The organism is Pseudoalteromonas sp. Z1A2, from assembly GCF_011378755.1.
In the GTDB taxonomy this organism is placed as follows: Bacteria; Pseudomonadota; Gammaproteobacteria; order Enterobacterales; family Alteromonadaceae; genus Pseudoalteromonas; species Pseudoalteromonas distincta.
In genome coordinates, this window is sequence record NZ_WTKX01000004.1 from 173,014 (window position 1) to 230,684 (window position 57,671).

The following is a 57,671-nucleotide window of genomic DNA, read 5'->3' on the forward strand; positions in this document are numbered from 1 at the left end:
TTTGCGCTTTGCGTACTACTTTACATATTTCTTTAATTACTTCGTCTTCAGGTACTGCGCCACGTAATGGTGAAAACGGGTCTATACCGTTAAAGTCGATGGCTGCTTGTTCTATATTAGCGCCTTCGAATGGCTGAACATGAAAATGAACAGTATGATCTATGCTGAGCAGTCCTTCGTCATCCATTTTTAAAACAGAAGCTGCTATTTCTAACAAGGCATCTGTCTCTTTGTTAAAACCTGCAGTTTCAACATCAATAACAACAGGAAAAAATCCACGAAAGCGTTTTGCGAAAGGTGTTTGCTCAGTATTTGCCATAGTCTTCTTTGTTTATACGTGTAAGCTGACTATTATGTCAAAATTGATGCCCCCTAGGCTAGGGGATTTAAGTATTTATTGCTTTAAAATTGTAGGCACATAACTTGCTTTAACTTATAAGTTAGTTACGTAGAGAACAAACTAATCATTGCAGTCGTTAATTTGCCAAATTATTGGCATTCCCGGATAGCTGGAGAGCACCATGAAGTATAAGTTGTTATTTATTAGCCTTAGTATAAGTGCAGTGCTTTGCAGTACTCACTCGCAAGCTGCTATGCGCCAATACACAGCAACCCAAGACAACTCCAACTGGGAAGTCGTTAAAACAACGCGCTTACAATGCCAATTAAATCATGAAGTTCCTTATTATGGGGAAGCTATTTTTAAAGCTTCAGCAAGTAAAAATAAAAACTTAACGTTTAATTTAGATATGGTTGTACGCCCAGATAATTACGCAATTGCTGGTTTAAAAGCCGTGCCACCGTCTTGGCGAGCAGGCTTACCGGCCCGTGATATTGCAAATATGAAATTACTTAAAAAGTTTGATGGTGAGCTGGGCAATAAAACCGCATGGGAGATGCTTAGTGAGCTTGAAAAAGGCTACTACCCTACTTTTTATTATCAAGACTGGCAAAACAGTGCCGATAAAATTGCCGTTGGTATATCGAGTGTAAACTTTAAACAAGCTTACTGGGCTTTTTTACAATGCCGTGATGAGCTACTCCCTTACAGCTTTGAAGATATTTCGTTTACTGTAATGAACTATCAATCTAACAGCAGTAAATTAACTAAATCGTCGCAACAACGCCTTGATAAAATTGCTGAGTATTTAAAAAATGATGCAAGCATAGAGTCCATTAGCATTGACTCATACACCGATAGTTATGGCGGCCGCTGGAATAACTTAGATTTATCGCGCAAGCGCGCCAAAACTATAAAAGATTATATGGTGAGCTTGGGTGTTGATGAAGCAAAAGTGCAAACCACCGGTTTAGGCGAAAAACGCTTTGTTGATAATAACGATAACATTTTAGGCCGAGACAAAAACCGTCGTTTAATTATTCAAATAGAGAAAATGTAGTAAAACTAATTTGCGCTTACTCTCTTTCGCTTTAAAAATTTATCACCAAATTGGAAAAAACCCAGACTAATTAAAATAATAACCGCACCAATTATTAGCTCTTGGCTTAATGGCTCATTGTTTAGCCAAGCTCCTAAGCCTAACGCAAAGCTAGGAGTTATGAGCGTAGTAAGTGATACCGTACTCGCATTTAGGTTTTGCAGTACATGAAAATACGCCAAAGCCCCAACTAAAGATCCAAACACACCTAGATAACCAATTGCCCACAATGATTTTGCACTCCAGTTTTGTATATACAACTGACCATCTAATAACCACCAAGCAATAAAAAAGAGTGGGGTTACAAAAACTAAGGCACCAAATGTTGTTGCCATAGGGTGAATCGCAATTTGTACGCGCTTAATCATCACACCACTTAAGCTAAAAAAGCAGACAGCCATAAACACATAAAGTAACCCGAGCCCTTGAGTTTGCGAGTTTTGTACTTGGTTATAACTAACAAAATATAAGCCGATTAGGGCGCACGCTAACGCCACTAATTTAATCGGGCTAAATTTAGGTTCATTTAATAACTTCTGAGCAAGCAACCCCGACAAGATAGGTGCAAGGCCAAACATAAGCGAAATAATACCCGAAGGGACTGTTTTAGCTGCCATATAGCTCAGTAACATACCGCCAAAAATACCTATACTCGAATAAAAATAAAGTAAGCACGCATTTTTGCTCCAAGGTACTCTAATGTTTGTTATGGCAACAATTAAACCACCTAAAAACAACCCCACCAGCATACGCATTAATACAGCAAGCGTTGGCGATACTGTTTCACTGCTCCACACAATCCCCAGAGGTGTAGTAGACCAAATGAGAACCATAAAAAAATACGATACTTTTACCGGCACATGCCAATCCTTAGCGTTTTATAACGCAATCCAACGTACATAAAATTATACCCTCACCACCCTATTTTAATACTTTTAAATGCATACAAGTCCTTAATAAATACAGTTGTAAATTGTAAGTTACATTTTAATACTGCTCTTTTATTACAAAACTATTTGAGATTTGAGTAACTAGTTATATCGTGCATGTATATTAATAATAATTAAGGTAATTAAGTGCTTAAAAATAAAACAACTGGAAGCATGTTAATTGTTGCTGGCACAACTATTGGTGCAGGTATGTTGGCATTGCCAATTGCATCTGCCGGGCTTGGGTTTAGTACTGCCCTTGCATTAATAATTGCTAGCTGGTTACTAATGACCTACACCGCACTACTCATGCTAGAGCTACACCAATATGCACCACGCGATGCAACGTTAAATACGTTGGCTAAATTATGGCTTGGAAAGCGCGGACAATACATCGCGAATTTTTCGATGGTTTTTTTATTTTACGCTTTATGCGCTGCTTATATTGCAGGTGGTGGTGCACAACTTCAAGCGCGTATAAATATAGGCTTTGATGTAAATATAGCCCCACAGTTTGGCTCTGTGATCCTCGCTGTTATTATTGCAAGTGTGGTAACGCTGGGCACTAGCAAGGTAGATAAACTAAACAGAGTGTTATTTACTATAAAAATTATTGTATTAGCTAGTTTGTTTTACATGCTAACCCCTTATGTACAAGGTAAGCACTTATTAGAAATGCCTGTAGAGCAAGGGTTAATCCTTTCGGCTATACCGGTTATATTTACTTCGTTTGGCTTTCATGGCTCTATTCCTTCTATTGTTAAATATGTTGGTGTAGAAATAAAAGTACTGCGTAAAGTGATGATTGCTGGAGCCGCCCTGCCTTTAGTCATTTATATTTTTTGGCAACTACTTAGCCAAGGTATTATGAGCCAAGCTGACTTACTCAACAGCCAAGGCCTTAGTGGCTTTGTATCAAGCGTGGCAAGTATTGCGCATAACCCAAGTGTGGCAACGGCCGTTAAGTTATTTGCTGATTTAGCACTTGCGACATCATTTCTAGGGGTGAGTTTAGGGTTATTCGATTTTTTTGCTGATACATTTAAAAAAGGTGACAATAAAACAGACCGAATTAAAACGGCCTTAATTACGTTTATTCCGCCGCTTGGCTTTGCATTATTTTATCCTCAAGGCTTTATTATGGCTTTAGGTTACGCTGCAATAGCACTTGTCGTACTTGCAATATTTTTGCCTGTAGCAATGGTTTATAAACAGCGTACAACATCAAGTAAAACAGGTTACAAAGTTAAAAGTGGGAATATTGGGCTTGGCATAGCAGCTATATGTGGCATAACGATTATTGCTGCGCAGTTTATGCAAATGGCGGGGCTAATTCCTGCTATCGGTTAAAGCTTTTTGTTTTAATTTAGATATAAAAAAACCGCACATCATTAGATGTGCGGTTTTTTTATATTAACTGCGTTTATTTACAAACGTCAGCTACAGCATTTGAAAAGTATTCAATATTTGACTGGCTAACACCTGCAACATTTACGCGGCTAGAACCTACAATGTAAATACCATATTCTTTTTGTAGGCGAGCAATTTGCTCTTTATTAATACCTAAGAAAGAAAACATACCGTTTTGACGTTCAATAAATGAGAAGTCTTGCGCAATATCTTTAGTTGCTAAGCTTTCTTTAATTAAGCTACGTAAGCCATTTATGCGGCTACGCATTTCATCAAGCTCAGAGTGCCATAATTGTGTAAGCTCTGTACTGCTTAAAATAGTATTAACAATATCAGCACCATGCGCTGGCGGCATTGAGTAAATACTACGTACAACGCTTAGCATTACAGAGTTTGAAATATCTGCTGTTGCGCTATCTTTTGCAATTAGTGAACATGCACCAATACGCTCGCGGTATAAGCCAAAGTTTTTAGAACATGAAGAACAAATAATTAGCTCTTCTACTGCATCAGCTAAAATACGTAAGCCACGTGCATCTTCTTCAAGTGAAGCACCAAAGCCTTGGTATGCAATATCAACAAGTGGTGTAAAGCCAACTTCTTTTGCAAGTTCGGCAACTGTGTTCCACTGTGTTTCGTTTAAGTCCATACCGCTTGGGTTATGACAACATGCATGCACTAAAACTACATCACCTTTAGGCACTTGTTTAAGTGTGTTGATCATTTCATCAAACAGTAAGTCTTTATTTTCGTAATCGTAATACGGGTATTCTTTTACTGTTAAGCCTGCAGCTTCAAACAAGCTAATATGGTTTGCCCATGTTGGGTTAGTTACCCATACTGTTGCATCTGCATTGCAACGCTTAATAAATTCAGCTGCAACGCGAAGTGCGCCCGTACCACCTGGCGCTTGTGCAGTACGTACGCGATTTGCTAGCAATGCTTGATGTTCGCCTAGTAGTAACTGCTCCATCTTTTGGCAGTAATCTAAGTTACCCGCTAAACCAATGTAAGATTTGCTCATTTCGTTTTCAAGACGAAACGCTTCAGCTTTTTTAACCGCTTTAAGAACCGGTGTATTGCCTTGCTCATCTTTGTAGACACCTACACCTAAATCAATTTTATTAGGGTTTGTATCTTGTTTATAGGCCGCCATAAGGCCAAGAATAGGATCTGTTGGTAATGGTTTTAATACTGAGAACATTGGCTATCTCTTATCGTTATTTAGGGGTTAGCTGTTAAGCTAAGCTTAACATAAAAGCACATCATGTTGACTAGCGTTATTTACACTAGAAAGTGAGGAATTTTAATACAACATGCAATTAAAACGGCAAGCGTCTTTTCATCAAAAAAATCATTTTTAAAGGCTTCAGCATCTACAATACCAACACATTCATTTTGTGTATTAAATAAAGGTAAGCAGGTTTCTGATTTAACTTTAGGATCGCATGTGTAGTATTCACCACCTTGTGATAAGTACTCTTCAACGTTATTAATAATACGGCCCTTGTGAGATAGCGCAACCTGCACGTTATTACTACCTGCCGCAAATGCTTGCGTTAAAGGGAACAACGGACGACTAGGCGCACCATGATAAGCCAATTTTAATAGTTGCTTACCTTCACTAGTATTAGTTGATTGATAAATACCATACCAATCAACACTTGTTTGGTGCTCAATGTAGCTCACAATACTTTGTAAATTAGCTAGCTTGAACTGGGTTTGCTCATCATTTTCAAGATAATCAGTTAATTTGAATGGCTCATCTTGTAGGTAACCAAATAAACTACACGCACCGCCCTCGCCAAGCTCAGGTATTTGATACTCCCAACATACCTCAGGCAAAGCTGTGTTTGCTAAATGTAGCTCAAGCTTTTCAAGCTCTGTTGAAATCAAAGCTGGATTAGCACTTAATTGTGCTTGTTTTAGGTAAGAAGAAATCATTTGGCCATCCATACATCTAAAGTTTCGAGAATAATAGCATGGATATTTTTGCAGAGCTAGCTCAACTTGTAGCACATTTCAACTTGGTTACCGCTGGCGTTATAAGTTACCTTTTCGGCTATTTCTTCTAGTAAAGACACCCCTCTACCAAATTCATTATTAACCTTTGCCAACTCATCGTGCTTACTACTAAACCCTCGGCCTGAATCACAAATAATGAAATATAAACTGAGCGTGTCGGGGCAATAGCGCATATCAATAATAATCATCGCATCTGTAAGTTTAGCAAGAGCTGCCTCTCTTAATTCGTAATATCGAAAAAAGCCGTCTTCTTGTTTTTTAATCTCTGAGTTAAGCCCTAGTACACCATGATCAAGCGCATTGTTATAAGCCTCAGACAACAGTAAAAATATATTAGAACGATGGGCATTTAGCCCCCCAACACTGCTTAAAATATTAACAACGTCGTAAACGGGGTCTGTTTTTTTTATTTGTTCTGAGTTTAAACTCAAAGATAAATTAAACGCTAAAGTTGAGAATGCTTCTCGCTCTTGCTCCTCAGGAACTAAAGGCAGGCAGTTTAGTAAAACAATGCTTAAATCGTCTTGCTGTTTAGTGCCATCTGCAAACTCAGTAACGTCAGCCACTATATCTTCGCTACTAATCATCGATTTACTTTTTAAGGTTTGTAAAAAACGCTCTTCCCCAAAAAATGTATCTTCTTTGTTTGCTGTTTCTATAATACCGTCGGTTGCTAATACTAGGCGTGTATTACTATTTGTTTCAAAGTGAATAACTTCATATTCAAATTCTTGATCGTCTAAAATCCCCAGCGCCATATGTTGCGACTCTAATGTTTGTTTTACATTACCGTCTTTATCTATTAGGTACGCATCTGGCAGGCCGCCCATCCATGCAGAAATACTTTTACCGGATGCACTAAGCTCTATAATGGTTGCAGCACAAAACATGTGTCCAGGTAGGAGATTGTAAAGCAGTGTATTTAGCTCACAGGCAATGTCATTAATCGCCATGCCTTTTTGTACCATAGTATAAAAAACACGAGAGATAGGTAATGCACCAATAGCTGCCGCTAAGCCGTGCCCTGTAAAGTCTCCCAACATGCAATACAGATTGCCTATTGGACTTTGCGCCACTAAAAACATATCGCCGTTAAACATAGACGCCGGCGATAAATTAAAATCGAGGTACTCTTTAAACTTGCCTTGATTCTCTAATGAGTTATTAAAAATATGCTCAATTATTTCGTGTTCACGTTCAATTTGATTATGATGATATTCAAGCAGTTTTTTTTGTTTATTTGATTTTTTACTTAGCTCTCTGGTGCGGCTATGTGCTTTAATTTTTGCATGCAAAATAACTTTTTCAAATGGTTTATGAATAAAGTCATCGCCACCTACCGCGAGGCACCGCTCAAAACTTGCTTGATCGTCTAAGGAAGTTATAAAAATAATCGGTAAGTAAACTTCACTATACTGCTGTTTTATTTTTTCAGCGGTTTCAAAACCATCCATTACGGGCATTAAAACATCAAGTAGTACAATGTCTATTTGCTCTCTTTTAAGTACATTAAGTGCATCTAGCCCATTGTAAGCCACTGAAATTTTGTAACCTTCCTGCTCAAGCATTTTACTTAGTAAAATGCGATTGAGCGCCTGATCGTCAACAATCAACACATGTATCATTAGCTAATATCAAACTTTTTATCAAAACGTGAAATTTGTAGGATTTTTCTAAGCTGAGGTTGGCAATTACTTATTTCGATGGTTTTCACTTGGCTATCAATGGTTTTTTTCATATTAAGTAACATGCCAAGTGCTGAACTATCCATGTAATCAGTCTCTCTTAAATCGATAATAACCTTTACTGTTTTTTCGCTCATTTGAGCATAAGCTTGGCGAAACGATTGCACTAAATTAAAATCAAACTTACCTTTAATTTGTATTGTTAATGTAGTGCCATCGACTGATTCATTCTTAGTTAAACTCATATTAAACTCCAATAATATTTCCTTTGAACTAAATATAACCTGTTAAAAGTATTTAGCAAAAAGAAAAACACACAACTTCAAATTTGCTATCATTTACACCAGTATTTAATTCATTTTTATCCACAAAGGTAAGGTATGAGTGATAGTCACTTAGTATATTCAACTAGTACGGGTCGCATTGACCAGCCGAAACCAGAAAAAGAGTTGCACGCTAAACTTTTTAAAGATGGTTTTATTCGCATTGAGCGTCAAACAAAAGGGCGTAAAGGCAAAGGCGTAATGCTAGTTGTTGGCATTGATCCAAAAGATCACGATTTAAAAAAGTTAGCTAAAACTATAAAAAGCAAAATGGGCCAAGGCGGCGCAGTAAAAGAAGGCATTATTGAAGTACAAGGTGATGACCGAGATAAACTAAAAGGCATTTTAGAAGCGTTAAAATTTAAAGTTAAAATTGCGGGTGGTTAACCCGCAATTTTATTAACTAGTTACTTCGCTATTTGCGAGTTCATTTAACCTTTCATACAAATTCGGTAGTTCGTGCTCAGCAATTGGCTTACTAAAATAATAACCTTGCACAATGAAGCAATTATTATTTTGTAAAAACTGCATCTGCTCTATTGTCTCAACCCCTTCTGCGACCACGTCTAGCTTTAACTTTTGCGCCATGGCAATAATAGCTGCAGTGATTTCCATATCATTTGTATCCTCTGGGATATCTTTTACAAATGAACGGTCAATTTTCAATATATCAACCGGGAATCGTTTTAAGTAACTGAGCGATGAATAACCTGTACCAAAGTCATCAATAGAAATTGATATACCTAATGCTTTAAGCTCGTGCAATTGTGTAATGGCTGCCTCTACATTACCCATTAGCATGCTTTCGGTCAGCTCTAAATGAAGGCGCTTTGCTGAAACACCCGACTTAATTATCATTTTGCTCAGTGTTGTAACTAAGCTTGAGTCTTTAAACTGGCGGGCCGATAAGTTTATCGATATATTATTTTCTAGACCTTGTTCTGCCAATCTTACGGCAAAATCACAAGACTCTTGAAGCACCCATTCACCTAATTCAACTATAAGGCCTGTCGCTTCTGCAATAGGAATAAATTTATCTGGAGGGATTGCGCCTTCAGTTGGGTGGAACCATCTTAATAACGCTTCATAACCAACGACCTGATGAGTACGGCTATCAACTTGAGGTTGGTAGTAAACTACAAATTGCTTTTCTTTGAGCCCTATACGTAACTCATTTTCAATAAATAAACGCTCATTTGCGGCCGCATTTAATTCTTGGCTATAAAAGTGGAAGGTATTACGTCCTTTTGCTTTTGCCTCATACATTGCCAAATCAGCATGTTTGAGTAACTGATCTTCCTCTAAGCTATCGTAAGGAGCCATAGTTATACCAATACTCGCGCTCACAATAACTTCATTGCTACCTAGTTTTATAGGCACGTTCAGTGTTTTTTGAATTGTATTGGCAACATCAGCCGCGTGAGCTTGGCTTTCTATACCACTGAGCAACACTGCAAATTCATCACCACCTAAGCGCGCTATGGTGTCCTCGGCTCGTAAACGTTTTTTAAGTCTGTTTGCCACTTCAATTAATAATTGATCGCCAGCATCGTGCCCTAATGTGTCGTTAATACGCTTAAATTCGTCTAAATCAAAGTAAAACAAAGCAAATGCATAATGCCCGCGCTCTGCTAATGCCATTGATTTACGCAATTGCATTCTAAAAAACGTTCTGTTGGCAAGTCCGGTAAGGGTGTCAAAGTAAGCCAGTTGTTCCATTTTACGCTGGCTTTCTTTTACAAACGAAATATCTTGTGCTGATGCTACATAACTGGTTATTTCACCGCCCTCTTCACGAATTGGCGAAACACTTAAAGACACCCAAATTGGCTCTTTGTTTAAACCCGCTATTAATGTGTCCCCGCGCCAGTAATTACGGCTGCGTAAATCTATGTCTATATCTTCGACTAAAATAGACATTTCTGAGGCAATAATATTAAGTAATGGTGCTCTATTAAAATGACTTTCTGGATAGCCTGTCATTTCGAGCATTTTGGGGTTTACATACTCAATGACAAAATTTTCATCGGTGATCACAACCCCAGTGCCCGAGAACGCGACCGCTTTAGATAAACGATTAGCTGCTTTTTCAGCAATTTCTTTTTCTGTAATTCTTTGGTTTAAACCATCAATAAGTTTGCGGATTTCTACCGTCATGTCTCTAAATGAGCCATTAAGGGTACCAATCTCATCTTTGTTTTCTGGCGGAAACTCTGTTGTTAGCTGACCTTTACCAAAGCTTGTTACTGCATAAACTAAAGTATGTAAACGCCGAAGCACTAGTTGATAAAGCGCCTGATGCAGCAATAAGGCAACTAATATTGCGTATAAAATAAAGAGTCCAAAAAACTTCAGTTTTAAATCTTGTAACGCAGATAACGTTGATGAACGTTTTTTATAAACCCCTATGTACCAATCTAAATCATCAATTTTACGGATATTAATAATGTGAGCTTCATCATTTTGTTCAAATGAATTGGCGTATTCTGGTAACTTCACCGCAATTGCATCGTCAATAATTGACTGCAGTTCTGGGTTTACAAATTCGTTAGTAGCGAGTGCTTTATTGTCACTACCGTAGTCAGCTAATAATGCAGGGTTTAGATTGGGATGGGCTAACAATTGCCCTTTACTATCAAATACAAGTAAGTGTTTTTCTTTATCGCCAACAGGTAAAAATGAAATAAGTTTATTAAGGGAAATATCGCTTCCCGTTACACCTAAAAACTCGTTATCAACATACACCGGCACTAGTAAGCTAATAACCCACTTTCGCCATACTGTATCGTAATAAACTTTTGACCATGCAGGCTCTCGCTCTGACCCCAGCATACTTTTAATAGATTTGTACGTTGACCCTTGAGTAACTCTAAACTCGGCTGGCGCATTTAATGCCCAGTTTGGAGGAGAAACACGAATGAAATCGTCATCGGTAATTAAATAAAAGTTAAAAAAGTCGTGTACCAGAGTCGGAGAAATTATACGCCATAACATTTCGGAATCATTAAATAGGCGTTTATAAAAAGGAGAGTAATTTTGCTGTGGTAAAAATGCTGCTGATAATCCATCAGCCGAGGCACTTCGAATCGTACCATCGCTATTAAACTGTAACTGTGATTTATTACTTAAATTAATTGGTAAATTAGATTGAAATAGCTGCTCTGTCACTACGTTATTGGCTTGCTGAGCTATATTTATTTTTGTTTTAATACGTTCATTAAACTGCTTCACTAATAAATCTGTAGAGCTTTTTAACACCTCATGCTCTTCAAAAACAAGTTGCTTCTCTTCAGATTTAAGCATTAAGGCAGCCGCACACACCCCTGCTATTAAACAAATAGCAGATATAAGCAGTGAAAGTTTTACACTTAAAGAATTAAATCCAAAACGCGATGGAGGGCGTCTGTAAACCACAGGTCAACCTTAATTATTAATAATTGTTATTATTTGAACCAGTTTACGAAATATATCAGATCTGACTTAATATTTATAAATTATTTGTTAAATATCACTAAAAACTAATTATGACCAAATAAATAGCGCTTTGCGCTTATTTAGCAACGTATCGTTATTGACATTGTTAGTAACTCTCCATACATTAACTGCATGAAACTATTTATCTCTCGCACTTTTTTTTCGTTTTTTAGCTTCTTTATATAAAAGAGGCTTCCCTGTTTGTGAGATAAAATCAATCGAATAGTAAAGCCTCCCAACTGGGAGGCTTTTTTGTTTTTGCTGTGTAGTAACAGCCTACTTTTGGAATGAGGATACCAAAATGACAAATGATGTATTAAATGCACTAAGACACGATATAAATGAAATAGACTCCGACCTACTCGTGTTATTAGCTAAACGTCGTCGCATTAGCCACGGTGTGGTTGAATATAAAATCGCCAACAACAAGCCAATTCGCGATGAAGCACGTGAACTCGCGCTTCTAGAAAAATTAATTGGTTATGGTAAGTCACTGGGTTTAGATGCTTACTACGTAAATAATGTGTTTCAAACTATTTTGGAAGATTCAGTTTTACACCAACAAGCAATGTTACAAAAAAACCTTAATCCAGACGCACTGAGTGAAACACACCGTGTAACTTACTTAGGTGGTCAAGGTTCTTATAGCCAGCTTGCATGTCATAAATACTTTAGTCGCCGCCCTGGTAAATTAATTGAAATTGGCTGTACATCGTTTGACGAAATAACAGGTAAAGTAGAAAACGGCCAAGCTGATTTTGGTTTATTACCGATTGAAAACACAAGCTCTGGTAGCATTAACGAAGTATTTGACTTATTACAGCACGCACAAGTCTCTATTGTTGGAGAAGTCACTCACAGTGTAGAGCATTGCTTACTCGCAAACCCTGATACTGAACTTAGCCAACTAACAAAAGTATTTGCACATCCACAACCATTTGCACAGTGCAGCCGTTTTTTACAGGGCTTAGGTGATTTACAACATGAAACTTGTGACTCTACATCAAGCGCATTACAATCAGCTCTGAACACACCAAATAGTGCTGCAATTGGCTCTGCACAAGCAGGAAAAAATGTCGGCCTTGAAGTCATCAAATCAAATCTTGCTAATCAAAGCGAAAACCATAGCCGCTTTATTGTTGTTGCGCGTAAACCTCTGCAAGTGTCTAACCAAATTCCAACTAAAACTAGTTTAATCATGTCGACAAAACAGCAAGCGGGCTCACTAGCCGATGCGTTGATGATTTTTAAACAGCATAAGATTAATTTAGTAAAACTTGAGTCGCGCCCAACTCCGGGCAATCCGTGGGAAGAAGTATTTTATGTAGATCTTGAAGCAAACTTAGCTGATAGCCAAGTAAAAGAAGCGCTAGAAGAACTTAAAGAACACACCCAATATGTGCGTATTTTAGGCTGCTATCAAAGCGAGTCATTACAGGCAGTAAGCGTTAATACCTAATACACACTTTCATAATTAAAAAGGGCCGATATCGGCCCTTTTTAGTAAAAAGTGACAAGTATTAGTCTAAAACTTTTGAATCATTCGCTTTATTTAATAAGCTTCGGCTTTGTGTTAAAAAGTGCTCTGTTGAGTCAGAAAAGTAAACTTTCGCTTGCGCAAAAGAATCAATAAGCGCTGCTTTATCTCCTGCTTTTAATTTTTCCAATGTACTTGCAAAAGTGTCTTGGTACTGTGCGAGCAGGCTCTCTACATCATCGAATTGCGCTAACATAATATCTGAGTACAACTCCGGCGACTGCGCAAATAAACGCCCTACCATCATCAGCTCTAATTGATAAATAGGTGACGAGCAACTACGTAACTCTTCAAGTGTATGACTTTGTTTTGCTAAAAACTGTCCGTACACAAATGTTGTTAAATGGCGCATTACCTGAATAATTTGCATTGCTTCGTCGTGCTTTTTAGCATCAAGCTCAACAAGCTGACAACCCCATACTTGTAACTGCTGTAACAAACCTTTTGCCGCTTGGTGCTCTCGCCCTTCACATACAACGACTGTTTGTTTTACCCAGTGTGATATGTCAGGGCCAAACATAGGATGCAAACCCACCACAGGGCCACTGTGCGCAGCTTTTAGTGCTTTAATAGGCGATTGCTTTACCGATGTAATATCAACTAGTAAACAGTCATCATCTAGTTTAGGTAACTTAGCAACTACTGCGTCCAATGCATTAATTGGTACGCTAATCATTACCAGCTTGGCACCTTTTAAAATATTTTGCGCATCGTTTTGCTGATCTTTATCTAAAACTTTAACTTCGTAACCTGAGCGAATAAACTGCTGAGCAAATAGCTGCCCCATAGCACCTTGGCCACCTACAATAACAATTGGCGAAAGTTCTGGCGCTGCACATGCAAGTTTTGCTTGTTGGTTTTGATAGGCTTCTCGCATCATGCGTCTTAGTATATCTTCAACGAGATCGGGGCTTACATTTTGATTTATTGCTTCTTGCCTTCTTGCCGCTAATAGCTCTGCTTCACGATTAGGTGCATGTAAAGGCGCGCCTGTTTGTTGTTTTATCTCACCAATTTTTTGCGTAATACCATTACGTTTAGCAAGTAAGGCAACAAGTTGTGCGTCGCATTCATCTATACCTTCTCTCAGCTGTGCTAAATCACTTATGTCAGCCACGTTCATACCACCTTAAAAAACAAATAACGTAAATATAAATTTACATAAAAGTAAACTAATCAATACGATAAATACTAACAGGATCAGCTAACTGATAAAAGGCTAAAGCTTAAATTTTACTAATAAGGAAATAAGAATTGAGAATTGAGAATTCAGAATTGAGAATTGAGATAATAATATTCTAAAACCAAAACGGGTTGCAACCCGAAGGATGCAACCCGTTTTTTTGCGTTGATAAACAGCGCGTATTAGTTAAGTTTTTCTCTAATACGTGCAGATTTACCAGAACGCTCACGTAGGTAGTAAAGCTTAGCACGGCGAACTGCACCGCGACGCTTAACTGCTACGCTATCAATAAGAGGGCTGTGCGTTTGGAATACACGCTCAACACCTTCACCGTTCGAAATTTTACGAACTGTGAATGCTGAGTGAAGACCACGATTACGCTTAGCGATTACAACACCTTCAAAGGCCTGTAGACGCTCTTTAGCACCTTCTTTTACTTTTACCTGTACAACCACTGTATCACCAGGGCCAAATGCAGGTACGTCTGTTTTAAGCTGCTCATCTTCAAGCGCTTTAATAATATTTTGGTTTACTTTTGCCATTATGTTTCTCACTTTCCTAGGTGTAACTGTCTTCTAGCCACAAGCTTTTTGGTACTCTTGCTGAAATTCTGCGAGTAATACCGCTTGCTCCTCAGTCAGAGCTAGGTTATGCAACAAGTCAGGACGTCGTAACCAAGTTCTACCTAATGACTGCTTAAGCCGCCACTTTGCTATCTCTTGGTGGTTTCCGCTGAGTAATACAGCAGGAACCTGTTTGTCGTCCAATGTTTCTGGTCGTGTATAGTGTGGACAATCTAACAAGCCATCCGAAAACGAATCTTGTTCTGCTGACTGGTTGTGACCTAACACACCTGGCACTAATCGCGCTACTGCGTCAATTAATGTCATGGCAGGTAGTTCACCACCACTCAAAATAAAATCACCAATTGACCATTCTTCGTCAACATATGATTCTATTATTCTCTCATCTATACCTTCATAGCGACCGGCAATCAAAATCAGTTTATTAGAGTTAGCGAGTTCGCTAGCGCCCTGCTGATCAAGTTTGCGCCCTTGCGGGGACATATAAATTACTTTAGCGCCATCACCAGCTGCTTTTTTAGCTTCGGCAATCGCTTTTTTTAATGGCTCAACCATCATTAACATACCTGGTCCGCCCCCGTAAGGACGGTCATCTACGGTTCTATGCTTATCTAAAGCGTAGTCTCGCGGATTCCAACAGTTAAAATCAATTAAACCATTTTTTACTGCGCGACCGGTAACACCTTGGTCTGTAATAGCGTCAAACATGTCTGGAAAAAGGCTTATCACCCCTACCCATAATGAACTAGTTTGCGTCATTAAAACCCTGGATCCCAATCTACGGTAATTTCTCTTGCGTCGTATTTAACTTCTTTAATAACTGAATCAGTTAAAAAAGGAATCAAACGTTCAGCTTGACCAAATGCGTCTTTACTATTTGCTTTCACAACTAGTACGTCATTTGACCCTGTCTCCATAAGGTCATCAACAATGCCTAAGCTATAACCTTTATCGGTTACAACAGACATGCCAATGAGATCTCGCCAATAGAACTCACCTTGCGGAAGTTCTGGTAAATGCGCTGCATCCATTGAGATTTCAGCATGGGTATAAGCCATTGCTTCGTCTCGGTCGTTTATCTGCGCAAATTTAGCGATAAAGCCTTTGTTGTGGCGACGCCAGTCGACCACTTCTAAGGACTGCCATTTACCTTGCTGCCCTATCAACCACGGGCTGAAATCGAAGATCCCTACGGGATCATCAGTAAATGAATGTACCTTAAGCCAGCCCTTTATACCATATGGGGCACCGAGCTTTCCTACGACAATTATTGATGAGGTGTTCTCTTGACTCATGGTTACACTTACGCCTATTAAGCCGCTTTACGAGCGTCTTTTACTAACTTAGCTACGCGATCTGAAAGAGATGCGCCCTGACCTACCCAGTGTTCAACACGTGGTAAATCTAAACGAATTTTTTCTTCTTGACCTGAAGCAATTGGGTTAAAAAAGCCTACTTTCTCGATGAAGCGACCGTCACGCGAGAAACGGCTATCCGCAACCACAATTTGATAGAAAGGGCGTTTTTTAGCGCCACCACGTTGCAAACGAATAGTTACCATACCGTCCTCTATAAAGATTGACTGTTTTCATTAATAAGATTTACTCCCCAGAATGGGGAGCTGGGGAATTGTACGAGTTTTTGGCAATAACGCAAGTAAGAAGTGAAGCAAAAAGACAGTTTAGTAGGTTAAACCGTGATCTCAACGACAAAATAGGGTTAAAGGTGTATTACATGCATAATTTATTCAACAAAAAAGGAGCTATTTGCTCCTTTAAATATGATTCGCTATTATTTTAAAAAATAACTCAAAAGTATTTTTTAAAACTTAGGACCACCGCCACCCATCATCCCAGGTGGTAACATGCCTTTCATACCGCGCATCATTTTAGTCATGCCGCCTTTACCTTTCATCTTTTTCATCATTTTTTGCATTTGCGTAAACTGCTTAAGCAACTTATTAATCTCTTGTACTTGTGTACCAGAGCCAGCTGCTATGCGTTTTTTACGTGAACCTTTGATGATTTCTGGACGTGCGCGCTCTTTTTTAGTCATTGAGCTAATAATAGCTTCCATTTGGATAAATGTTTTGTCACCCATTTGGCCTTTAACAGCATCTGGTAAGTTAGACATACCAGGGAGCTTATCAAGCATCGACATCATGCCACCCATGTTTTTCATTTGCTTTAATTGATCAGCAAAGTCGTCAAGGGTAAAACCGGCACCTTTAAATACTTTTTCAGCAACTTTGGCAGCTTGCTCTTTATCTACTTTCATTTCGACTTCTTCGATTAATGAAAGTACATCACCCATACCTAAAATACGCGACGCTATACGGTCTGGATGAAAAGGCTCGAGTGCGTCAGTACGCTCACCCACACCCATAAATTTAATTGGTTTGCCTGTGATATGACGAATAGATAAAGCAGCACCACCACGTGCATCACCATCGGTTTTTGTTAATATTACACCGGTTAGTGGCAGGGCTTCATCAAATGCTTTAGCTGTATTTGCCGCATCTTGACCCGTCATTGCATCAACAACGAATAAAGTTTCAATTGGGTTGATTGCTTTGTGAAGATCTTTAATCTCGTCCATCATGTTGCTGTCAACATGTAAACGACCTGCGGTATCAACAAGTACTACATCTATAAATTTCTTTTTAGCATGAGAAATTGCAGCGTTTGCAATATCCACTGGCTTTTGCGAAATATCACTTGGAAAGAAATCAACGTCAACTTCTGTAGCAAGCGTTTCTAGCTGTTTAATCGCAGCAGGGCGATAAACATCGGCACTTACTACAAGCACTGATTTCTTTTTGCGTTCTTTTAAAAACTTAGCAAGCTTAGCTACACTGGTGGTTTTACCCGCACCTTGCAGACCCGCTACCATAACAACGGCTGGCGGTTGTGCATTTAGGCTTAGCTCTTCATTGGCCTCACCCATTGCTTTTTCTAGTTCTTCACGCACTATTTTTATAAATACTTGGCCAGGGCTTAAGCTTTTTGTAACTTCAACCCCAACTGCACGTTCTTTAACTTGTTTTACAAACTCGCGAACAACAGGCAGTGCCACATCGGCTTCTAAAAATGCCATACGCACTTCGCGAAGTGTGTCTTTTATGTTGTCTTCAGTCAGACGGCCACGGCCACTGATATTTTTTAAGGTTTTACCTAATCGTTCTTGGAGGTTCTCAAACATGTAACGGTTCCGATAAGACGTTTATATCAATCCATTAAAATTTTACGGTTAGTTTGATTTTCAATTAACCAGGATTGACTTATTAAGTTTCAATTAAAAGTAGTATACCGTATATGGCGTCTTACAATACAGTGTTCAAGTGCACCTTGTTGAGTTTCTTTTTTTAAGGTCTATGCATTTGCTTTGCTATAAAATACAATGGCTATATAACAACAAGGATTATTTTGTCTCAAATTAAGTGGCCCAAGCACAATGCTGATTATTAGTTTAACTATTATTGCCAGTTTATTTTATGTGTTAGCAACGTCTCACGTGCTCTCACGCCTGTTTCATCAACAAGGCCCTAGCCAAAAGGTAACCGTCATATTGAGCACGGTTGCTATAGTGGCGCATATGCTGCTGTTAGTTAACTCTGTTTTTAGATCCGACGGTCAAGACCTAAGTATTGTAAACGTCTCCCTTTTAACATGCTGGGTTATTGTAGTTTCAGTAACAGCTGTGTCGCTAAAGTTCCCCGCCACTTTACTATTGCCCGTTGTTTATGGTTTTGGTGCTTTACTTACAATTGCCAGTTTATTTATTCCTCATCATATTTTACTGCAAAGCATTAATATTGAGGTTGGCTTAGTAACACACATTTCCTTATCCCTATTGGCCTACTGTATTTTAATTATTGCTACTTTATATGGTGTACAGTTCTACTTTATTGATAAACGTTTAAAACGTAAAGATTTAGCAATTGTGCATAGTCACCTTCCGCCTTTGATGGTTGTTGAGCGCCAGCTTTACCAACTCCTTAATTTAGGCACCATATTACTCACGTTCGCATTACTCTCGGGGTTTGTATTTCTTGATGGGATGTTTGCTAAAGAGTTCATTCATAAAACGATATTGTCGTTAGTTGCGTGGGCTATTTTTGCCATTGTAGCCATCGGGCATATGAAAAAGGGTTGGCGCGGTAAACCTGTGGTTATTACGATCATGGTCGCTGCATTTGTCCTCACACTCGCATATTTTGGCAGCCGTTTCATACAAGAAGTAATACTAAATAAGTTTTAACTTGACTCTGCTTGCTCACTCTAGCTTAATACGCATTGATTTATAAGAAAAGGATCCATCGTTGGACGACATATCGACAAGTACCCTATTTATCATTTTAGGTTTTTTGGTGCTTTTTTCTGCTTATTTTTCTGGTTCAGAAACCGGAATTATGTCAATCAATCGTATACGCCTGCGACACCTCGCTAAAGAGGATCATCGTGCAGCTAAACGAGTCAGTAAATTACTTAGCCGTCCAGATAGGCTCATCGGTTTAATCTTAATTGGCAATAATCTTGTCAATATAGCTGCAGCTCAAGTTGCTACCATTATAGGTATTCGCCTTTACGGTGACCTTGGTATTGCTATCGCTACGGGTGTGTTAACTTTAGTCGTGCTTATATTTGCCGAAGTAACACCTAAAACTCTTGCTGCCCTCTATCCTGAAAAAGTTGCTTTTCCAAGCTCAATAATACTTAAAGGGTTACTAAAAATTCTTTTTCCTTTTGTTGTTATCGTTAACTGGATGACCAACGGGATATTGCGATTATTTGGTATTAGTGCCGCTCAAATCGACGAGCACAGCATGAGCAAAGAAGAATTAAAAACAGTGCTCAATGAGTCAGGCGCACTTATCCCTGCTCGCCATCAAAGTATGCTGACCTCAATTTTAGATTTAGAGCAAGTAACCGTTGAAGATATCATGATCCCACGCAACGAAATTGTGGCTATTGATATTAATGATGATTGGAAACTAATTAGTCGCCAGCTTACCCATGCACAACATACTCGCGTGTTATTGTATCGCGACAATATAGATGACGCAGTAGGCTTTATTCACTCTCGAGATGCACTTCGCCTACTTACAAAAGAGCAATTTGATAAACCATCTTTGCTGCGTGCTGTACGCGAAATTTACTTTATCCCAGAGGGAACATCACTTAACACTCAGCTGTTAAAGTTTCAGCAGTCTAAAGAGCGTATTGGCTTAGTAGTAGACGAGTATGGCGATATTCAAGGTTTAGTAACGCTTGAAGATATTTTAGAAGAAGTTGTTGGCGATTTTACAACTACACAAACTCGTACGCCAAGCGAAGAAGTAGAAACACAAACTGATGGCTCTTGTATTGTAGATGGCGGCGCTAACGTACGCGATTTAAATAAAGAGATGGGTTGGGATTTCCCACTAGACGGCCCAAAAACTTTGAGTGGTTTAATTGTTGAATACTTAGAAGATATTCCCGATGCAAATATTAGTCTACGTATTGCGGGCTACCCTATTGAAGTACTTGAAGTAAAAGAGAATATGATAAAACAGGTGAAGATTCAGCCTAATAAGCGTTCTCGCTAAGTATAAAAGGAGCCGATTGGCTCCTTTTTTATATCCATTAATAACTCTCTAGCCAAATATAAGACGTTCAAACCAACCTTTATCAAGCTCGTCTTCACAGCGCTTTAATTGCGCGCCATAACGGCTCGCTCTGTGTTTAACTTTATTTGCTACACCCATTAACCACTTTTTCTTTTTATATGTGCCACGCTTATAGCCACCCCAACCTTCATGATAATTAAGGTATTGTGCGTAAGCATCCCATTTAGAGATTTTATTTACTTTATGCGTTTTATAAACAAACCACGCCATAAAGTCGATTGCATCGTCAAAGTCGTCTCTATCAGCACCATTGTTGCCTGTTTCACGAATATAATCTGACCATGTTGGTGTTTTAGCCTGTGAGTAACCATAAGCATCACTTGCGCGACCGGTTGGAATTATCCATAAGAAGTACTCCATAGGCGGAGCGGCATCATGCTTAAATGAGCTTTCCTGGTACATCATACTCATGAGTACATGCTTAGGAGAACCCCATTTTTCTTGCGCATCTTTTGCGTCAAAATACCAATCAGGTTTTTCTTCAAAGATTTTACATAGATCGTTAGGTTGTTTTGGAGGGGCTGTAGCACAACCAGCTAAAGTAATGGCAAGAGATAAAATAATTGCATTTTTTTTCATTTTTCTAAGATCTCACAGAACTTTTCTAAAAAGTGTGGGTCTGACTCAATGAATGCAGCAGTACAGCATTAGTTCATCCCTGAATATATATTTACGCAGCCTACTTAGGCTGCGTTTTTTTTGCTTAAATTTTACTAAGTATTAAGATTATTTACCGCCAAAATACGCATCTAAAAAGGCGGTAAATGACTGAGTATCTGCTTGCTCAATTGCAGTTTGTGCTTCGTTAGACTCTACAACTTGTTGTTCCAGCCAAGGCTTTAAAAACTCACTGTAATCAGTGTCTGCGTGGCTTTGTTTGTATTTATTAGCCAGTGCTAGTGCAAAGTGACCGTTGTCTAAACCAGACTCTTTTAATTGCGACACGTAACGTCCAGAATAAGTAAGCTCTGGATTATGCACCCACGTTGCCATGCGCTTTATAGTATCGGAGTAATAATTAACACCATAAGCATTATCCATCCATTTAGCGACATCAGTGAGCTGTGCAAATATTTCATCGCCCCACGACTGAAGACTACGCTGTGTGTTATTAAAGTTAAGCATTAGCCCTTCTTCTCGACCTTGATTGACTACTGTGTCGAGGTTTTCAGTACTGCGTGCTTGTTCTTTCCAATCCATTGGAGCTGAATCTTTTAATAAACAATACGTTAAAAACACATCTAAAAAGTGAATTTGCTCAATATCAATACCAACTTCGCTAAACGGATTAACGTCTAATGCGCGAATTTCTACGTATTCAATGCCTGCTCGAAGCAGTGCATCTGTTGGCGTTTCGCCACTTTTAGCATTACGCTTAGGACGAATTGGCGAGTAAAATTCGTTTTCAATCTGCAGAATATTTTTATTTAACTGCTTAGGGTTTTCACTCTTGTAGTCATCAAGATCACCATAAATTTCTGATGGTGTGTTGATTGCTTTTTTAAGGCCTGCTACATATTCATCTAACGAGTTATACATTACGCGTAGTGACGACTGAGCGCTATTTGTATAACCTAAATTGCCTAAACGCAGTGCCGTACCACCTTCTAAGTAAAGTGTACCTTTACCTAGTTTTTTAAATGGTAAATCGGTTTTTCGACCTTGTAAAAATGAGTTACACAATGCTGGCGATGCACCAAACATGTAACTTATTAGCCATAGTTCGCGTTTAAAGTTACGAATAAGTGCTAAATAACCTTCTGAAATAAAATCTTGAAGGCTAGCATTGCTTTTTTGTAACGAATGAAGCGATTGCCAAAGCGTATCTGGGAATGAAATATTAAAGTGAACACCTGCAATTGCTTGCATCATACTTCCGTAACGATTTTTTAACCCTTCACGGTATAGTGTTTTCATTTGACCAGTATTTGAACTACCAAATTGAGCTAAAACAATATCATCTTGGTGTTCAATAAAGCATGGCATACTAATAGGCCAAAGCAGTTCATCGTCCATTTTTTCTAGAGTGAACTTTTGAAGATCTTTTAATTGCTTAAGAGTTTGCGTTGACGACTCACTAACTGGAGTAATAAATTCAAGTAAAGATTCAGAAAAATCAGTTGTGATATGGCCATTAGTTAATGCACTGCCCACCCCTTTTGGATGGCCTTTAGGTGATATAGCACCATTCTCTTGTATTCTTAGCGACTCTCGCTCTATGCCACGTTTAATGCCTTTAACTGCATGTTGGTGCTCATTTACTGATAACGCTTCAAGTGCGTTAGCTAAATCATGTGTTGTCAAAAAATCTTTCCTCGGGCCACGTGGCTTAATCATAAGGTTATGGGGACTAATTACTTAGACTCAAGATTAATACCAATTTTTATTGAAAATATGATCATTGTATCGCATTAAATAGCGCATTCACTGCGTTGAAAATTACTCATATAGAACAACTACATGTCATAATTTTCGCCTTGCTATTGTGCTATTTTCTTAGCGCTATAATAGATCACTTATTTAATACAACTGGTATAAATTGCTAAGAACTATATAACTTTTCAAATTTAATAATTATTTCCCCACTTTATACATGCACTTAATATGACCAACATCATTATATTAAGTCGTAATATTGCCATTGCTATGTGCATTATACAAATGCTTTAAATACGTATTTAATTATAAATCAAATAAGTAAAATATCAGCTTAAAGTAATAGACCGGAACTTATGCAAAATCAGTTCAATTTAGCTGTCCGGTATTTAAACTTGATCTAGATCAATAAATACAATTATTTGTCTTATGAGCATAGAAGGAAGGACGCTATTTTTTGCTTTGTAGAGTGTAAGCAATATAATGACTGCAACAATAAAGGATGATAATAAATACAATGCACAATGATAAAAGCTTAAAAAATGAAGAAGTATACTTTGATGAATCACAAGAGCTGGTTTCCACTACTGATCTTAAAGGTGTAATAACATACGTCAATCAAGCGTTTTGTGCTGTAGCAGGATATAGCGCACAAGAGCTTATCGGTCAGCATCATAATATTGTTCGCCACCCTGATATGCCAAAAGCAGCCTTTAAAGAAATGTGGGCAACATTAAAACAAGAACACTCGTGGCGCGGTATGGTTAAAAACCGCTGTAAAGATGGCCGCTATTACTGGGTAGATGCCTTTGTAACCCCCATTTTTGAACATGGCCGACTTGTTGGTTATCAATCTGTAAGAACCAAAGCAAGCTCTCAACTTAAGCACCGTGCACAAACACTTTACAACAAAATAAATACCAACAAGTCATTATTTAAACTACGAGAACACACCACAATACGACAAAGCCTTACTTTTATAAGTCTATTATTTTGGCTGATTTTTATTGCTGTCGCGGCATCAATCACCATTGCTGCAATTAGCCTATTTATTTGTGCTTTAGTTATTGTGCTAAATTATGACGAACTCATTGTTACCCCTAAAATATTACGCGAACAAAAAGCAAAAGCCGATTCAATCTCTCGTTATATTTACAGCGGCCATACACCGCACAGTGTAAGTGATTATAGAGAGCAAATGCTAAGTGCAAAATTGCGCACAGTTCTTGGCCGTATGAAAGACTCAACATTAAACTTTAATGGCATCGCAACTGATTTAGACAAACAATCAACACTCACCGAAAAAGGGATTTCTTCTCAAGGTGAGCGTTTAGAACAAATTGCATCAGCGATGACTCAAATGAGTTCTACTATTGGTGAAATATCAGTAAATACCGCTCAAACAGCGGATAAAGTGAATAACACCCATCAAAGTTGCTCAGAGATAAAAGACCACATTGCTGATAATAGTAAAATGGTATCTGACTTAGCTTCTCAAGTAGAACAAGCTGCAAATACAGCCACCAGCTTAGCCTCTGAAGCAGATAAAATTGGTAAGGTAATGAGTGAAATAGAAGGAATTGCCGATCAAACTAACTTACTTGCTCTTAATGCAGCGATTGAAGCAGCTAGAGCGGGAGAACATGGTCGAGGCTTTGCTGTAGTCGCCGATGAGGTAAGGACTCTTTCGTCACGCACTCAAAATGCTACGACACAAATCCATAGTTCTATTAAAGAAATACAAGACACTTTATTTAGCTGGTCCAAAGTAATGCAAAGCACTAAAGCACAAGCCGATAACTGTGTTTTGACAACCGATAAAACCCAAGTTGAATTAGAGGATATTTTTATCCAAATCAGTGAAATATCTCACTTGGCAATACAAATATCATCCGCTGCAGAAGAGCAACAAATGGTTAGTAACGACATTAGTAATAATGTTTCGCAAATTAAAGACTTTGGCGATAACAACTTAAGTTTAAGCTTTAATGTGGCAAAAGGTGCAGCTGAGCTTGTTGAAGGCTCACGTAGAGTGAATGATTTATTACTAACCTTTAAAGTTTAACAAACATAAAAAAGCCGCTATTTTAGCGGCTTTAGAGTTTAATTATTTACAATCAGCGTTTGGTAAATACCAAAGAGTCGTCATTTGCATCAATAACAATCACGCTACCTGGTATGTAGTCCCCATTAAGTAGCTTTTGTGCTAGCGGATTTTCAATCGTTTGCTGAATAGCACGCTTAAGCGGGCGTGCACCGTACACAGGATCAAACCCACTTGCTGCAATTCGCTCAAGTGCAGCATCGCTTATTTCAAGCAGATACCCCATCTCTGTTAAACGCTCACGTAATTTCATTAACTGAATATCAGCTATTTCTTTTATATGCTCGTTTGCTAACGGGTGGAATACAACAGTCTCGTCAATACGGTTAATAAACTCAGGTCTAAACTCATTAATCAATACTTCCATTACTTTAGCTTTAAGGGTCGTATAGTCATTATTACCCGCTTGTTCTTGGATAATATCTGAGCCTAAATTTGATGTCATGATAATAACAGTATTTTTAAAATCAACGGTTCTACCTTGTCCGTCAGTTAATCGGCCATCATCTAACACTTGCAGTAAAATGTTAAACACATCTGGGTGTGCTTTTTCTATTTCATCAAGCAATATGACTGAGTAAGGTTTACGACGAACAGCTTCTGTTAAATAACCGCCCTCTTCATAACCCACATAACCTGGAGGTGCGCCCACTAGGCGTGCAACTGAGTGCTTTTCCATAAACTCAGACATGTCGATACGCACCATGGCATCTTCGGTATCAAACATAAAACCAGCCAGTGCTTTTGTAAGCTCGGTTTTACCCACACCTGTTGGACCTAAAAACAAGAAAGAACCAATTGGGCGATTAGGATCTGCAAGTCCTGCACGTGAGCGTCTTATTGCGTTAGCAACAGCAACGACCGCTTCATCTTGCCCTATTACTTTACTGTGTAACTTATCTTCCATTTGCAGCAGCTTTTCACGCTCACCTTGTAGCATTCTTGCAACAGGAATACCTGTCCAGCGAGATAAAATTTCAGCAATTTCATCCTCACCTACTTGGTTCTTAAGCAGAGTCATTTCTTGCATTTCGGCTTGTGAGGCTAAATCAAGTTTTCGTTCAAGCTCTGGAATTCGCCCATATTGCAGTTCTGACATACGCTGTAAATCACTTGCTCTTCGCGCTACATCTAAATCTAATCTTGCTTGTTCAAGCTCGGCTTTAATTACTTGTGTACCTTGAAGCGATGCTTTTTCAGCATTCCAAATTTCGTCTAGCTCACGATATTGCCCATCAAGGTCGGTGATCAACTCTTGCATTTCAGTGCGACGTTTTTGACTCGCCTCATCTTTTTCTTTAGCAAGTGCATTATCTTCTAATTTTAATTGGATAATACGACGCTCAAGCTTATCTAACGACTCTGGTTTTGAATCAATTTGTAATCGAATTGAAGAACCCGCTTCGTCAATTAAATCAATTGCTTTATCTGGTAACTGACGATCGCTAATGTAGCGGTGAGATAACTGCGCCGCAGCAACTATCGCGGGATCAGTAATTTCTACTGAATGATGTAGCTCATATCGCTCTTTTAAGCCACGCAATATTGCAATGGTATCTTCAACCGACGGCTCTTCAATGAGTACCTTTTGGAATCGACGCTCAAGTGCTGCGTCTTTCTCTATATATTTACGGTATTCATCAAGCGTGGTTGCGCCAACACAGTGTAACTCACCGCGTGCTAAAGCAGGTTTTAGCATATTACCCGCATCCATTGCGCCATCACTTTTGCCTGCACCCACAATAGTGTGTATTTCATCAATAAATAAAATGACTTGGCCTTCTTCTTTAGCCAATTCGTTTAACACTGATTTTAAACGCTCTTCAAATTCACCGCGATATTTAGCGCCCGCAACTAGTGCTCCTAAATCAAGCGATAAAACACGTTTGTTTTTTAATCCTTCAGGTACTTCACCATTAATAATACGCTGTGCTAAACCTTCTGCTATTGCTGTTTTACCAACACCTGGCTCACCGATTAATACAGGGTTATTTTTAGTACGGCGCTGTAATACTTGAATCGTGCGGCGAATTTCGTCATCACGACCAATAACAGGGTCAAGCTTACCTTGCTCTGCTCGCTCAGTTAGATCAATCGTGAACTTTTCAAGCGCTTGGCGTGTTTCTTCGGCGTTTGGATCATCAACTTTTTGACCGCCGCGAATCGCTTTAATTGCAGTTTCAATTTTAGTCGAGGTAATATTTAACGATCTGAATATATCGCCAAGTGGACCTTTATCGTCGCATGCTGCCAGTACAAATAATTCACTTGAAATGTATTTGTCTTTGCGTTTTTGTGCATACTTGTCACATAGGTTAATAAGTGAAGCCATATTATTTGATAGCTGCACATCGCCACCTACACCTTCTACTTTAAATAGTTTTTCTATTTCTTGTGAAAGCTTGGTGTTAAGTTCATCTGCGCTGACCCCCGTTTGGGCAAATAACGCGCGCACACTGGAGCCGCTTTGCTGCAGTAGTGAATACATTAAATGTACGGGTTCAATAAATTGATGGTCGCGGCCAAGGGCTAGCGATTGCGCATCAGAAAGCGCAGATTGAAATTTACTTGTAAATCTATCTAAACGCATGGTGTTACCTATTAAATAATCTAATTGCTTAATTAATGGGTATGTTTAGGTGTTTGTTCAAGGTGTAGAGAGAAATATAATAGCTAAAGGTGCTAATTACTTGCGCCAGATCAAACTTGCCATACGTCCGGTTTGTCCATCCCGTCGATAAGAAAAAAATAAATCACTTTGAGAGACTGTACAATAGTCGCCGCCTGTAATCTTTTTAACGCCTTGCTGGGTAAGTAAAGTACGCGCAATGCCATAAATATCAGCAAGATATTTGCCATTAGCTTGTGGTGTAAATGCTTGAATAAATGAAGAAGACCTTTTTTGAAATAACTCAAACACTTCACCCCCAACCTCAAATTGAGTTGGCCCAATTGCAGGCCCTAGCCAAGCATTTATATTTTCATACTTTGAGCTAAAACATTCTAAAGTATTTTTAATAATTCCCTGCTCAAGCCCTCGCCAGCCGCCATGTATAGCTGCAACTTCCTTTTCATCATCACTCACTAATAAAATAGGCAAGCAATCGGCGGTCATGATAGCCAAAGGCTGATTTAATAACTGAGTATAAAGCGCATCAGCATTGTGTAACTTATTAGAGTCAAAATGTTCATCAACAATAACAACCTCAGAGCTATGAACTTGATTTAGCCACACGGCAGATTTAGGTAAGTGTTTGGTTAATAGTGAGCGGTTTTTTGATACATGATCTTGATTATCTCCAACATGGTACCCCAAATTGAAACTTTTAAATGGGGTTTTTGAAACACCACCTCCACAAGTAGTACTTAACGTTCCTACTTTATGAAGGTTTTGCCATGTCGCTGACAATAAGTGCATTATCTATCGATATCAGGATTAGCTTTAGTATCTTCACGTAGTGCATGTGTCATAGCAACCATATCGTCTGGGATAGGTGCTTGCCATGTCATCATTTCACCCGTGATTGGATGCGCAATGCTCAATTTTACAGCATGTAGTGCTTGGCGTCTAAAGCTACGAAGTAACTCAAATAACTCAGGTGTTGCACCTTTAGGTGGACGCGGACGGCCGCCATAAGATTGATCGCCAATTAGCGGATGATTTAAATGTGCCATGTGCACACGAATCTGGTGAGTACGGCCTGTTTCTAAGCGCAGACGTAAACGAGTATGAGCACGAAATTTTTCAGCAACACGGTAATGTGTAATTGCCGGTTTACCCAGTTCATGTACGGCCATATGCGTACGCTGAGTCGGATGGCGGCCAATCGCTTTTTCAACCATACCACCTGCAGTCATAGTACCATTACACAGTGCTTCATATTCACGCGTAAAGTTTTCACGCTTTTGCAGCGCTGTTACTAAATGCGTTTGTGCTGGAATCGTTTTAGCTACAACCATTAAACCGGTCGTGTCTTTATCTAAACGATGCACAATACCTGCGCGTGGCACGTTAATTATTTCAGGGTAGTAATGTAGCAATGCGTTTAACACTGTTCCATTAGGGTTACCCGCACCTGGGTGAACCACTAGGCCCATTGGTTTATTAATTACCAAAATATCATCGTCTTCATAAACAATGTTTAATTTGATATCTTGTGCTTCGTATTCGCGTGGTGCTTCAATTGTTGTTTCAACACTTACAACTTCACCACCTAGTAGCTTTTCGCGTGGAGTGTTGAAAATTTCACCGTCTACAGTGATTTTATCATCCAAAATCCACGTTTTTATACGAGAACGTGAATAATCAGGGAACAATTGTGCTAATACTTGGTCTAGACGTTTACCACCTAATTCGGTTGGAACGTCGGCTTGAAGAGAAATTTGCTCTGACATTAGTAACTTTACCCAATTTACCAGTGCAAGCTTTGCTCGACTGGGTTAGAATCGCTTTTAATAAAAGCATAATATAATACGCATAGTTTACTCGGTTTTACCGACTTGGCCTAGCCGAAGACATCGAAGGTAACAAATAAAATGATAAATAAAATAGGGAAACGTGCATTTGCCATTGTTTTTTCAGTTTCTGTACTTAGTTTAGGCGCTTGTTCGTCTGCTCCAGACCAAGAAGACATTCAACGTGTACCGAATAAGTCTGCACACGCTTTATATGAAGATGCAAAAGAAACGCTAGATTCTGGTTTATATGCTCGTGCAATTGAACTTTTGAGTGCTATAGACTCTCGCTACCCATTTGGCCCATTCTCTAAGCAAGTACAAATGGACTTAGTCTATGCACATTATCAATCAGGTAATACTGAACAAGCACTTGCAACCATTGACCGCTTTATTCGCTTAAACCCAAATCATAAAGATTTAGACTACATGTATTACATGCGTGGTTTAGTAAATATTAAAGCAGATAAAAATGCGTTCCAAGAGTACTTTGGTGTAGATAGAGCCGACCGTGATGCTAACCGTACTCGTGTTGCATTTACAGATTTATCGACATTAGTAAAACGTTTTCCAAAAAGTGATTACGCGCCTGAAGCTAAGCGTCGTTTAGTGTGGCTTTTAAACCGCATGGCACGTTATGAATTAAAAGTAGCAACTTACTATTACGAACGTGAAGCTTATTTAGCTGCTGCTAATAGAGGTAAGTTTGTTGTTGAGCATTATTCACAAAGCAGTTACTTAGATCCCGCGCTTGAAATGATGGAGAAAAGTTACGACCAATTAGGTTTAACTGAGCTTAGTGAGCACGCAAAGCAAACACGAAAACTAAATAAAAGAACTAAATAAATAAAAAAGGCGCTTACTAAAGCGCCTTTTAACTACATAGAAAAACAAGCTTAAATCGCTTCTTCATCTTCCTCTGCAGTACGAATACGTATTACACGCTCAACATCTGTGACAAATATTTTACCATCACCGATTTTTCCTGTTTGCGCCGTTTTTACAATAACTTCAATTGCACGGTCTACATCTTCATCAGTCAATACAATATCAAGTTTTACTTTAGGTAAAAAATCGACCATATACTCTGCGCCACGATATAGCTCTGTGTGACCTTTTTGACGTCCAAAGCCTTTAACTTCGCTTACCGTCATCCCCGTAATACCCACATCTGACAACGCTTCACGCACATCGTCTAACTTAAAAGGTTTGATAATTGCTTCTATTTTTTTCATATTAATTACTTTTGAAAGCTTCAGTTGCCTCGATTTTAGACAATCATAGTGTTCATAGCAAACAAAGCAATTGAATTACGGTGATAAAACAACCGATCGTGGTATAATTTATTATATAAAAATAGCTATACTTAAATGACTAGCAGTAAATGAGATTAATATGAAAAACAAACAAAACGGGTTCACCCTTTTAGAACTCATGGTAACCGTTGCTATCGTTGGCATTATTGCATCAATTGCGATTTGGAATAGCAGCGATATGCTAGAAGAAAATAGAGCTGAGAATTTTTTGTTGGAATTAAAAAGAAATATTAGCTACGCCCGTGCTCAAGCTGCAAGTACGGATGAAATTGTTATCATATGCCCTGCTCCTATAAGTAAAGTTGAGATTAATAGATACTTTAAATGTCAAAGTTCATGGGGGGAGGATTCAATCATAACTCTCTTTGTAGATACTAATAATAACGGAATATATAACTGGAAAGAAGATACTATTTTACGCACCATGGAGCAGATAAATAGTATAGACAAGGTTAAATTTACTGGTGATAGTAGCCTTCGCTTTAATACTAGTGGGCGCATTACAACAAACCTAAACACCAGCGGTAACTTTGCTGGCTTTGTATACTGCCCTAATAATGACAATGAAAACAATAAAGCGCTGAATGTATCAGTATCTGGTACTGCTTTCTACCTTGGTGACACCACTGAAAAGTGCGATTAAAAAACGTACAATTATATCTTGTCATATTTGTATCATTTACTAGACTGAGTTAATCATTTATTAACTCAGGTCTTCAAGGATGAGATTATCAATATCAAAAAGTAAGGGAGTAACACTTCTCGAATTAATGGTATCTATGGCTGTTGTCAGTATTATCAGCCAATTATCTATGTGGTTTTACCCAGATTTTTTAGCTAAAAACCGCTTAGATAACCACGTAAACCTCCTACACCGAAATATAAATTATGGCCGTTTATATGCCATTGAAAATACTACTTACGTCACGCTTTGTGCACTAAAAGACAGTCAATGTACAAAAGATGAGTGGAATGGCCAAATGTCACTCTTTATCGACAAAGATAAATCAACCTCGTTAGATGATGATGAACTACTCTTAAGTACTTTTGAGGAGATCCATGAAGCTGACAGTCTTAAATACCCTCGCAGCGCAATTACGTTTCGTCCTGATGGTTCTTTGAATGGTTTTCAAAATGGTACTTTTATATATTGCCCCAACAGCAATAAGGCCAACCTCGAGGGGTTGGCCTTATCAGTAAGTCAGACTGGCAGAATACGTATTAAATCAACTGATAAGTGCCAGAAGAAGTAATCTAGGCTATCGACCCCAGCAATAACCAATATCGGTGTCTCCTTTAGACCCTTTTGCACCTTTGAGACCAATATCAGTGATTGAAAGCTCTTTACAATCAGTATCTCCTTTTACAGCACCGTCTATAGGCTTAGCTGTAATAGTGAAGGTATTACTATCAACTACGCTGATAGATAGTTCAAAGTGACCATTTTCGGTTTTACTTTGTAGCCCTAAGTCAGTAAAGGATTGCGTATACTCACGATTATCTACAAAATATTGCTCCTCTTTGTTTGCAGCATCTAACAATGCTGCAGCAGCTTCAGCGCGCGAAGCACGCTTTACATATTCTGTATAATTGGGCAATGCAATTGAGGCAAGTATGCCTACAATTGCAACCGCTATCATCAGCTCAATTAAGGTAAACCCATGTTGTTTCTTCATTTAATTTCCTTAATTATTAACTTCGTCATTTTCTTCACGTTTATAGATATATGTTTGTTGAGTTTTAAAGCCAAACCCTACAGCATTGTCATTAACCAATACAACTTTACCATCAACAATTGTTAAGCCAGGGCCCTTTATCTCAACAGGCTTCATTGGGTTTTCAGCATTTTCACCTTTGATACCCGGCCCAATTAGATAAAACTGACTTTCTTGTGTTACGTCAACTGTTGGGTTGTCATCACACTTACCATCTCCATTACCATCTACGCATGAAGGGCCTTCGCCAAAGTATAACTGAGGTGTATCTGGTACATCATAGCTGGTTGTAAATTTAAGATCGTCATACACTTTCGTACCATAATGTAGGTGAAATGCGTATAAAGAACCACCACCACCACTTAGGGAACATTGGTTTTCAGTCGATGTATCTGATGCAGGTGTGAAACTTGTAAAATAAGCAACACCTCCAACAACTGTAGCAGCAGCTAGTGATTTTTCACCCGTTCCTAACTCATATCTCCAACCATTAAATTTAGCCAAGTCGACTTCTAAGTCAACAAAATCATCAACGTCATCTAGAGCATTACCAAATGGGTCTGAATTCATTTGCATCAAATCAGCAGGTACAATAGTATCCGGTGCATTCGTTTTATATGATTTAGTAACTGTATTTTCATCTCTGATCATAAACAGTTGATCTTTTTCATTGGTACCGGTTGGTTTTGAGCGGTTACCACTACCAATAACTATTGCATCATACGGCGTATCTAAGCGTGTTATAACGGTACTACCATCAACGGTTGTCTCGCTTACTTTACTATAAATGGTTCGTGCAACGAGTGGTTTGTAAAAAAAGCGTCTGTCCTCAGTTGCTTTATTACTGCCAAGCTCAGCTAATTTAAAGTGACTAAATTCACTAGCACTAGTGCCTGGCATATCTATACGCCAAATATCTCCACCAGTATCTGCCGCATAAATTCGGTCTATATATCCATCATAATCTGAGTCAAGCGTGGTAATATCTGCAGCAATACTATGCTTACCTTTAAAGCCATTAATATCGGGTGTTAATGCCCATACTCTTTTACCTGTTTCTGCTTCAACAATGTAAATACCTCGCCCTGTACTATCTTCACTTTTAATCACCGCATCTTTGTTTGTATCGTACCCAGCACCAAAAATTAATAAAGGCTTGTCACCAAATGCTTTAATGTAGGCTATTTGCGGTTTTGACCATGTTTGCGCAAGCTCTTTAAAATCACCTTTTCCGCCTTCTATTGGTGCGCTCCATAGTTTTTTAGGCTGATCGGGATTTGTTATATCCAGTGCGTAGTAGTTTTTACCACCTCGACGCATTCCTGCAAAAGCCCATACTTCATCATCACCACTCGCATCAATAATCCCGTCGTTTAAACCATCGCTATTTAAGTTTTTATTATTAAAATAAACGCTGATTGGACCATCCATACCATATTTTTTACCCGTTTCTTTGTTGCGCAGCGGTTGAATAATGCTGTACAGATCTGAGGGTATAAATGCCCAGCTTTCAGATACTTCATTATTTGTATCATCGTCTTTAAACATATGCAAAAAGCCAGCATTGGTACCAATAAGAATACGAATATCATCATTACCGTAATCAAGCGCAACAGGCTTTGAATGCAGAGGATCACCAAAAATATCATCTCTTTGATCCGTGGTATCGTTATCGTTATCTTCATCATCAACATCAATACCCATAGCCCATTTAATATCTGAACTAGATAAGCTAATTGGGTTATTAGTTATTAAATCAAGAATGTCACTAACAATCGATGTAGTAAATCGTACTATATCGCCTTGTTTATCTGTATATAGTGTTCTTCGTTCTTCTGCGTTGGTTCCTGTTAAGGTACTTAGTTGATAATTAACGCCACCTTGTGCTACTAAGTTCCCATCTGCTGACTTACCATCAGGAAGCCAAAATGTTTTTGCATCAGTGTCTATCAAACCATTAGAATCAAGCGCTACATTGCCTGTTGAATCAACTATGTTACTACCCGATACCTTTAACTTTTTTAAGTTACCGCCCCAGCGGGTATTTGTCTCTGGATAAAACATTGCAAAATAAATAGCATCTCGACTACGGGTTTGATCTACGTTGTTACTAGCAACGGACGGCGATGAAAAGCTATCATTTACTTCACGAATACGAGAAATTGCACTGTTTAATGATTCAGAAAGCCCATCTGGCGTACTTGCGGGCAAGTTTTCACCACCACCTAAAGAAGCGGCCCTACGTAAAAGCTCTTGTCCACTCGCGCTCATACCAGAGCCAAAACCGATAGTATATAAACGGCCTGTTTCATGAATATCGGGAGTCGACGGGTATAAATCAACAGTAGTATCACTTGTACCATGAATAATTTTAGCCATTTGGTGTAGGTAACTACTGTAGTAACTATCCGTATTCCAGTTTAATCCTTCCCCAAAGTACTTCTCATGCTCTGCACTAATTTGGCTGTCACTATCATTATCACCAGATGGGTCGCCATCGGTCATATAAATGATATTTATCGAATTATCACAACGTTTAGCTTCTGCTGTACTATCTGCAAAAGGTGATATATAGGTATAATTCGTTTCAGGTACATAATATGTATTACATACCTGATAGCGATTTCGTCCCCGACCAGCCCAGTAACAATATTGATTTTCAACTTGGACAGTAGAGGAACTTTCTACACTCGTATCACGCTCTATTATTGAAGCTTCAAGCCCGTACTGAACTCCTTGCCCAGTAATGTATAAATAAGCTTCCCAAAGAGTTTCTGTTAAAGGGGTCCCCCCAGCAGCAGGTAAAGCAGCAAGTGAATTTCGTATAATTGTAGAATCTTTACCAACTCCATTAACTATATAACCACCGTCTGTGGCTTTAAAGCGCATTAAACCAAAGTCGATAGTATCTTCGTTATCGGTAATAACTTTATTCATCGCAAACTGTGCTGCAGCTAATCGACTATCAGAACATAAAACCCAACCTCCACTCGAATATTGCCCACAATTACTACCTGTACTTGATGAAAAAGCCATGCTTCCTGATGTATCAAAAATCAGTAATACTCGAGGTTTTTCTTCAACATCCACATCATGATTAACATAAAGCTCTATATCTTCAGCATAAACTGACGCACTTATTGTTAAGCCAAGTAAAGAGGCTAGCACTTTGTTTAATTTAAATTTCATCTTAAATCCCCTTACTTACGCTAGCCATTTCTTGTGCTACACCTGTAACAATGGTTAGTTCATGCTTACTTTTAGAGCCATATTCTATTGTCGTGGCGACCTGTAACATATTGCACGATATACCTGCAGTAAAATTAAAGCGTCGAGGACACTCTAGGTCAAGCGCACCTTTGTTTAGATTAACCATTTTGCTTTGCATACCATCATGTGTTGCGATCACCATGCCTTCTTTATCAGAGGCTGCAATCGAAGTGACTTCATCTGGACTCAAAAAAAACTGATTATTCGCACCTTTATTTGCTTCATCAGAAATCATGCGCTGTACTTCGCCAATAAGTTCATTTTCGGCCACTTCACGCTCTTGCGCTGCATTGGTAATTTTAATATCAATACTACTACTGCTCATAAGGGTCACCGCTATACCCGTCACTGCAATTACCATTATTAGAGCAGTGATCAGTACTACACCCTGCTGCTTTTTCTGTGATTGTTTTAAATACGCCATAAATTTGATCCAACATTATTTAATCGAATAGTCGTGGTAAACACTGTGCGTCTGAAACTATCTGTGAATTTCAATTCACGCTTGTTTTCATCTTCACCTAATATGTAAGTTTGGTTTTTAATTTTAACCCCAGGGTCTGGCTCCAATGCGCGTATTAATAAAAATACCTGTACTGTTAAAATACCCTTTCGATTTTCCCAATCAGTGTGCTCCATACTTTTAATACTTCGGTATGTATCTACACGATTGTCGCTGTTTGTATCGAGACCAAAAACAAACCGCATGTTTTCGACACCTTCCATAATAGTTTCTGTGGTGATATTCCCACCAACTAAGCGCTTTCTCATTAATGCAGGTACAGTTAGGTTCTTGTTATTTACTTTATATGTTTGCTCTGAAATATAATAAACATGATGGCTATACGGCCAAATAGAGGCATTAACAGAACTTCCTGTAATTTCACCTCGCTTGAATTGGGCTCTCTCTTGCTCCGCTATGAAATAGTTTTCACTCGTTTGAGTCTCACCTTCAGTTAATTGATCACCTTGTAAAAACTTTAACTGAATAATATCGGTACCTTTTACTGGACTCGTTACGCAGTTTAGTTCTTTTGAAGCATCTGCAACCTTCGCATAAATAGTTCTAAAGTTACTCGCAGTTGCCAAATCAGGAAAACTACCGTTATTTAGTCCTTCAAAACAGTCATTTAGCGGGTTTGATAATGCTTCTGTGTTTACCGAAGTAAAAGAATCATCATAATAAGTGCCCCAAAAGCCAATTTGTTCAATATCACGTTGCATTATGTTAATTGCAAGGCGTCCTGATTCTTGAAGTTCACCAATAGTCATCGTATCTTTAGTGGTTACTTTCATACCTATATAGGTAAACATAACGCCGCCTAAAATTAACCCACCAATAAATAATGAAATCATCATTTCTACAAGTGTAAAACCTTTTTGCTTCATGTTAGCTCCTAAGGTAAATATAACTAGTTAAAACAACTAAACGGCGCTTTTTGTCAGCCGTTCCACACTTGATGTCTCCAGTCGTACTATTTGCATTAAACTCTTGACGCCCTTGCCAAGATACAACGACCTCTAAATTAAATGCTTTACCACCTGTACCTGCAACTGCAGTAGCCGCAATACATACAGTTGCGTCATCTAAAGAGCCTGTGTTTTCCCTTGCTTTTATAGCTCTTTTCCATTGCTCAAGGTCTAGGGCTGCAACTTGCGCTGCGCTACAAGTGCTTGTAAAACACGTCTGTGAGGTTTTAGTTGAGGCTTCGCTATTAAATGTTTGGGTATATAGGCTAGCTATTTGCGGGGTATCGTTAGCACGGATACGCTGCACAATATCATTACCAAGTGCAACTGCAGCAGCACGCTGCATAGAATCAAAGCTTGCTTGCTTTGCTTTTGCTTGCAAAGCAACTGCGCCTAAAAGGCCAAAACTAAGAATAATAAATGCAATTAGCACTTCAATCAGAGTGAAGCCTCTTTGCACTTTTACGTGAGGTGATTGCATAATAAAACCAAATAAAAATTATCTGATTTTAAGTTTATGTTATTTATTTGAGGAATCAATGAGGACTAAGACAAGCGGTTATATTTGTTGATAAACGGTTAATTAAACCTGTTTATTCAATAACACCGTTGATAATTAAGACTCAAATGTATTTAAATCAGGGGGAAGTTAATTGCAAGGTAAGCCTAAAGCGAATTTTTTACTAATTTAAGCTCACGGCGGCTCACTGGCAATAACTCACAGCCCCCTTGTAGCTCAATCATATGATTACCATTCGCTTTTGAATGCAAAGCAATTACTTTTTGTCTATTAACCAATGTATTGCGGTGAATTCGCAAAATATGTGTAGGATATTGTAACTCTAATTGTTTTAGACTTTGTTCAAGTAAAGCTTCTCCACCACAGAATATCATTTTGGTATACTTTTCTTCTGCACTAAAGTACAAAACATCATTTATATCAACACTACGTAGAGTACCAGCTAGCTGATAAGAGATTTTTGCATTTTGTTGTTTTTGAATATGTACTTTATTTAAACGCCCAACTTGCTTAAGCACCTTTTGCAATGATTGCTCTGAAATAGGTTTAACTAAATAGCCTGCAGCGCTTAATTGTAAAGCATCGAAGGCATGCTCAGGGTAAGCAGTTATAAAAACAATAGCAGGAGGTAGAGTTAAACTATTGAGCTCATTAGCAACTTGCAAACCATTCATACCAGGCATATCAACATCTAAAAAAATCAAATCTGGCGTTTGCTTTTTAGCAAGTACCAGAGCTTCATTACCATTACTAGCCTCACCTTGTACAACTATACTTTTATCATGTGCCAACAAACGAATTAAGCGCGATCTCGCAAGAGGTTCATCATCAACAATGAGTACGTTCATACACTACCCTCAATAAGCTTAGGGATCACGACCTTGACCCTAAACACATCATTTTTATTAGTAATTGTTAGCTGCGCTTTATTTTTATAATAAATATTTAATCGCTGGCGAATATTTTCAAGCGCCATGCCGTTATTAGGCCTAGTTTGAGCATTAGAAATTGTTACAGGGTTAGAAACAATCATGGTTATATAGCCGGTAGTTATATGTAGCTCTACTTTTATTTCTGCACCATGCTCACTTGTTTCAACACCGTGGCATACTGCATTTTCAATTAATGGCTGCAGGGTTAAACAAGGAATGCTCAATGCAGGTAGTTCATTAGGTATTTGCCAATCAACGCTTAAGCGATTACCGAAACGCCATGTTTCAAGTGCTATATATTGCTTACTCAGCGTTATTTCATCGTCAAGAGATACATTTTTTCCTGAGTGCATTGCAGCCTGCGATAAGGCGGCTAATGCTAAAATAGCCAGCTCTGCCGCATCGGCATCATGATGAGTAAGCTCTGCAGCGGTGTTTAAACTATTATATAAGAAATGAGGACGTATTCTAGCTTGCAAGGCATCAAGCTCAGCTCGAGAAAGCGCTTTAGTTTGCTGCTCTTTCTCAAAATGAATTAATAAAAATTGGACGAATAAAGCCGCCAGCAAAGCCACTATAATGCAATTGCGAAGTGTGAAATAAATTAAGTTATCTGTATCATCTATATCAAAAGCAAAATGGGAAAATAAAATACTAAAAATGCATGTAGATAATAAAAAAAAGATAAAAAACAAACTTAATTGAAAAGTTTGAGTGCGCGTTTGTAAGAAAAATCTACAAAAGTATAAAGAAGAGGTACCGACTAAAACAATTAAATGCATAAACAAACTGATGATCCCAAGTCGAAGCCAAATATCTCCTTCTACATTGGGTGCAAAGGCTAAAACAATAGCAATAACTTGAGAAACAATAAGCGAAGCTAGTACGCCTCGCTCATTAAAAAGAGCCGAAAAAAGCAAACCATCATTTTTTAGTGACTTGCTCATAACGACTCTCCTATAATCTAAATTTTAAATTAACGTAGCTCTACAGGAACAGCAAATACGATATTCTCTTCTTCGCCTGGGTTTTCAACAACCTGCGTACCACCAAGATCTTTTAATCGGCTTATAACTTGTTGTACAAGTACTTCTGGCGCAGATGCACCCGCAGTTACACCCACTGATTTAGAACCTGAAACCCACTGCTCTTGCACATCAGTTGCATCATCAATTAAATAAGCAACAGTGCCCATTTTATCTGCAAGTTCACGTAAGCGATTAGAGTTAGAGCTGTTTTTAGCGCCAACAACTAATAGCACATCAACTTTGTCAGCTAAGTCACGAACAGCATCCTGACGATTTTGCGTTGCATAACAAATATCATCTTTACGAGGTCCGTCAATTGATGGAAACTTATTGCGTAGTGCATCAATAACATCAGCAGTATCATCAACTGATAAAGTCGTTTGACTACAGTAAAAAAGATTTTCAGCATTTTTTACATTAAGCGCAACAACATCATCAACGGTTTCAACAAGATAAATACCACCGTCTGAGTTATCATATTGTCCCATTGTTCCCTCTACTTCAGGGTGACCATGATGTCCAATTAAAATACACTCAATACCTTTGCGACTCGCACGTGTAACTTCCATATGCACTTTAGTTACAAGCGGGCACGTTGCATCAAATACTTTTAAATCACGACGTTTAGCCTCGCTGCGAACCGCTTGCGATACGCCATGTGCGCTAAAAATAACAATACTGTCGTCAGGTACTTGATCAAGTTCTTCAACGAATACCGCACCACGGCTTTTTAGTCCATCAACCACATAGCGGTTATGTACTACTTCGTGGCGAACATAAATTGGCTTTTCAAAAATATCTAAAGCGCGCTCAACAATACTAATAGCACGGTCAACACCAGCGCAAAAGCCGCGAGGATTAGCTAGTAATATTTCCATTAACCTTCCACCTCAATAATATCAACTTCAAACGTTAAACGCTGGCCAGATAAAGGGTGATTAAAATCAATCGTTACCGACTCACCTTGCACTTCGCGGACTAAACCAGGAAGCTCAGTGCCATCAGGTTGAGTAAACGCAATAATTGCACCTACCTTAGCTGGTGTTTCTGGACCAAACTTACTACGGTCAACGTAGTAAATATTATCTGGGTTTGGCTGACCAAAAGCATCTTCAGGTTCTAATTCAAACGTTTTACTTTCGCCTGCAGTTAGCCCTAATAAACACTTTTCGAAGTTTGCCGTTAAGCTGCCATCACCCATTGTTAATTTAGCAGGTTTGTTGTGTACCTTGGTAGAATCAGCGGCAGAGCCATCTTCTAATTTAATAGAAAAATGGAAAATAACTTGCGAGTTTTCACCAATTACAGCTTGGCTCATGCTTTATGCTCCTTTGGACTCTCGCCGGTGAAGGCGTCAAATAACAATAATGCTGCGCCAATACAAATAGCGCAATCGGCAATATTGAATACAGGAAAATGTGAGTCTTTATAAAAAACGTGAATAAAGTCGATTACATAACCATACGCAATACGATCGTATAAATTACCAATAGCGCCAGCAAGTACCAATGCATAAGCACCGCATAGTACTTTATTTGTAGCAGGTAAGCGTTTTAGCCACCATACAAGCAAAGCACTAATAGCAACGGCAATTGCACTTAAAAACCAACGTTGCCAACCACCCGCTTCACTTAAAAAGCTATAAGCAGCACCATAGTTATGTACATAAGTAATACTAAAAACAGGGAGTAAGTTTATAGACTCTTGATAAGCCATAGTCCCTACAACAAGTGTTTTACTGGCAAAGTCTATTACTAAAAGTAATAGACTCAACCAAAGCCACACTAAACCACTTTTTTGGGCTAGTTTGCTCACTAAGAATAACTCCTAAGCGAATTGACGCTTTTCACCTTCGCCGTCAACATTACTTACACAACGACCACAAATTTCAGGATGAGCAGGCTCAACACCTACATCTTCGCTGTAATGCCAACAACGCTCACATTTAGCAGCATCTGTTGCAGCAACGCTAATGAACAAACCTTCAATCTCGGTAGCTTGTGTATCTGCAGGCTGGCTATCAACTTCAGTAACATTCACGGCTGATGTTAACAATACAAAACGCAGTTCATCACCAAGCGCGTTTAATTTAGCGGCAAGCTCTTTACCCGTAAATAAATTCACCGTTGCTTGAAGTGTTGCACCAATGACTTCTTCTTTACGTGCAGCTTCTAATAAGCGGTTTACTTCGTCACGTACAGTTAAAATCTCTAACCAATCATCGTTACTAAATTGGCTATTTGTTGGCGCTTGTAAGCCATCGTACCAAACTGATGTAAATACGTAGTCACTACGCTCACCCGGTAACGCTTCCCAAATTTCTTGTGCGGTAAAGCTCATAATAGGTGCCATCCAACGCGTCATTGCTTCTGCGATATGATAAAGCGCAGTTTGACAAGAACGACGTGCATGGCTATCACTCTTAGCTGTATATTGACGATCTTTTATAACATCTAAATAGAACGAGCCAAGCTCACCCGTACAGAAGTTCATTAGCTTTTGCGTTACTAATAGCATTTGGTAGCTGTCGTATGCGGCTAAAATCTCGTCTTGCAACTGAGCTGCGCGTCCAACAATCCACTTATCAAGCTCAACCATATCATCAACAGCTACTTGATCTGTTTCTGGGTTAAAACCATTTAGGTTAGCAAGCAAGTAACGGCTGGTGTTACGAATACGGCGGTAACGATCGGCTGAGCGTTTAAATATTTCATCCGACACAGTCATTTCTGCCGTGTAATCGGTAGAAGCAACCCATAAGCGTAAAATGTCAGCACCTAGTTTATTCATCACATTTTGCGGAGAGATAACATTACCTAGTGACTTAGACATTTTACGGCTGTTTTCATCAACGGTAAAACCATGCGTAAGCACTTGCTTATATGGTGCATGACCATTAATAGCAACTGATGTCATCATTGATGACATAAACCAACCACGGTGCTGATCAGAACCTTCAAGGTATAAGTCAGCTGGACCAACCAAGTCTTCACGTGCATCTACTACACAAGCGTGTGACACACCTGAGTCAAACCATACATCTAGCGTATCTTGCACTTTCATGTATTGCTTGGCGTCTTCTTCACCAAGTAAAGTAGCTGGTTCTAAATCGTACCATGCTTGTATACCAGACTTTTCAACAAGCTCTGCTGCTTGAGCAATTAACTCTTGTGTATTTGGGTGAAGTGCACCGGTGTCTTTATCAACGAACAATGCAATAGGAACGCCCCAAGTACGCTGGCGAGAAATACACCAATCTGGGCGGCTTTCAACCATGTTAGAAATACGGCTTTCGCCCCACTCTGGTAACCACTGCGTGTTTTTAATCTCAGCAAGAGAATCTTGACGTAAGTTAGCCTGATCCATACTTACAAACCACTGCGGTGTAGCACGGAAAATGATTGGTGTTTTGTGGCGCCAACAATGTGGGTAACTATGCGTAAGCGCATGGTGATGCATAAGCGCACCACGCTCTTTTAACACTTCAATTACGCTCGCATTCGCCTTAAATACGTGCTGACCTGCAAAAAGTTCGGTATCTGGTAAATAAACACCATTTGCACCAACAGGGTTAGCCACTTCAAGGTTGTAATTTAAGCCTGCCACGAAATCTTCTTGACCATGGCCTGGGGCGGTATGTACAACACCAGTACCTGAATCAGTAGTTACGTGTTCTGCAACAATCACTGGTACATTAAAATCATAAAAAGGATGGGCTACTTGCAAGTTTTCAAGCGCTGCACCTTTTACATACCCTAGTACGTGAAAGTGATTAAAACCAAAACGGTCCATAGCATCTTTAACAAGCTCAGAACCTAAAATTAGACGTTGTTGTACGCCTTCATCTTCAACCTGTACTAACGCATACTCTAAATCGGCATGCACAGCCACAGCGCGGTTTGCAGGAAGCGTCCACGGTGTTGTTGTCCAAATAACAGTACCAACACTGCCTTCACCTTTATGGCCATCAGCCAGATCAAATGCACTAACAACAGCATCTTGATCAACAAATGTAAAACGCACATCGATTGCTGGAGACTGCTTATCTTGGTATTCAACTTCTGCTTCTGCTAATGCAGAGCCACAGTCTGTACACCAATGCACAGGCTTGGCGCCTTTATGCAAATGACCTTTTTCAATAATTCGACCAAGCACACGAATTGCATTCGCTTCAAAGTCAAAGTTCATTGTTAAATATGGCTTATCCCAATCTGCAAATACGCCTAAACGTTTAAAATCAACTTTTTGACCTTCAACTTGTTTTTTAGCGTATGCACGGCATTTTTCACGAAACTCACTCGCAGTAACTTTTACACCCGGCTTGCCTACTTTTTTCTCAACCATTAACTCGATTGGTAAACCATGACAATCCCAACCTGGAACTAATGGTGAATCAAAGTCAGATAATGTTTTAGACTTAACAATAATATCTTTTAATATTTTATTAACTGAGTGGCCTAAATGGATATCGCCATTTGCATACGGAGGGCCGTCATGCAAAATAAAGGTTTTTTTACCTTTCTTAGCGCTGCGAATTTGACCATAAAGGTCGTCCTCATACCATGCTTTAAGCATTTTTGGTTCACGTTGTGCCAAATTGCCACGCATTGGAAACGGTGTTTCCGGTAAGTTCAAAGTATGTTTATAGTCGCTCATTTATCCTACATTCCGTCTCTATCGGCTACCTGATTTAAACCAAAACACTGCTTAGCGGCAGCAACATCAGTTGCTATTTGCGCCGTTAATTGTGTTAATGTCTCGAATTTTTTCTCATCGCGAAGTTTTTCTATTAACTCCACATGCATAAATTGTCCGTAAATATCCTGTGCAAAATCAAAAAGGTGAACTTCTAATAATGCACGAGTTCCATTAAATGTCGGCTTATTACCTACATTTGCAACTCCAAAAATCTGTTTTCCTGCAATCGTTGCTTGCACTGCAAACACTCCGTTGACAGGACACACTTGGCGTTTTAGGGCTATATTTGCCGTTCTAAAACCGAGTTCACGTCCTCTTTTCCAGCCATGTATAACACGCCCAGAAATAGCATAATCGTGACCAAGCATTATTTTAGCACTCGCTAAGTCACCGGATGCTAAAGCATCTCGTATTAAAGTGCTGCTTACTCTAGCATTTAATTGACGAAAGCTCGCGGTGCTTTTTACATCCATGCCCGCTTGCTTACCCATGCTAGCAAGTAAGTGAAAGTTACCTTGGCGTTGCTTTCCAAACTTAAAATCATCACCAACAGTAAGTGCTTTAACACCTAACTTTTTAATCAAAATCTCATTAACGAATTGCTCAGCATGCATGTTTGCAAATTGCTGATTAAAGCTAATGCAAATAACTCGCTCAATACCTAAATCACTCAATAAACGTAACTTATCTCGTAAGCGCGTTAACCGTGCAGGGGCATTGTTTTTAGCAAAAAACTCTTGTGGCTGGGGTTCAAACAGCATTACAGTGCTAGGCAAACTATGCGCTTTAGCATCGCTAAGTAAACCTTTTAATACTTCTGCGTGGCCTAAATGAACGCCGTCAAAATTACCAATAGTTAACACACAACCAAAATGGTGTGGGCGAATATTGTGTATACCTCTAATTAACTCCATGCCACCTAATGCCTTGTTTAGCGAGCTATTAATTACGGCTAAAAAATGATTAAAGCCGCAGAGTTGCCGATTATAATCTTTTTTTTAGTTTGATTCAGTAATTGCTACACTTTTTATCGTATTTAGTCTAACGCCCATCACAAATAGCATTGCAAAGTAGCTAATACCTGCCAAAGCCACTAGCGCTACTAATAATATTACTTGCTGTGTAAAGGCCCATGTAGCCCAATAATAGTAACTGCTCACAAACCATGTGACAGCTCCCATAAAAATACTTGCAACAACACATTTAAGTGTAAAACGCATACTCATTGATGAGAACTGGTATACATTTTCTTTTTTAAGCTGTCTGTATAATAAAAATGCATTGCAGCTAGCCGATAACGAAGTAGCAAGTGCCAACCCTAAATAACCAATGAAAGGAGCCAGCATAATGTTAAACACCATATTAAGTACTAAGGTAATAATACCAATACGCACCGGTGTTTTTGTATCTTGACGAGCATAAAAGCCAGGAGCGAGTACTTTTATTAGCATAAAGCTTACAAGACCGACCGAATATGCGACTACGCCTAAGCTTACAGCTTTGACATGATCAATACTGTCTTCTTTAAATGCACCGTGGTCGAACAACACGGTAATAATAAGTGGGCTGATGATCATCAAACCTACCATTGCTGGTAGGCCTAAAAATATAACAAAACGAACTCCCCAATCGAGAGTATGCTGAAAGTCGCTACTTTTTTTACTGCTATGTAGTTTAGAAAGCGCCGGTAAAATAACCGTCGCAATACCAATACCAAATAATCCCAGCGGAAATTCAATTAAGCGGTCTGAATAATAAAGCCACGCAATTGAACCCGTCATCAGTAATGACGCAATCATGGTATCGAGCAACAGATTAATTTGACTAATAGAGACACCAAACAAAGCCGGTAGCATAAGTTTTCGTACTTTTTTTACGTTTTCGTCTTGCCATGCCCAGCGCGGACGCGCCAACATTTTAGCGCGATACAAGAACGGTAGTTGAAATAGTAGCTGCACTACACCACCGACAAATACACCTATGGCAAGTGCATAAGCACCTACTGAAAATTTATCATGTAAAAAAATTGCACACGTAATAATAGAAACATTAAGCAAAACTGGTGTAAATGCAGCAACAGCGAAACGGTTATACACATTCATAACCGCACCACTAAGTGCAACTAAGCTTACAAAAAATAAATAAGGGAATGTAAGTTTAAGTAGTGAACTTGCAAGTTCAAATTTTTCGGCATTAGGTCCGCCTTGCCACCAATCTATAAACCAACCGGTACCAAATAATGCTGCAATAACAGGGGAAGCAACAACACCTATAATAGTGACAATTAGCAAAATGGTTCCTAAGGTGCCTGCTGCTTGTGCAACAAAAAGTCTGACTTTGTCGTCTCCTTGCTGTTCTTTAATTTCACTTAGCACAGGTACGAATGCTTGTGCGAAGGCACCTTCTGCAAATAAACGGCGTAAAAAATTAGGAATACGGTTAGCAAATAAAAAAACATCAGCCGCTGCACTTGCGCCTAATAAATTGGCAACGACAGCATCTCGAACGAGCCCTAAAATACGCGATATCATAGTCATACAACTAACAATCATACCAGAGCGAAATAAACCTTTTGACACCTTAAACCTACTCAAAAATCCTCAAGATAGGCGATTATGCCACAGTCTTTTTTATAAATCGCTTTAAAGCACTAGGCTGGGGGTCTGTGCTTTGTTACAATGTCTATATTAACTGCTAAAGCGGCAAATTGATGCTCGTTATATGGTGCAGTTTTTCTTGGATTGTTAAATTTAAATTGACATCCATGATAGAAACAGGCATATTCCACGGCCTTTAATTTAAGCTTTATTTTAAGATTGTTAGGAGCAAACCTTGGCTAACATCAAGTCTGCAAAAAAACGCGCTATCACAAGCGAAAAAAACCGTCAGCACAACGCAAGCCGTCGTTCAATGATGCGCACTTACTTCAAAAAAGTAATTGTTGCTATTGAAGCGGGCGATAAAGAAGCTGCACAGCAAGCTTTTTCTGTTGCTACACCTATCCTAGACCGTTACGCAACTAAGGGTCTAATTCACAAAAACAAAGCAGCTCGTCATAAGAGCCGTATAGCAGCTAAGATTAAAGCTCTATAATTTGTTTTTGATAGAATATAAAAAACCGGCTTTTGCCGGTTTTTTTTTATCTAAGATTTAAACTCGTACTTTAATAACAGTCGACATAAATATTTAAACAGATTAGTGTCATACATTTTCCAAGTCTGGATAAAACTTCTTAAGCATTGCCGCTATTTTTTTAGGTGTAAACGGCTTCACTACAAATCCTTTAGCGCCTTTATCAATTGCATCCTTAACATTTTCAATACCTGAATGTGCAGATACCATTACAACATTTGTCTCAGGGCTTAATTCATTGATTTGTGCAATCAAATCTTTGCCATCGCCGTCCGGCAGTTCTATGTCTAAAAAAATGATATTATAATTTGCAGCCTGGCACTCACTAATACATTGTGAGGCAGTAGATGCTTCCTTTACGTTATCTATCCCTAAGTGCATGAGCGTTTGGCTCAAAAAACTACGCACTGTGCTAACGTCATCTACAATTAAAATTGATAGCTGCGTATTCATCTTTATTCCTCGTAGGCTATAAGCTAACTTTAAGTTATCATAATAATTAGCTTAGTATATAAATTTGCTCATTTAATTATAGAGACCTACGGAAAAAAGGCCAGATTTGCTTTATGTCTAAAACCCCAAATAAACAGTCGTTGCTAGGTAAAGCACCAACAAGAAAAAAAACAGCGCAAAAAAGAAAGCCGCAACGCCCTACTCAGCGCTCTATACCCGTAGAGGAAAAAACAAACATAAACAATGGCACTAGCCAAAAAACAAAGTCAAAAAAGGGGCTATTTATATCTCTGGCCATTGTTATTGTAATAATTTTAGCTTTTCCAAAACCAACCTTGCTCACCTATAAAAAATTAGGGATGGTAAGTGAAAGTGTTTACTGGCCTGGACTTTTAGGTTACGGAGCTACTTTAATTGATTCCAACTTGCATCCCAACTATGATTCTAGCCGTGAATCCCTTTATTTATGCAGTGATTTACAAAAACCACAGAGCTGTCAAAAGTATCAAGTAATTGCTGACAATGGTTTGTTTTCGGCAATTGGCAGTTACTTTTAGCATTAAAAAAACTAATCTGAAAATTTAAAATTACTTGGTTGAAAGGTGTGCAAAAGATCAACATAATGGCGCTCCTTTTTTCAACAACTGAACTATTGAAACGACCATGCTAAACGAGCTAGATTGGCTTTTAAATACTACACTACTTGCACTAGGTTTAGGTGCATTCTTTATTAACCAGATAACACTGCTGCGCGTTGCCGCCATTAGTGCATGTGGTTTATTGTTCTTATCATTTAGCCTAGATCTTATGTCGTCGAGCGTTATTTCAAATATGAGTTTAGTGTTGATCAACACTTTTTACTTGTTTAAAGTTTATACATTCGGGCAATTTAATGTAACCCAAAGTTAACAACTTTTCCTTAGAATATTTAATAGCCCAGCATTGCTGGGCTTTTTTATTGCGAATTTTTAAAATATTAGAAACACGTTGCATCAGGACAATATTAAACGCCACTAAAGCACCACTACAATAATGGTGCTGAGCATGTACTGTTGAGAGAAACGAGAAGAAAGACGAAAACCGAAAATACCTAATAAGCTAGGTTAATCTGCTATTGTTAATTCACTTTGGGTTTGTGTTTTAGATGGACTATCTTCAGCGTTAGCCTGATTAAACCAAGCTGAAACACCTAGCACGATAATTGAAATAACAACGAGGCTTAATTTAGCCCCACTTTGACTGGATTTCATAACACCCTCTTTATATTTTTATTAGTGAGAACATCTTTTACACTAATGAAAATTACAAATGTTAACAAGCTGTTTTTTAAACTAATTAGCTATCAGCTAATAACCTTTTGTTCTATCCACTGAATTATTGAGTGCTAAGCCCTTATTCAAACGTTCAATATTATCGGCTATTTGGTCTATAACGCTATTTAAATCAGATAGCGCTGCACAATGTGGTGTAAGTGTTATTTTGGGATTTCCCCAGTAAGGGTGGTTCTGCGTTAAAGGTTCTTGGTCAAAAACATCCAAGGTAGCAGCGCGTAAGCTATCGCTATTTAATGCATTTAATAAATCTTGCTCAACCACATGAGCGCCACGTGCCACATTAATAACAACAGCATGTGAAGGTAGCTTAGCGAGCATTGAGTGATTAATAATGCCTGTAGTTGCTTGCGTAAGGGGTAATAGACATACAAGGTAGTCAACGTCAGAAAGCATATCGCTAAGTCCTTCATCGCCATAATAAACCTCGACATTAGTCGTGTTTTTATTACTTTGCGCCCAGGCACTTACTTTAAAACCATTAGTTACAAGTTTTTGCGCACATGCTTTACCTAATTCGCCAAATCCAAGTATACCAACATGTTTATTACTAAAAGCTCGTTTTGGCTTCCATGTTTGCTGTGTTTGTTTAGTGTAATACTCTTTTAAGCGTAATTTTTGAGCTAAGACATGTGTAAGTACATATTCCGCCATATCTTCAGCTAGTTGCATGTCAACAATACGTACTACTTCGACACTTTCGTCGAGTAATGTTAAATCGATACTGTCTACGCCTGCACCAAATGACGACACAGCTTTTAAGTTAGGCAGCTGCGGCCACAGAGACTCAGGAGCATTCCACGCAAGTACAAAATCCACATTATTTGCGTTTTTGCAATCAGGCCATTGCTCTATCAATGTATTTGGTAATCGCTCTTGTAACTTCGTTATTAGCTTTTCGTTGTTGCGCCCCGTTATAGCCACCAATACCGACATAAATTCTCCTAGCAATTCACAGTTTATAATTTAGTACTTTAAAAAGTCACACTACTGCAAAGTAACTGTCACACCCTTTTTTTAATCTTACATGTATAGCGAATAGACCAAACGGAATATGAGGTTAATATGATAAGTGTTGATAAAGTAATTGCAGCAAACTTACCACAACTAGAGAACTCTCCAAAAGTAAAAGGTTTAGTAAAAAAGGGCTTAGGTTACTTATTGCATGAACAAGAGTTTATCACCTTTGGTAATACGTACCCTCACCTACAAGGATTAGAATTTGTTGAGCAAGTACTTGATGAACTCAATTTTGATACGCGCTATAAACCTAAGCAGATAGAACATATTCCTAACGAGGGTAAACTTGTTATTGTTGCTAACCACCCTATTGGTTCACTAGATGCTTTAGCACTTATCAAAGTACTCTCTACAGTAAGGCAGGATTTAAAAGTAGTCGCAAACCGCATGTTAATGTCGGTCAGCGCAATGCATTCTCTTTTACTCCCTGTTGATAACTTATCTGGTATGAGTAAAAAGCAAGAGCTTAGTAATATACAAAACCATTTAAAAGGTGGAGGTGCCTTACTTATATTTCCTGCAGGGGAAGTGTCGCGCCTAGGACCAACCGGTATTAAGGATTGCAAATGGAATAGCGGTTTTTTACGTATGGCAAAAAAAGCCAACTGCCCCATTTTACCTATTTTTATTAAAGCCAAAAATAGTCCGCTTTTTTATGGTACATCAATGATTTATAAACCTTTGGCAAGTTTACTATTAGTGGCCGAAATGTTTAAGCAGCGCCAAAAATCTTTAGAGTTTGAAATTGGTGCTTCTATCCCTCCTGAGTCCTACTTGATAGAAAACCTTAAAGATAAAGAAATTGTAAACCTCATACGTAAGCAGCTTTATAGGCTTACAACTAAAAAAACACTGCCGCTAAAAACACAAACACCTATTGCTGTGCCCGAGTGTAGAAAAGAACTAAAAAGAGCAATTGAGCAATGTCAGCTTCTGGGTAAAACACACGATGGCATGCACATTCATTTATATCAATATGTAGGTAGTTCACCTATTTTTAGAGAGTTGGGACGCCTCAGAGAAATTGCATTTAGAGCAGTAGGTGAAGGAAGCGGTAAGCGTCGTGATATAGATAAATACGATATGGATTACCAACACCTTGTACTGTGGGACCCTATGCAGCTAGAGCTAGTAGGTGCTTATCGATTAGCCTGCGCACAACAGATAATACAAAAACATGGACGTGAAGGTTTATATACCGATAGTTTATTTTCTTACACCGACGCTATGACGCCCTATCTGCACCAAGGTATTGAGCTTGGTCGAAGTTTTGTACAACCTAAGTATTGGGGACGTAAGAGTCTCGACTATTTATGGTACGGTATTGGTGCTTTTATAAAAAACTACCCACAGTATAGATATTTATTTGGGGCTGTAAGCGTGTCCAACGCTCTACCTGAGCAAGCCAAAGCCATGCTCGTTTATTACTATCAACATTATTATAAAAGCAGTATAGAACTAGCTACGCCTAATAATGAGCTTAAATTAACTGAGCAACAGCTAACTCAATGCAATATTCTTTTTAATGGAAACGATGTTAAAGAAGATTTTGTAGAGTTAAAACATGTGTTAGCTAATATGGGCGCTCAAGTCCCTACTTTATTTAAACAATATACTGAGCTTTGCAACCCTGGCGGTGTACAATTTTTAAGCTTTAGCATTGATCCCGATTTTAATAATTGTATTGATGGATTGGTATTAGTCGATCTTAAAAGTGTGAAAGAAAACAAAGCTAAACGTTATTTAGAATAACTATTGATAAGTAAAGTCAGTGCACCGAGTATTTTATGCATTATAAAATACTCGGTTTATATTTCATTATACAAACCGACTCAATCGCACTTAAGTCTTCCAATACTTTTTTAAGTGTCGGCTGTTTTAATTATTTTTTGAACCCTGCTAAAAACATATTTTCTTGTTTATTAAGGCCCTTGGTTAAACACGAGATTATGGCAAGGCAGTGCCTGCCTTAATATATTCATGTGACTGTTAATTAAATAAATATGTCAATCTTTACAAAAGCATAACGACACTAAAATTAATCTAAATCAATAAAATATTTTATAAGCTTCAAATGCTTTTTAAACTTTGATCTAGAACAGGTTTTCATATTTATTGCTCGGTAATAATAGCGCCAATCAAACAGTAGTTCTTGGAGAACAACATGAAAACTCAAATTAGCATCGCATTATTAACCTCTTTATTAGCACTCTCTCCAGCTGCACACGCTAACTTTAGCGTAAATGTTGGCGCTATTAACGTAAACCCTGATAACAGTAGCTCAGCGATTAATGAAGCACCTACGCTAGGCCTTAAAGGTGATTCAGATACTCAACTAGGTATCACCGTAGATTATGCATTTAACGATCAATGGGTGTTAGAGCTGATAGCAGCAACACCGTTTTCACACGATGTAAATGGCGCAGACGGCTTAGCAGGCAACAAAATTGCAGATATAAAACAACTTCCACCGTCATTGGTTGCACAATACCACTTTTTAGATACAAGCTATGCGCTAAGACCTTTTATAGGCGTAGGCATAAACTACACTACATTTTTTGATGAGCAACCCTCTCAAGCACTTAAAGCAACACTAGGAACAGACGATGTAGAAGTAAAGTTAGATGATTCGTTTGGCTTTATGGCTCAGGTAGGTGCTAACTATAAAATTGATAAAAACTGGGGTTTACACGCTATGGTATCAATTATGGATATTGATACCGATGCCACTGTTTATGCTAATGGTGCAAAATCGCTTACATCAACTGTTGAGCTTGACCCTGTTGTGGCTATGTTTGGTGTTAGGTACAGCTTTTAAAGCATATATGAAGTAGTACATAGTTACCCAATTACAATGTGTGTTAAAAGGCCGAAAGGCCTTTTTTCTCATTTGTAGGGTATTAGCGATTTGGCAGGTTACTTAACTTTTTCTGCTCTAACATTTCTTTCCAGTGCATTACTTCACTTGGCAATATAGGTGTTTGCCCATCAAAACCAGCAACTTCAAGCATTTCTTCAATACTTATAATACCCTTTTTACTTTTAAATACACCGCGTACATAAGCAATAGCATGTAAGCCTCGCTCTGAGTGAAACTTTTGCTCAATATAAAAGTATTTATGATCCCAGCCAACTAACTTAGTACTTATTGTATATCGCTGCATAGGTTTAATATCGCGGATATAAGTAATAGCAGTTGCGTTAACAATCGGAAACCAACGACGCTTCATTATTTGCTTTAGTAAGCCAACACGCTCCGTCATCCACGTGCGAGATAAATCCATCATCGCAAGATAGCGTGAGTTCGTTAAATGTAGATTAATATCACAATCAGTCGGCAAAGCTTTGTAATCAATATCTACTGTATCAAGTAGATTTTGATATTGCTTATTGCGTTTAATTTTGAAAAATAATAATAAAAGTCGAATATATAAGTTCACAATAAAGGTCTTACCAGTTAAATTTATTCGAGTGTAGCATAGCCCCTTGCGAAGACGAATATTCTACTTTAATCTTAAATCATTATTACAATAAAAAAGATAGCTAATGAAATCAAAACTAAAAATTATCGCTGCACTGGCCCTATTAGTCCCTAGCTACAATGCTTTTGCCGATTTCTCGTTACCAGGTAAAGGCTCAGTAACTTACCCTACCGGTGTAGTTAAAGAATTTAAATTTGGTTTTGAATGGCAGCAAAAAGCTGAGAAATTCACTATTGGATCTAAAAGTTACAATATGGAGCAAATTCCTAGCTCTTACTCTGTCGCCATCACGCTTTCAAAAGATGACAGCCAAGTATGGGTTCAAGAATTTAATAACGGGTTTATTGAGGAGTTTGAATGGCAAATTGGCGAACATACAGTCACTCTAAAAAAGCAGCAGTTTAGCGATCCGGTAAAAGGTGACTATGTTATTGAGCTAAATGGCCGTAGCTATTTTTTCACTCGTAATAACGCCAGTATCGTAATGAACTTTAACGAAGAAGGTATTGAGACGATTGCAATTGATGGGGTAACAAAAAATATGGGCACTAAAAATTAGTCCCCATATTTTAATTTCTTTAAGTCAATTACACTTTTACTGTTTTTCGATTAATCCCGTAATCACGTAACTTATTAGCTACAGCGGTGTGACTTAGGCCCAATCGCTTAGCTAACTGACGTGAGCTTGGGTAAGCAGGGTAGAGTTTGCGAAGTAAAGTCGCTTCAAAACGTTTAACAGCTTGATCTAGTGAGCCTTCAAAATCAGACTCTAAATACCCTAAATCATGAGTAAAAGTTGGTAACTGCAAATGCTCTACGCGAAGCTCGCTATCATCTAGTAACGACACTGCACGGTAAATTGCATTTTCCAGCTGACGTACATTTCCAGGCCAGGGATACTCTTGTAAAAAGCTTAAACACTCTTGTGATAAAACAGGAATTGCATGACCATTTTGTTGCGCATATTTTTGAATAAAATGCTCTGCAAGTGGTCCTACATCTGCTTTTCTATCTCTTAGTGGCGCTATTTCTAAAGTAAGCACGTTTATACGGTAATATAAGTCTTCTCTAAAAACCCCTTCTTGTACCATTGCAGGTAAGTCTTTTTGAGTAGCGGCAACAATACGTACATTTACTTTAACTTCGTTCTCATCGCCTACTTTTCTAAACGTACCATCTTGTAAAAAACGCAGTAACTTAGTTTGTAGTTGAGTCGACATTTCGCCAACTTCATCTAAAAATACAGTTCCACCATCAGCTTGCTCTAATACACCACGCTTTGGCGCTGCGTTTTCTTCGTACCCGGCATAACCAAATAATTCAGACTCAGCAACATCATCAGGAAGTGAAGCACACGACAGCGCAATAAAAGGCTTAACAGAGCGATTAGATGCGTAATGACACGCGCGAGCTAATAACTCTTTACCTGTGCCAGTTTCACCAGTAATCAAAATAGGGGCTTCTAGTTGCGCCATTTTGCGTGCTTCGCGCACAACTCGGCGCATTGCCGTACTAAAGTTATGAATAGTCGCAAAGCTTTCTTGCCCGTAGCGTCTAAATGCACTGACCTGCTGCCCTAAGCGGCTTTGCGATTTAATGTTAATAACCGCACCCGCAAGCACATCACCTTCACTACCTTGAGGGACTGCAATTGGTAAAATATCTGCAATAAAATCCTCACCCGCCACTTCAACGCGTGTGGTTTGCCCGAGCACTTCTTTACCTTCTAGCCAACGTGTAAAGTTAAACCCTTTAAGTAAGTTATTAATATTTGCACCAATAACTTCTTTTTCAATTAACTGTAGGTCCTTACATGCTGCATCGTTGCATAAGCGTACCCAACCTTTAGCATCAATAGAGATAACGCCATCAGGCAATGCACGTAGCAAAGTATTTAATTCGTTGTGTTCACGCTCAGATGGTAAAAATGCAGTGGTACGCACGTCATGTACGCCGTCGATTAAACGTATCGATGGCATAATTTTTTGAAATTGTTCAAATTCTATTTCGGGAAAACTAACGTACATACGACAATTTACAGAATCGACTTCGATTCCTTTTAAATCAACGCTGTAGTTAACTAATATATTAAGGATTTCTTGAGCAATACCAATTCGATCAGCACAGTGAATATCTAGACGCATACATCCTCAAAGAAGGAAAAACTATATTAGCCGAATAATACGCTAAGTCGCTTTGAGAAGGTAGCTTATTGTAAACATTTTTGGACGAAACAGACTGCGAAAGCGATAAGTTGAAATGCAATTAAACGAAGAAAAACAGCACTGATATTTAACTATACCAGTGCTGTTTGTTAAATCTTATTATGTGACTACTTACCTTGTGGGTAAGCAGACCAATCACCACCATCTAATTGTATAAGTGGTCTTTGGTTAACATACATCATTATTGTGCCTTCGTTTTCAGCAACCTTAGGTGCTGTGGGTAGGTTTTCAAGCAAATTAGCAACACTATTATTCCCACCAAATACATCAGTTTGCAGCGCCTTACTTACCAGCTCTGAAAGCGCAAAGTAACTTGTTGAATCATCAACCACAATTTGCGAATAGTTTTGTACGTCTGGGCCTATAAATTTAATTGCTACAGGTACCGACACAATTGCTGGGCTTGGGATTTCACGTAAACCTGCAAACTGTACTTTGTCACCTTTTAAATTAGCGCCGTGTTCAGGCACTATCATTAACATAACGTTGCGACCGCGTTTTTCTAATTTTTTTACAAATTGGTTAATATCAGCAAACAAGTTTTTATGTCTGATTGGGTATGTCTCTTTACTATTAACCCTTGGTTGATTCTCTAGCTGATTACCATCATGTAAACTTGTGGTGTTGTAGTACATCGCACACGGCTTACAATCTTCAGCTTGCTCTAACCAACCATCCAGCACAGCTTCATCTGAGTAAATAGGACTATTATCAAAGCCTCGTAGCGCCACTGGCATTGAATCTATATTAAATGGCGTACTATCTAGGCCACCGTACTTATTTATTAAACCTTTAAACTCATCAAAATGTCCGTCGTGATTCATCACAACATTGTTTTGATAACCTAGTTTCTCTAGGTTTTTAAACAAGTGACATTGTTCAGGTGCCTCTTTAAATAATGCTGTTTGACTCGTTTGCCCACAACTAGCGCGCAGCAGTCTTACCGCAGCGGGTCCACTGTATGACGTAGCCGAGTTAAAGTCTGAAAACACCACATCAAAGTCTTTATACATATCAGTAACACTTACACCAATAGCATTTAAATCAGCAACAGCCATTGAGCATATGTTCAAAATAATTAAATCAAACAGCTCACCATTCACTTGGTTTGGAAAGTGGCTCATTAGTAAGCTTTGTTGTTGGTAAAAATCAGCTAATTTTTGATCAGGAGATTGCGCTGCCTGAGTGATCACTTGCGTTTGAGGATTACTCTGATTTTGAGTAACCGGTTCAGGGTTTGCCACATTATTAACGAATTGTGATTGAGAGTTATCTCCTTGCCACCCTACAATTAACAGCCCAACAATAGTCACAGTGGTAAAGCGTATCCATTGCGATGTATACCAAAAACACACACTAATTACGAACAAAGCCAACAACATATCAACGCTAATAACTCGGGTTAATAGCTCGATAAAGTAACCAAAACTAAAATCTTGAACGTTACCTGCTTGTTTAGTCAACCTGTTTATTGGTGGCAACCATGAGTCTTGATAAAGTAATACCACTGCAAACACAGCACCTACTATATGTTTTGCCTTCTCTATTAATGGCTGTTTAAATTTAATCGCAAGCAATGAAGCAAAAGCGGCATTAGTTAGTACGTTAAAATCAATTGCACCGTAATAAAACAGAGCAAACTTAACTAAAAAATAAAGGTTCCAAACCCCTAAACCTGATAATTTCACTGCTTATCCTTTTTTACTGTATTTGGTGTATAAGGCTCTAGTACTTCATGTTTAAAAGTAAGCTTATAATAATATTTTGTTATTTGAGATAAAATGTATTTGCCTAGCATACAAAGCACCGCGCCAAGCACCATTGCAAGAAACACGGTAATTAAAAGCTGATTCATACTCATAAGTTATCTCTTAGTTTCATTAT

Annotated in this window: 55 protein-coding genes (2 of these 55 only partly in view); 16 read left to right on the forward strand and 39 right to left on the reverse strand. The window is 38.6% G+C overall.

Annotated elements, in window-relative coordinates; translation table 11 throughout:
* Positions 1-319 carry the 5' end (the start) of a ribonuclease T gene (gene rnt / locus GQR47_RS05190; protein ID WP_024595664.1) on the reverse strand. It extends 386 nt beyond the left edge of the window, so 319 of the gene's 705 nt are visible here — the first part of the coding sequence; it begins with the start codon at positions 317-319; its stop codon lies off the left edge, out of view.
* 202 nt (positions 320-521) lie between these two features.
* Here rnt and GQR47_RS05195 point away from each other — a divergent pair, with 202 nt between their 5' ends.
* Positions 522-1,400, forward strand: coding sequence for an OmpA family protein (locus tag GQR47_RS05195; RefSeq protein ID WP_024595663.1), 879 nt, complete (start codon positions 522-524; stop codon positions 1,398-1,400).
* Positions 1,401-1,405: 5 nt separating this feature from the next.
* Here the strand turns inward: GQR47_RS05195 and GQR47_RS05200 are convergent, their stop codons facing one another.
* Positions 1,406-2,299, reverse strand: coding sequence for a DMT family transporter (locus GQR47_RS05200; protein ID WP_165723611.1), 894 nt, complete (start codon positions 2,297-2,299; stop codon positions 1,406-1,408).
* Between the two features lie 216 nt (positions 2,300-2,515).
* On the opposite strand from GQR47_RS05200, the gene GQR47_RS05205 reads away from it, so the two are divergent.
* Positions 2,516-3,718 carry an aromatic amino acid transport family protein gene (locus GQR47_RS05205; protein WP_165723612.1) on the forward strand — a complete coding sequence of 401 codons (1,203 nt, stop codon included), beginning with the start codon at positions 2,516-2,518 and terminating at the stop codon, positions 3,716-3,718.
* Positions 3,719-3,791: 73 nt separating this feature from the next.
* Here GQR47_RS05205 and GQR47_RS05210 read toward each other — a convergent pair whose 3' ends face one another.
* From GQR47_RS05210 to GQR47_RS05225, 4 genes are all read right to left on the reverse strand, one after another.
* Positions 3,792-4,982, reverse strand: coding sequence for an amino acid aminotransferase (locus GQR47_RS05210; protein ID WP_002962951.1), 1,191 nt, complete (start codon positions 4,980-4,982; stop codon positions 3,792-3,794).
* Between the two features lie 80 nt (positions 4,983-5,062).
* On the reverse strand, positions 5,063-5,722 hold the full coding sequence (locus GQR47_RS05215) for a GAF domain-containing protein (protein WP_024595660.1): 660 nt from the start codon (positions 5,720-5,722) through the stop codon (positions 5,063-5,065).
* Between the two features lie 56 nt (positions 5,723-5,778).
* On the reverse strand, positions 5,779-7,428 hold the full coding sequence (locus GQR47_RS05220) for a SpoIIE family protein phosphatase (RefSeq protein WP_024595659.1): 1,650 nt from the start codon (positions 7,426-7,428) through the stop codon (positions 5,779-5,781).
* On the reverse strand, positions 7,428-7,733 hold the full coding sequence (locus GQR47_RS05225) for an STAS domain-containing protein (protein ID WP_002962948.1): 306 nt from the start codon (positions 7,731-7,733) through the stop codon (positions 7,428-7,430). Before GQR47_RS05225 ends, GQR47_RS05220 begins: the two co-directional genes overlap by 1 nt.
* 135 nt (positions 7,734-7,868) lie before the next feature.
* On the opposite strand from GQR47_RS05225, the gene GQR47_RS05230 reads away from it, so the two are divergent.
* Positions 7,869-8,198 carry a translation initiation factor gene (locus GQR47_RS05230; protein WP_002962947.1) on the forward strand — a complete coding sequence of 110 codons (330 nt, stop codon included), beginning with the start codon at positions 7,869-7,871 and terminating at the stop codon, positions 8,196-8,198.
* A 12-nt stretch (positions 8,199-8,210) separates the two neighbouring features.
* Here the strand turns inward: GQR47_RS05230 and GQR47_RS05235 are convergent, their stop codons facing one another.
* Complete coding sequence (locus tag GQR47_RS05235) at positions 8,211-11,225, reverse strand: EAL domain-containing protein (RefSeq protein WP_024603482.1); 3,015 nt, start codon at positions 11,223-11,225, stop codon at positions 8,211-8,213.
* A 361-nt stretch (positions 11,226-11,586) separates the two neighbouring features.
* Between GQR47_RS05235 and GQR47_RS05240 the strand changes: the two genes are divergently transcribed.
* Entirely contained in the window at positions 11,587-12,744 is a 1,158-nt protein-coding gene (locus GQR47_RS05240) for a chorismate mutase (RefSeq protein WP_002962945.1), read from the forward strand.
* Positions 12,745-12,805: 61 nt separating this feature from the next.
* On the opposite strand, the gene tyrA is transcribed toward GQR47_RS05240, so the two are convergent.
* From tyrA to ffh, 6 genes are all read right to left on the reverse strand, one after another.
* Complete coding sequence (gene tyrA / locus GQR47_RS05245) at positions 12,806-13,939, reverse strand: bifunctional chorismate mutase/prephenate dehydrogenase (protein WP_002962944.1); 1,134 nt, start codon at positions 13,937-13,939, stop codon at positions 12,806-12,808.
* A gap of 248 nt (positions 13,940-14,187) precedes the next feature.
* A complete protein-coding gene (gene rplS, locus GQR47_RS05250; protein WP_002962189.1) occupies positions 14,188-14,547 on the reverse strand; it encodes a 50S ribosomal protein L19 in 360 nt (119 codons plus the stop codon).
* A gap of 33 nt (positions 14,548-14,580) precedes the next feature.
* Entirely contained in the window at positions 14,581-15,348 is a 768-nt protein-coding gene (gene trmD / locus GQR47_RS05255) for a tRNA (guanosine(37)-N1)-methyltransferase TrmD (protein ID WP_002962190.1), read from the reverse strand.
* Positions 15,348-15,884: a ribosome maturation factor RimM gene (gene rimM / locus GQR47_RS05260; RefSeq protein ID WP_024596584.1), complete on the reverse strand. Its 537-nt coding sequence runs from the start codon at positions 15,882-15,884 to the stop codon at positions 15,348-15,350. The genes trmD and rimM overlap by 1 nt, the downstream gene beginning before the upstream one ends.
* Before the next feature lie 17 nt (positions 15,885-15,901).
* Positions 15,902-16,150, reverse strand: coding sequence for a 30S ribosomal protein S16 (rpsP, locus tag GQR47_RS05265; RefSeq protein ID WP_002962192.1), 249 nt, complete (start codon positions 16,148-16,150; stop codon positions 15,902-15,904).
* A gap of 260 nt (positions 16,151-16,410) precedes the next feature.
* Complete coding sequence (gene ffh, locus GQR47_RS05270; RefSeq protein WP_002962194.1) at positions 16,411-17,790, reverse strand: signal recognition particle protein; 1,380 nt, start codon at positions 17,788-17,790, stop codon at positions 16,411-16,413.
* Between the two features lie 252 nt (positions 17,791-18,042).
* Between ffh and ccsA the strand changes: the two genes are divergently transcribed.
* Together ccsA and GQR47_RS05280 are read left to right on the forward strand one after the other, a co-directional pair.
* Complete coding sequence (gene ccsA / locus GQR47_RS05275; protein WP_002962197.1) at positions 18,043-18,849, forward strand: cytochrome c biogenesis protein CcsA; 807 nt, start codon at positions 18,043-18,045, stop codon at positions 18,847-18,849.
* A 61-nt stretch (positions 18,850-18,910) separates the two neighbouring features.
* Entirely contained in the window at positions 18,911-20,179 is a 1,269-nt protein-coding gene (locus tag GQR47_RS05280; RefSeq protein ID WP_002962198.1) for a CNNM domain-containing protein, read from the forward strand.
* A 48-nt stretch (positions 20,180-20,227) separates the two neighbouring features.
* Here GQR47_RS05280 and GQR47_RS05285 read toward each other — a convergent pair whose 3' ends face one another.
* Together GQR47_RS05285 and gshA are read right to left on the reverse strand one after the other, a co-directional pair.
* A complete protein-coding gene (locus tag GQR47_RS05285; protein WP_002962200.1) occupies positions 20,228-20,839 on the reverse strand; it encodes a transglycosylase SLT domain-containing protein in 612 nt (203 codons plus the stop codon).
* A gap of 147 nt (positions 20,840-20,986) precedes the next feature.
* Positions 20,987-22,564, reverse strand: a complete 1,578-nt coding sequence (gshA, locus tag GQR47_RS05290; RefSeq protein ID WP_165723613.1) for a glutamate--cysteine ligase — start codon at positions 22,562-22,564, stop codon at positions 20,987-20,989.
* A gap of 589 nt (positions 22,565-23,153) precedes the next feature.
* Here gshA and GQR47_RS05295 point away from each other — a divergent pair.
* Positions 23,154-24,701, forward strand: coding sequence for a methyl-accepting chemotaxis protein (locus GQR47_RS05295; RefSeq protein ID WP_165723614.1), 1,548 nt, complete (start codon positions 23,154-23,156; stop codon positions 24,699-24,701).
* 52 nt (positions 24,702-24,753) lie between these two features.
* Here the strand turns inward: GQR47_RS05295 and clpB are convergent, their stop codons facing one another.
* The 3 genes from clpB to rluD all read right to left on the reverse strand — a co-directional run bounded on the left by clpB (position 24,754) and on the right by rluD (position 29,135).
* Entirely contained in the window at positions 24,754-27,330 is a 2,577-nt protein-coding gene (clpB, locus tag GQR47_RS05300) for an ATP-dependent chaperone ClpB (protein ID WP_165723615.1), read from the reverse strand.
* Between the two features lie 96 nt (positions 27,331-27,426).
* Positions 27,427-28,158, reverse strand: a complete 732-nt coding sequence (pgeF, locus tag GQR47_RS05305; protein WP_165723616.1) for a peptidoglycan editing factor PgeF — start codon at positions 28,156-28,158, stop codon at positions 27,427-27,429.
* Positions 28,158-29,135, reverse strand: coding sequence for a 23S rRNA pseudouridine(1911/1915/1917) synthase RluD (rluD, locus tag GQR47_RS05310; protein WP_002962209.1), 978 nt, complete (start codon positions 29,133-29,135; stop codon positions 28,158-28,160). Before rluD ends, pgeF begins: the two co-directional genes overlap by 1 nt.
* Before the next feature lie 141 nt (positions 29,136-29,276).
* On the opposite strand from rluD, the gene GQR47_RS05315 reads away from it, so the two are divergent.
* Positions 29,277-30,041 carry an outer membrane protein assembly factor BamD gene (locus GQR47_RS05315; RefSeq protein WP_002962210.1) on the forward strand — a complete coding sequence of 255 codons (765 nt, stop codon included), beginning with the start codon at positions 29,277-29,279 and terminating at the stop codon, positions 30,039-30,041.
* Positions 30,042-30,091: 50 nt separating this feature from the next.
* Here GQR47_RS05315 and glnB read toward each other — a convergent pair whose 3' ends face one another.
* A complete protein-coding gene (glnB, locus tag GQR47_RS05320; RefSeq protein WP_002962211.1) occupies positions 30,092-30,430 on the reverse strand; it encodes a nitrogen regulatory protein P-II in 339 nt (112 codons plus the stop codon).
* A gap of 160 nt (positions 30,431-30,590) precedes the next feature.
* Here glnB and GQR47_RS05325 point away from each other — a divergent pair, with 160 nt between their 5' ends.
* On the forward strand, positions 30,591-31,154 hold the full coding sequence (locus GQR47_RS05325) for a GspH/FimT family pseudopilin (RefSeq protein WP_165723617.1): 564 nt from the start codon (positions 30,591-30,593) through the stop codon (positions 31,152-31,154).
* A gap of 79 nt (positions 31,155-31,233) precedes the next feature.
* Positions 31,234-31,764: a GspH/FimT family pseudopilin gene (locus tag GQR47_RS05330; protein ID WP_024596577.1), complete on the forward strand. Its 531-nt coding sequence runs from the start codon at positions 31,234-31,236 to the stop codon at positions 31,762-31,764.
* Between the two features lie 6 nt (positions 31,765-31,770).
* Here the strand turns inward: GQR47_RS05330 and GQR47_RS05335 are convergent, their stop codons facing one another.
* The 13 genes from GQR47_RS05335 to murJ all read right to left on the reverse strand — a co-directional run bounded on the left by GQR47_RS05335 (position 31,771) and on the right by murJ (position 46,723).
* Positions 31,771-32,187, reverse strand: a complete 417-nt coding sequence (locus GQR47_RS05335) for a type IV pilin protein (RefSeq protein WP_024596576.1) — start codon at positions 32,185-32,187, stop codon at positions 31,771-31,773.
* Between the two features lie 9 nt (positions 32,188-32,196).
* On the reverse strand, positions 32,197-35,415 hold the full coding sequence (locus GQR47_RS05340; protein WP_165723618.1) for a PilC/PilY family type IV pilus protein: 3,219 nt from the start codon (positions 35,413-35,415) through the stop codon (positions 32,197-32,199).
* Between the two features lies 1 nt (position 35,416).
* Positions 35,417-35,920: a pilus assembly protein PilX gene (locus GQR47_RS05345; RefSeq protein ID WP_165723619.1), complete on the reverse strand. Its 504-nt coding sequence runs from the start codon at positions 35,918-35,920 to the stop codon at positions 35,417-35,419.
* Entirely contained in the window at positions 35,908-36,885 is a 978-nt protein-coding gene (locus GQR47_RS05350) for a PilW family protein (RefSeq protein ID WP_165723620.1), read from the reverse strand. Before GQR47_RS05350 ends, GQR47_RS05345 begins: the two co-directional genes overlap by 13 nt.
* Before the next feature lies 1 nt (position 36,886).
* Positions 36,887-37,447, reverse strand: coding sequence for a type IV pilus modification protein PilV (gene pilV, locus GQR47_RS05355; protein ID WP_024596572.1), 561 nt, complete (start codon positions 37,445-37,447; stop codon positions 36,887-36,889).
* Between the two features lie 185 nt (positions 37,448-37,632).
* The gene (locus tag GQR47_RS05360) at positions 37,633-38,334 is read right to left on the reverse strand and encodes a LytTR family DNA-binding domain-containing protein (RefSeq protein WP_165723621.1); all 702 of its coding nucleotides are present in this window, start codon (positions 38,332-38,334) and stop codon (positions 37,633-37,635) included.
* Complete coding sequence (locus GQR47_RS05365; protein ID WP_165723622.1) at positions 38,331-39,365, reverse strand: histidine kinase; 1,035 nt, start codon at positions 39,363-39,365, stop codon at positions 38,331-38,333. The genes GQR47_RS05360 and GQR47_RS05365 overlap by 4 nt, the downstream gene beginning before the upstream one ends.
* A 29-nt stretch (positions 39,366-39,394) precedes the next feature.
* On the reverse strand, positions 39,395-40,324 hold the full coding sequence (gene ispH / locus GQR47_RS05370) for a 4-hydroxy-3-methylbut-2-enyl diphosphate reductase (RefSeq protein ID WP_002958232.1): 930 nt from the start codon (positions 40,322-40,324) through the stop codon (positions 39,395-39,397).
* Complete coding sequence (gene fkpB / locus GQR47_RS05375) at positions 40,324-40,764, reverse strand: FKBP-type peptidyl-prolyl cis-trans isomerase (RefSeq protein ID WP_002958231.1); 441 nt, start codon at positions 40,762-40,764, stop codon at positions 40,324-40,326. The genes ispH and fkpB overlap by 1 nt, the downstream gene beginning before the upstream one ends.
* Complete coding sequence (gene lspA, locus GQR47_RS05380; RefSeq protein ID WP_002958230.1) at positions 40,761-41,261, reverse strand: signal peptidase II; 501 nt, start codon at positions 41,259-41,261, stop codon at positions 40,761-40,763. Before lspA ends, fkpB begins: the two co-directional genes overlap by 4 nt.
* A 12-nt stretch (positions 41,262-41,273) precedes the next feature.
* Positions 41,274-44,102, reverse strand: coding sequence for an isoleucine--tRNA ligase (gene ileS, locus GQR47_RS05385; protein ID WP_154903367.1), 2,829 nt, complete (start codon positions 44,100-44,102; stop codon positions 41,274-41,276).
* Between the two features lie 5 nt (positions 44,103-44,107).
* Positions 44,108-45,058 carry a bifunctional riboflavin kinase/FAD synthetase gene (ribF, locus tag GQR47_RS05390; RefSeq protein ID WP_024596625.1) on the reverse strand — a complete coding sequence of 317 codons (951 nt, stop codon included), beginning with the start codon at positions 45,056-45,058 and terminating at the stop codon, positions 44,108-44,110.
* Positions 45,059-45,142: 84 nt separating this feature from the next.
* Positions 45,143-46,723: a murein biosynthesis integral membrane protein MurJ gene (murJ, locus tag GQR47_RS05395; protein ID WP_024596626.1), complete on the reverse strand. Its 1,581-nt coding sequence runs from the start codon at positions 46,721-46,723 to the stop codon at positions 45,143-45,145.
* Positions 46,724-46,976: 253 nt separating this feature from the next.
* Between murJ and rpsT the strand changes: the two genes are divergently transcribed.
* Positions 46,977-47,237 carry a 30S ribosomal protein S20 gene (gene rpsT / locus GQR47_RS05400; protein ID WP_002958225.1) on the forward strand — a complete coding sequence of 87 codons (261 nt, stop codon included), beginning with the start codon at positions 46,977-46,979 and terminating at the stop codon, positions 47,235-47,237.
* A 108-nt stretch (positions 47,238-47,345) separates the two neighbouring features.
* Here rpsT and GQR47_RS05405 read toward each other — a convergent pair whose 3' ends face one another.
* Positions 47,346-47,729: a response regulator gene (locus tag GQR47_RS05405; RefSeq protein ID WP_002958224.1), complete on the reverse strand. Its 384-nt coding sequence runs from the start codon at positions 47,727-47,729 to the stop codon at positions 47,346-47,348.
* A 113-nt stretch (positions 47,730-47,842) separates the two neighbouring features.
* Here GQR47_RS05405 and GQR47_RS05410 point away from each other — a divergent pair, with 113 nt between their 5' ends.
* Both GQR47_RS05410 and GQR47_RS05415 read left to right on the forward strand, forming a co-directional pair.
* The gene (locus GQR47_RS05410; protein ID WP_024596627.1) at positions 47,843-48,286 is read left to right on the forward strand and encodes a hypothetical protein; all 444 of its coding nucleotides are present in this window, start codon (positions 47,843-47,845) and stop codon (positions 48,284-48,286) included.
* 106 nt (positions 48,287-48,392) lie between these two features.
* A complete protein-coding gene (locus GQR47_RS05415; protein ID WP_002958222.1) occupies positions 48,393-48,638 on the forward strand; it encodes a hypothetical protein in 246 nt (81 codons plus the stop codon).
* Positions 48,639-48,832: 194 nt separating this feature from the next.
* On the opposite strand, the gene GQR47_RS05420 is transcribed toward GQR47_RS05415, so the two are convergent.
* Both GQR47_RS05420 and GQR47_RS05425 read right to left on the reverse strand, forming a co-directional pair.
* Positions 48,833-48,979, reverse strand: coding sequence for a hypothetical protein (locus GQR47_RS05420; protein WP_002958221.1), 147 nt, complete (start codon positions 48,977-48,979; stop codon positions 48,833-48,835).
* Positions 48,980-49,075: 96 nt separating this feature from the next.
* Positions 49,076-49,996, reverse strand: coding sequence for a glyoxylate/hydroxypyruvate reductase A (locus tag GQR47_RS05425; RefSeq protein ID WP_024596628.1), 921 nt, complete (start codon positions 49,994-49,996; stop codon positions 49,076-49,078).
* 129 nt (positions 49,997-50,125) lie between these two features.
* Between GQR47_RS05425 and GQR47_RS05430 the strand changes: the two genes are divergently transcribed.
* Both GQR47_RS05430 and GQR47_RS05435 read left to right on the forward strand, forming a co-directional pair.
* Positions 50,126-51,832, forward strand: a complete 1,707-nt coding sequence (locus GQR47_RS05430) for a lysophospholipid acyltransferase family protein (RefSeq protein ID WP_024596629.1) — start codon at positions 50,126-50,128, stop codon at positions 51,830-51,832.
* Between the two features lie 412 nt (positions 51,833-52,244).
* The gene (locus tag GQR47_RS05435) at positions 52,245-52,898 is read left to right on the forward strand and encodes an OmpW family outer membrane protein (protein WP_024596630.1); all 654 of its coding nucleotides are present in this window, start codon (positions 52,245-52,247) and stop codon (positions 52,896-52,898) included.
* An 82-nt stretch (positions 52,899-52,980) separates the two neighbouring features.
* Here GQR47_RS05435 and GQR47_RS05440 read toward each other — a convergent pair whose 3' ends face one another.
* Positions 52,981-53,520 (reverse strand): thioesterase family protein, encoded by a 540-nt coding sequence (locus tag GQR47_RS05440; protein ID WP_024596631.1) that lies wholly within the window; start codon positions 53,518-53,520, stop codon positions 52,981-52,983.
* 106 nt (positions 53,521-53,626) lie between these two features.
* On the opposite strand from GQR47_RS05440, the gene GQR47_RS05445 reads away from it, so the two are divergent.
* Positions 53,627-54,121: a hypothetical protein gene (locus tag GQR47_RS05445; protein ID WP_024596632.1), complete on the forward strand. Its 495-nt coding sequence runs from the start codon at positions 53,627-53,629 to the stop codon at positions 54,119-54,121.
* 28 nt (positions 54,122-54,149) lie between these two features.
* On the opposite strand, the gene tyrR is transcribed toward GQR47_RS05445, so the two are convergent.
* From tyrR to bcsE, 3 genes are all read right to left on the reverse strand, one after another.
* Positions 54,150-55,706: a transcriptional regulator TyrR gene (gene tyrR, locus GQR47_RS05450; RefSeq protein WP_002958215.1), complete on the reverse strand. Its 1,557-nt coding sequence runs from the start codon at positions 55,704-55,706 to the stop codon at positions 54,150-54,152.
* A 188-nt stretch (positions 55,707-55,894) separates the two neighbouring features.
* Entirely contained in the window at positions 55,895-57,475 is a 1,581-nt protein-coding gene (gene bcsG / locus GQR47_RS05455) for a cellulose biosynthesis protein BcsG (protein ID WP_024596633.1), read from the reverse strand.
* Between the two features lie 169 nt (positions 57,476-57,644).
* On the reverse strand, positions 57,645-57,671 hold the final stretch of the coding sequence (gene bcsE, locus GQR47_RS05460) for a cellulose biosynthesis protein BcsE (protein ID WP_024596634.1). The gene runs 1,596 nt beyond the window's last position; 27 of the gene's 1,623 nt are visible here — the last part of the coding sequence; its start codon lies off the right edge, out of view; its stop codon occupies positions 57,645-57,647.

What these genes read in the sequence shown, in the direction of transcription:
- GQR47_RS05315 (WP_002962210.1), top strand. Translation starts at nt 29,277, where the DNA reads ATGATAAATAAAATAGGGAAACGTGCATTTGCCATTGTTTTTTCAGTT.
- rplS (WP_002962189.1), bottom strand. Translation starts at nt 14,547, where the DNA reads ATGGCAAAAGTAAACCAAAATATTATTAAAGCGCTTGAAGATGAGCAG.
- ffh (WP_002962194.1), bottom strand. Translation starts at nt 17,790, where the DNA reads ATGTTTGAGAACCTCCAAGAACGATTAGGTAAAACCTTAAAAAATATC.
- ribF (WP_024596625.1), bottom strand. Translation starts at nt 45,058, where the DNA reads ATGGAGTTAATTAGAGGTATACACAATATTCGCCCACACCATTTTGGT.
- GQR47_RS05295 (WP_165723614.1), top strand. Translation starts at nt 23,154, where the DNA reads ATGCACAATGATAAAAGCTTAAAAAATGAAGAAGTATACTTTGATGAA.
- GQR47_RS05195 (WP_024595663.1), top strand. Translation starts at nt 522, where the DNA reads ATGAAGTATAAGTTGTTATTTATTAGCCTTAGTATAAGTGCAGTGCTT.
- GQR47_RS05360 (WP_165723621.1), bottom strand. Translation starts at nt 38,334, where the DNA reads ATGAACGTACTCATTGTTGATGATGAACCTCTTGCGAGATCGCGCTTA.
- GQR47_RS05345 (WP_165723619.1), bottom strand. Translation starts at nt 35,920, where the DNA reads ATGGCGTATTTAAAACAATCACAGAAAAAGCAGCAGGGTGTAGTACTG.
- GQR47_RS05220 (WP_024595659.1), bottom strand. Translation starts at nt 7,428, where the DNA reads ATGATACATGTGTTGATTGTTGACGATCAGGCGCTCAATCGCATTTTA.
- GQR47_RS05420 (WP_002958221.1), bottom strand. Translation starts at nt 48,979, where the DNA reads ATGAAATCCAGTCAAAGTGGGGCTAAATTAAGCCTCGTTGTTATTTCA.
- GQR47_RS05365 (WP_165723622.1), bottom strand. Translation starts at nt 39,365, where the DNA reads ATGAGCAAGTCACTAAAAAATGATGGTTTGCTTTTTTCGGCTCTTTTT.
- GQR47_RS05225 (WP_002962948.1), bottom strand. Translation starts at nt 7,733, where the DNA reads ATGAGTTTAACTAAGAATGAATCAGTCGATGGCACTACATTAACAATA.
- GQR47_RS05445 (WP_024596632.1), top strand. Translation starts at nt 53,627, where the DNA reads ATGAAATCAAAACTAAAAATTATCGCTGCACTGGCCCTATTAGTCCCT.
- GQR47_RS05410 (WP_024596627.1), top strand. Translation starts at nt 47,843, where the DNA reads ATGTCTAAAACCCCAAATAAACAGTCGTTGCTAGGTAAAGCACCAACA.
- rluD (WP_002962209.1), bottom strand. Translation starts at nt 29,135, where the DNA reads ATGTCAGAGCAAATTTCTCTTCAAGCCGACGTTCCAACCGAATTAGGT.
- tyrR (WP_002958215.1), bottom strand. Translation starts at nt 55,706, where the DNA reads ATGCGTCTAGATATTCACTGTGCTGATCGAATTGGTATTGCTCAAGAA.
- GQR47_RS05215 (WP_024595660.1), bottom strand. Translation starts at nt 5,722, where the DNA reads ATGATTTCTTCTTACCTAAAACAAGCACAATTAAGTGCTAATCCAGCT.
- ispH (WP_002958232.1), bottom strand. Translation starts at nt 40,324, where the DNA reads ATGGAAATATTACTAGCTAATCCTCGCGGCTTTTGCGCTGGTGTTGAC.
- GQR47_RS05210 (WP_002962951.1), bottom strand. Translation starts at nt 4,982, where the DNA reads ATGTTCTCAGTATTAAAACCATTACCAACAGATCCTATTCTTGGCCTT.
- GQR47_RS05325 (WP_165723617.1), top strand. Translation starts at nt 30,591, where the DNA reads ATGAAAAACAAACAAAACGGGTTCACCCTTTTAGAACTCATGGTAACC.
- trmD (WP_002962190.1), bottom strand. Translation starts at nt 15,348, where the DNA reads ATGACGCAAACTAGTTCATTATGGGTAGGGGTGATAAGCCTTTTTCCA.
- GQR47_RS05340 (WP_165723618.1), bottom strand. Translation starts at nt 35,415, where the DNA reads ATGAAATTTAAATTAAACAAAGTGCTAGCCTCTTTACTTGGCTTAACA.
- GQR47_RS05350 (WP_165723620.1), bottom strand. Translation starts at nt 36,885, where the DNA reads ATGAAGCAAAAAGGTTTTACACTTGTAGAAATGATGATTTCATTATTT.
- rimM (WP_024596584.1), bottom strand. Translation starts at nt 15,884, where the DNA reads ATGAGTCAAGAGAACACCTCATCAATAATTGTCGTAGGAAAGCTCGGT.
- ileS (WP_154903367.1), bottom strand. Translation starts at nt 44,102, where the DNA reads ATGAGCGACTATAAACATACTTTGAACTTACCGGAAACACCGTTTCCA.
- GQR47_RS05415 (WP_002958222.1), top strand. Translation starts at nt 48,393, where the DNA reads ATGCTAAACGAGCTAGATTGGCTTTTAAATACTACACTACTTGCACTA.
- GQR47_RS05230 (WP_002962947.1), top strand. Translation starts at nt 7,869, where the DNA reads ATGAGTGATAGTCACTTAGTATATTCAACTAGTACGGGTCGCATTGAC.
- GQR47_RS05425 (WP_024596628.1), bottom strand. Translation starts at nt 49,996, where the DNA reads ATGTCGGTATTGGTGGCTATAACGGGGCGCAACAACGAAAAGCTAATA.
- GQR47_RS05240 (WP_002962945.1), top strand. Translation starts at nt 11,587, where the DNA reads ATGACAAATGATGTATTAAATGCACTAAGACACGATATAAATGAAATA.
- GQR47_RS05435 (WP_024596630.1), top strand. Translation starts at nt 52,245, where the DNA reads ATGAAAACTCAAATTAGCATCGCATTATTAACCTCTTTATTAGCACTC.
- fkpB (WP_002958231.1), bottom strand. Translation starts at nt 40,764, where the DNA reads ATGAGCCAAGCTGTAATTGGTGAAAACTCGCAAGTTATTTTCCATTTT.
- pgeF (WP_165723616.1), bottom strand. Translation starts at nt 28,158, where the DNA reads ATGCACTTATTGTCAGCGACATGGCAAAACCTTCATAAAGTAGGAACG.
- clpB (WP_165723615.1), bottom strand. Translation starts at nt 27,330, where the DNA reads ATGCGTTTAGATAGATTTACAAGTAAATTTCAATCTGCGCTTTCTGAT.
- GQR47_RS05330 (WP_024596577.1), top strand. Translation starts at nt 31,234, where the DNA reads ATGAGATTATCAATATCAAAAAGTAAGGGAGTAACACTTCTCGAATTA.
- GQR47_RS05405 (WP_002958224.1), bottom strand. Translation starts at nt 47,729, where the DNA reads ATGAATACGCAGCTATCAATTTTAATTGTAGATGACGTTAGCACAGTG.
- GQR47_RS05335 (WP_024596576.1), bottom strand. Translation starts at nt 32,187, where the DNA reads ATGAAGAAACAACATGGGTTTACCTTAATTGAGCTGATGATAGCGGTT.
- glnB (WP_002962211.1), bottom strand. Translation starts at nt 30,430, where the DNA reads ATGAAAAAAATAGAAGCAATTATCAAACCTTTTAAGTTAGACGATGTG.
- GQR47_RS05285 (WP_002962200.1), bottom strand. Translation starts at nt 20,839, where the DNA reads ATGAAAAAAAATGCAATTATTTTATCTCTTGCCATTACTTTAGCTGGT.
- pilV (WP_024596572.1), bottom strand. Translation starts at nt 37,447, where the DNA reads ATGCAATCACCTCACGTAAAAGTGCAAAGAGGCTTCACTCTGATTGAA.
- GQR47_RS05430 (WP_024596629.1), top strand. Translation starts at nt 50,126, where the DNA reads ATGATAAGTGTTGATAAAGTAATTGCAGCAAACTTACCACAACTAGAG.
- ccsA (WP_002962197.1), top strand. Translation starts at nt 18,043, where the DNA reads ATGCTGATTATTAGTTTAACTATTATTGCCAGTTTATTTTATGTGTTA.
- rpsP (WP_002962192.1), bottom strand. Translation starts at nt 16,150, where the DNA reads ATGGTAACTATTCGTTTGCAACGTGGTGGCGCTAAAAAACGCCCTTTC.